Raw genomic sequence first — 46171 nt, 5'->3', positions numbered from 1 at the left:
TTTTTTTTGGTCAACAAAAATTTCACCGAATACATAGCAACATTCGGCGCATTTTTTTAATACTTAAGCCACTTAAAAATTTCTTTGTAGGTGGGTTTCTTTCCGTACATTAATATTCCTACGCGATAAATTTTGGCCGCAAACCAAACCATAGCAATAAAGGTTGCGAATAAAATAAACACCGAAATAAGCTGTTGCCAAAGTGGCACACCAAACGGAATACGCATGAGCATAACAACAGGCGAAGTAAAAGGTATGTACGAGAAAACCTGAGAGACCGCTCCGTGCGGATTATCTATTACGGTAAAAAAGCCAACGTAAACTGCCAAAATTAATGGCATTAAAATAGGCATCATAAATTGTTGGGTATCGGTTTCGCTATCTACCGCAGCACCCACAGATGCGTACAACGAAGCATATAACAAATAACCGCCAATAAAAAAGAGGATAAACATTATTATAAGATTGGTAACAGGCAAGTTGTTTATTTCAAGCATAACGTCTTGCATAATTTGCTGGGTTCCGCCATTTACACTGTTCTCCAAAACTTGTTGCGAGGGCGAACCAGCTGAGGCATCAATCCCGAAGAGTGAGGTTACAACAGTCATTAGCACCATTATTAACACTACCCAAACTATAAATTGGGTAATTCCGGCGAGGGTGGTTCCAAAAATTTTCCCCAAGAGTAACGTTCGCGGTTTTACTGAAGAAATAATAACTTCAATTACGCGGCTGGTTTTTTCTTCAATAACACTTCGCATAATCATATTTCCGTAAATAATGATAAACATAAAAAGCAGATATCCGGCAGCACCCCCAAAAATTAACTTTAACCCGGAGCCTAATTTTGAAGTTTCCTTTCCTTGAAATGTTTCTTGATTGGCGCTGATGTTTATATGAAGGTTTCTGATGGTTTCAGAATCAATGCCGGCTTCTTTTAATTTTAAGGTATTTACTCTGTCTTCAAGTAAGTTATTAATGTCATTCATCAATGACAGTGACGGAGAATCTTCAGAATAAAATGTGATTTTTTTTGAAAGTTCATCGAGACTTTCAGTTTTAGGAATATATAGCAAGCCGTATATTTCGCCATTTTCAGCTATTTTTTTCGCATCCTGTACTTGAATTCCACTAAGCATATTATACTGCATATGTGGCGTACTGTTAAATTCATTTACAAATATGCCACTTTCGTCCAACACCGAAATTTTACGCACCGTATCGTTATTAATGTTCGATAAATAAGCTACCAAAGCAAAAATACCCACGAAGATTAGCGGACTTAAAAACGTCATTACAATAAACGATTTATTGCGGACTTTAGTAAGGTATTCCCTTTTAATTATAAGTGGAAGATGATTCATTGTCGATTAGTTTTTTTGAATGGTTTCAATGAAAATATCGCTAGCAGTAGGCACCACTTCAACAAAATGTGTTAACTGCCCAAGCGATGTTAAATAGCTAACAAAATCGTTTGGCGCTACCGAATCGGGTATTTTTACTTTGAATTGCAACTCGTCATTAATGCTTTTGAAAGTTGCGGGAAAAATCTCGAATTTTTCTTTTAATGAAGCCGATACTGCCACGTGGTCTGGCGTAATTAATCCAATTTCGAAGGTGTTGTTTTTGTATTGCCGCTTAATATTGACTAACCTACCATCGAGGATTTTATTCGATTTGTGAATTAGCGCAATATGATCGCACATTTCTTCTACAGATTCCATACGATGGGTAGAGAAAATTACCGTGGCACCATCATCGCGAAGTTTTAAAATTTCATCTTTAATAAGGTTGGCATTTATGGGGTCGAAACCGCTAAATGGCTCGTCAAAAATTAACAGCTTTGGATTGTGAAGTACCGTAACCACAAACTGAATTTTCTGTGCCATACCTTTGGAAAGTTCCTGAATTTTTTTGTCCCACCAATCGCCTATGTCTAAACGATCGAACCAATATTTCAATCTTTCTTTCGCTTCTTGCTTTGAAAGTCCTTTTAGCTGCGCCAAATACAGTGCTTGCTCTCCCACTTTCATAGATTTGTACAAACCGCGTTCTTCTGGCAGGTAACCAATATTTTTTATGTGGTGTGGCTGTAGCGGCTCGCCGTCTAAAATTACAGAGCCAGCATCGGGCATTGTTATTTGATTGATAATGCGTATAAGGGTAGTCTTTCCTGCTCCGTTAGGACCCAGCAGACCAAAGATGCTCCCTTTTTCAACTTCGATTGATACGTTGTTGAGCGCTTTGTAATCTCCATAGATTTTGGAAACATTGTTGACCACTAAAAGTTTTTCCATAAATATTATTTGAAGTATGTAAATATATTGAATTGAAAGTACCTCTGCCTTTTATGTCCTAAGATTTATGATTTTTTTTAGACAAACCAACACCCCTAAAAAAGAAGAAAAAGTAACATTGTAAATTTTCAATAAAAAAGTAGCCAATACAAACTGCAGAAACGGGATTGTGTTTTTGTTAATCTATTCATCCTAATTTGCTGTTTAACAATAAGTAGATAATGGTATAACTAGCTGGTACTGGGAGCCCATAAAAAACAAAACCCACCCAAAATTTGAATTTTGGGTGGGAAAAAAAATTGCTATGAAAAAGAAAAATTATCACTTCTAAGGCGAAGCGATATTTCAAATATATGTAAAAATATTTATTTAACGTTTGTTTAAGAGAACATATCTTTCACTTTCTCGAAAAATGACTTGTCTTCTTTTTCTGGATTGGGCTGAAAATGCTCATTATCGCTCATTTTTTCAAAAAACTCTTTTTGTTCTTTTGACAGCGATTTTGGTGTCCAAACATTTACATGAACTAATAAATCTCCTGTGCCATAACCGTTTATACTTGGAATTCCTTTATTGCGAAGTCTAAGAATTTTTCCGCTTTGGGCACCATTGTCTATTTTAATACGCACTTTTCCTGTAACGGTTTCTATTTCTTTGGAAGTACCCAAAGCCGCTTCAGAAAAACTAATGTACAAATCGTAGTGAAGATTATCGCCTTCGCGTTGTAAAGAGTCGTGTGGTTTTTCTTCAATTGCAACCAAAAGATCGCCCGCAATCCCATTGCCGGGGGCATCGTTACCTTTTCCTGAAACCTTAAGTTGCATCCCATCTACCACTCCCGCAGGAATTTTGATCGATACTGTTTCTTCAGTCACTAACATACCATCGACATCTGCATTTGCAGGTTTTGAATCTACAATTTGCCCAGAGCCACCGCAAGTGCTACAAGTGGCCGAGGTTTGCATACGACCCAAAATTGTATTTTGAATACGTGTTACTTGTCCCTGTCCATTACAGGTAGCACAAGTTTTGTAAGTGGTGCCTTTTGCAAGTTTTTTACGCTTTACTTTAATCTTTTTCTCTACGCCATTTGCAATTTCTTCCAGGGTAAGTTGTACGCGAATACGCAAATTGCTTCCTTTCATAGTTCTGCGACCACCGCCACCAAAACCACCAAAGCCACCGCCAAAACCACCGCCAAAAATATCTCCAAATTGGCTGAATATATCCTCCATATTCATGCCACCTCCGCCGAAACCACCGCCACCTTCAAAGGCGCGATGTCCAAACTGATCGTAACGCGAGCGTTTATTCGGATCGCTTAATACTTCATAAGCTTCAGCAGATTTTTTAAACATTGCTTCGGCCTCATGATCGCCCGGGTTTTTATCGGGGTGATACTGAATTGCTTTTTTTCGGTATGCTTTCTTAATTTCCGCTGCAGTTGCGGATTTCGAGATTTCTAAAATTTCGTAATAATCTTCCTTCATACTATTGTCCTATAACCACTTTTGGATAACGAATTATTTTATCGCCTAAGGTGTACCCTTTTTCTACCACATCAATAATTTTACCTTTTAACTTTTTATCGGGGGCTGGAATTTGTGTAACGGCTTCGTGAGATTCTGAATCAAAAACATCACCTTGTTTTACATCCATTAAATTCAACCCTTTAGACTTTAAGGTTTCACGCAATTTGGTATTGATAAGTTGAACCCCTTTATACAAATTATCGTCTTTACTTTTTTCAATTTCTTTTAATGCGCGTTCAAAGTCGTCCAAAACTGGTAGCAATGAATTTATAACGTCTTCTCCCGCAGTTTTAAACATTTCTATACGTTCGCGGGCCGTGCGCTTTTTATAATTTTCAAATTCAGCAAATAATCGCAAGTAGCGATCTTTTTCGCGCTGAAATTCATCTTGCAATTCCGAAAGCGCATCTGTTACATTTTCTTCGGCAATTTGCTGCTCGTTTATCTCTTTATCGTCAAAACCTACTTCCGCTTGGCGTTCGGTTTCATTCAAATTATCGTTTTTGCTCATAGTAGCGTTCTTTCATTTTTTTCTGAAGGGAGCAAAAGTACTGCCAATTGTTTAAAAATGTCAAAATGTCACAGGGTTTATTTAATAGTTCTTTAAGATTAATCTTGATTAATATCTCTATTTTTGCACGCTTAAACTAAAATCAATAACTATGAAATCAACATTTTTGAAAATTACCTTAATAGCGTTTATATCTTTGGGTGTAATTTCTTGTAAAAACACAGCAAATGAAGCTGATACTGCAGTAGAAGAAGCTGCTCAAGCAACAGAGATGGCTACTGAATATTCAGTAGATGCTGCTGCTTCACAAATTAACTGGGAAGGTGAAAAACCAACCGGCAAGCACCACGGTACTATAAGTCTATCTTCAGGGACTATTCACTTAAACGATGGCAAAGTTGAAGCTGGTAATTTTACGATTGATATGAACAGTATTAACGTTCAAGATTTAACTGGTGATGACAAAGCAAGTTTAGAAGCCCACCTTAAAGGAACCGCAGAAGGTAAAGAAGGCGATTTCTTTAACGCAACGGAATATGCAACTGCAAAATTTGAAATGACTGGAATTGAAAACAATATTGTTAAAGGAAACTTGACAATTAAAGACAAAACCAACGCAATTGAATTTCCTGCAACGGTAAGTATAGACGGCGATAAAATGACACTTAAAAGCGAAACTTTTGAAATAGACAGAACTAAATGGGACGTTAATTACGGCTCAAAATCTGTTTTCCCGAGTTTGGGCGATAAGTTTATTAATGATGCCATTAAATTAAATGTGTTGTTAGTTGCTACAAAGGCATAATTTTTAGAATATAAATTCTAAAAAAGAGAGCGGCAACTTGCCGCTCTCTTTTTTTGTTTTACAGCAAATCCTGTAAGGCATTTTCTAAATTGTAATATTTAAAGTGATACCCAAGTTCTTCTATTTTGTGTGAGCTTACCAACTGCCCTTCTAATACCAAAACAGCCATTTCGCCTAAAACCAGTTTTAAAACAAAAGCCGGGATATTTGGCAACCACAGCGGGTTATTTAATTTTGCAGCAATCATTTTGGTCATTCTTTTATTTTGTACAGGATTTGGTGCGACAGCATTGTATTTTCCTTCCAATTGATTTTTCAATAAAAACAAATAAATACCTGCAATATCTTCTATATGTATCCAAGATTGCCATTGTTCCCCGCTTCCCAATGGTGCCCCAACACCATATTTTATTGGTTTAACCAATTGTGGTAAGGCACCATCATTACGTGCTAAAACCATGCCTGTGCGCACCTTACTCACCTCCATGCCTAAGTCTTTAAACTTTACGGCTGCAGCTTCCCAGGCAACGACAACTTTTGCCAAAAAATTATCGCCTATTGCATCGTCTTCCTCAGTGTATAATTTGGTTTTTGAATCTGGATATATACCTATACCACTCGCCGAAATAAAATGAACAACGTTATGGTCTATTTTTTTCAGAGTTTCATAGATCAGCTTCATACTTTCAATTCGGCTGTTCAATATTACCTGTTTATATTTTTCGGTCCATCTTTCAGAAATAGTAGCTCCTACTAAATTAATTATAGCTTCCACGCCATTAAAAGCTTTTTCATCTATTTCTCCCTCTGAAGGATTCCAGTAAAAACCCTTGTAGTTTTCAGTGTTTTCAATTTTTTCCTTACTTGTAGTCAGGTAGTTAACAACAATTCCTTCAAGATGGCATTGTGCTACCAGTTCAGAACCTATAAGCCCAGTGGCTCCAGTTATTAAAACCTTTTTAATCATAAAACTAAATTTATCGATTCAATTGCAAATAGCAATGCCCATTAACGGAAGATTATGAAATGCCCAACACAAAATGCATTACATGTATTTTAATTTTTTTCTTCCAAAAGAACCACAGCATTTACCCTTTAACTTTTGTGCCGCGCAACATTTCTTTTTTTCCGGGTGGTCCTGTAAGTCGCTCTACAATAAATCCGGCGGCTTGCATAGCGCGTCTGGCGTTGCCGTTTGCCGCGTAAGTAACCAAAACTCCGTCTGGTTTTAACGATTTGTACATTATTTTAAAAATGGTTTCAGTCCAAAGTTCGGGCTGCACTCGAATTCCGAAGGCATCAAAATAAATTATATTGAAAGTATTTTCGGCATCTATTTCTGAAAAGAGCCGTTGTTGTTTTGTAAGTTGAAATTTTTCGGAAAGTTTCGTTTTTACTTCCCACGGAGAAACGTGTAATTTCAGAAAATTTTCTTCGGAAGTATTTAAAAGCGAGAAATAATTGAGTTTGCTTATTTCATCTATTTGTAGTGGATACGCTTCAACTCCAGTATAAGCTACATTAAAAGAATTAGTTTCGGTTTCCAAAAAAGTAAGAAAAGCGTTGAGCCCCGTTCCGAAACCAATTTCGAGAATTGAAATAGTTTCACTTTTATTTTTAGAAAACCAATGATAAAGCCCTTCTTTTATAAAAACGTGAAGGGCTTCGGCTATTGCACCGTGTTTAGAGTGGTATTGTTCATCCCATTCCGGTATATGCAGTGTGTAAGATCCGTCGCCGGTTTTAAATAAACTTCGTTTCAAATTACTGCTTTGCCGTTTCGGGAATAAGCACGCCATGGGCTTCAAAGGCCAAAGTGCGCTTTATTTCGGTAATTGCCGCAATTTCTTCAGCGGTGGCACCACCATCTTCGGCGTAATGACGTTGGTCTTCAACGCTCATTTCTTCAACATAAGCCTTTCCTTCTGCAATAATTTCTTTGCCAGAAATATCTTTCGGCATAAAGAAACCGTAGTCTTTAAAACGAACCATAGCTTCGTCTTCGCCCATATCTACTTTCATCCAGCAGCCTTTCTTTTGGCAGACTTCCTTTACTTGCGTAGCAAATTTTACGTTGATGGTGTCACCAATTTGTAAATCGTTGTATCGTTTAATGATAGCAGCTTTATCCAACACATCTTCATCGGTAATCTTATCGCCAAAGGTTTGATAGTTCATCGCTATTTCTTCGGTTTCAACTGCTGGTTTATCCTCTGTTTTTTCGTTTTTACAGCTCATTAAAATTGCTATAAGTGAAAACACAATTAGTATTTTTTTCATTTTGAAGTATTTTAATAAATTATTGAATGGTAATGCTTTGCAATTTTAATGATTTTTTGAATTTTATATGGTTTAAATTTTACCTATTTTTACCAAATAAACATTTCTTTTCATGAATTCATCGTCCACGCAAAAACTAGACATTCAAAAAGTTGCTACTTCACGAGTTGGTGAAGTAGATTTTAACAATCTCACATTCGGAAATACGTTCACCGACCACATGTTTGAGTGCGATTATAAAGATGGTATTTGGCAAAATGCAACTATAAAACCTTATGGCCCGTTAACAATTTCGCCTGCTGCGAAAGTTTTTCATTACGGGCAAGCAGTTTTTGAGGGAATGAAGGCTTTTAAAGATGACGAGAAAAGAGTCTGGTTGTTTAGACCCGTAGAAAATTTTAATAGAATTAACAAATCTTCGGTGCGAATGGCCATCCCTGAATTTCCGAAAGATATTTTCTTTGAAGCTTTAACCACGCTAGTTAAAATGGACAAAGAATGGATTCAGACCGGGCTTGGCAATTCGCTTTATATCCGTCCGTTTGTAATTGCAACACAAGTTGGTGTTTCGGCATCTCCTTCAACCGAATATAAGTTTATGATTTTAATGTCGCCCGCACAAGCATATTACACAGGCGATGTGCGAGTAGAAATAGCAGAACATTACAGCCGTTCGGCAAATGGCGGTGTAGGTGCGGCAAAGGCTGCCGGAAACTACGGCGCCCAGTTTTTCCCAACTAATTTGGCGCGCGAAAAAGGATTTCAACAAGTAATCTGGACAGATGCCAATGAACATAAGCTATTGGAAGAAGCTGGCACAATGAACGTGTTTTTTAGAGTTAATGACACCTTAATTACCGCACCCGTAAGCGATAGAATTTTAGATGGCGTAACCCGAAAAAGTGTTCTAGCCCTTGCCGAAAGAGACAATCTTACCATTGAGGTAAGACCCGTTTTAGTTGCTGAAATTGTAGAAGCCGCAAAAAACGGTAGTTTAAAAGAAATATTTGGTGCAGGAACCGCAGCCGTTATAAGCCCTGTGAGCGCTTTCAGCTATAAAGGAACTGTTTACGAACTTGAAAAACAGCAAGATGGTTTTGCCTCCCGATTTAAAAAAGAATTGATGGACATTCAATACAACCGATCTGAAGATCCGTTTGGATGGCGCTTTGAAGTAGCGTAATTACGTACCAAAAATTTTATTTAAAAAAAGTCTGAAGCGCAACGATTCAGACTTTTTTAATTATTACTTCTCAAGAATTTGCTCAATATTAGGTTTAAAATAATCAGGTCCCTTTAAAACCTTTCCGTCTTCGCGATAGATTGGTTTGCCATCGGCACCCAGTTTGCTCATATTGCTGCGTTGTATTTCGTTAAAAACTTCTTCAATTTTATGTTGCATTCCGTGTTCTATGATTGTGCCGCATAAAATATAAAGCATATCGCCCAAGGCATCTGCGACTTCCACTAGATCGTTTTGGTTTGCGGCTTCAAGGTATTCTTCGTTTTCTTCGCGCATAAGTTCGTAGCGCAAAAGGTTCTTTTTAATTCCAAGGTTGGCGGTTGGCGAATCTTTCATTCCAAGACCAAATGCTTTGTGAAATTCAGAAACCGCGTTTATTTTATTCTTCATAATTATGCCCAGATAGCAGGGTGATTTTTAAATTAGTGTTGTATTTTTGGCACTGGTAAAATTACAAATTTATGTTTAGTACTGGCCAATTGGTTTTCGCTGCATTCTTTTTTATTGTCTTCGTAATTGTAATGATTTTTAGTTACCGCGGCGACAAAAAACTTCACAAAAAATATTATAGAGGAAGTTTTTGGGTCCTGGTAGGCTTCCTTGTTTTTGTTACTGTATTAATTTTGGTAAAAACGTATTTTAAAAATTAAGTTTCGCACATTAGTCCAGTAATTATAGTAGTTAACAAGCATTTTATTATAATTCTTTACCAAAACTTTTCAAAAATATTCGGTAGAAAATACCTCTTAATAGGTATTTTTCATGACGCTTCCGTTTTCTACATTTGTCTTATCGCGCTGATAGAGCACACATTAACAACAAAAATTACAGATGAAATAAACAACCCGGTTTGAATTGGCAATTTATTTCTTCTGAAGAAAAAACCTAAGTGTGCATTGTATAAATACAACAATCTTGAGCAACTATTATTCTGTGGGGATGGAGTGATATTGTAAAAGAGTCAACAATGCACCGGGGGTTTTTCTTAACTGAAAATCAACATTACAATAAAATTGAAAAGTAACTTAAAACCAAATTAAATTATGAAAAAACTAACGTACTTATTGCCTTTCTTACTGGCCTTTTCCTTCTTCTTTTTAATAAGTTGTGAAAAAGACGAAGAACCTGACCCTGAAGAAGAAACAATAGAAGTAAATGAAACCTCTATTATTCCTTCCAGCAACTTTGGGCGACCTAACAATTATTTGGGTTGTATTGAAATTACTAGCAGAATTACTACCATCTCCGTTTGGGACCACGGAACGGTGGATGGCGATATTGTTTCTATCGTGGCAAATGGCAATGTAATAATAGACGAGCAAACGCTTAACGGTCCAAATAGCCCAATAAGCGTAGATTACGATTTTGGGTATAACGGCTTTAATTACATTACGCTTTATGCGCATAATTTGGGCGATATACCCCCAAATACCTGTACCGTTGCAATAAATGGGGTTGAATTTGTTTTAGAAGCAAATTTAGACGCTAACGGTTCCGTTGACGTAATTGTTAATGGCTACGGTGTTGATTGTAGTGACGCAGGCAGTGGCGGTGGCACTGGAGGCGGAGGCGGCTCTGGTGGCGGAAGCAACAAAGGCGATGTGAAATTTTGGATTAATGATGACTTTGGCTGTGGCCCAATAACCGTAAATTTAAGTGGCGTAGGCTCCAGTGATATTACGGGATATTATTATGCCGGTACTCCAGATTGTACCGCTGACGGCATTGGCGGGAATTTTAACGATCTAACGCCAGGTACATACAACTACTCGGCAAGTTGCCAAGGATATACTTGGGACGGAACTGTAACTGTTACAGAGGATTCCTGTTACCGAATGCAACTAACCTTATAAGTGTTTCTATTTTTGTTTGAAAAAAAGAGGTCGATTAAAATAATTTATTCGACCTCTTTTAATTGGAATCGGTTCGTATTGCTTACAGCTTGTATTGTTTTTGAATATCAAGCAAATAGTTGTCTATTTTAATACTTCTATTTAAATTAGTGCTTTATCATCTTGTATTTTATTACGAATATCCCCAGTAACAGGGATTACTATTCCCGAAAATTTAGCGAATCTTTGAAGTATAAAAAAAACCAATTCAAAAACAAGTTTCAATATGAGTAATAAAACAATTAACCTAAGTTTTTTGATCCTTCTTCTTTTAACAGTTACAAGTTGTAAAAAAGATAGAGTCGTAGAATTCGCAATTACCGAAGTTACCGCCGTAAATTCCGATTATGATATTTGCACGTCCAACTGTGCTGTATTAACCGATAAATCGTGTTATAATACAGAAAATGGAACGGCTATTTTATATATGCCCATACCGAAAAATCATTACTTAACCATTAAAAAACAAAGTGACAACGAAATTTATTTTGAAGCAAATGGGGCACAATTAAATCAGGATTACGACATCTTTAAAATTAGACTGAGCGGGCTTAAAAAATCTCCCGGTGCCAGCCTATTTATTTATCTGGATATTAACAGCAGTAATCAAGTTTGCGCTAGTGGCAAAAATCCCGGTAAACTGGGCGTAAAAAAGAAAGGCACCGAAATTTCGGGCCACCCCATTTTAGATAATGGTTGTACACCTTCTGGCGTATGTATAACACGGTAATTTTAATTCTTGCGCTTTTTATTTATTCTGCCAGTTGGTCGCAGCAGGATTCTACGTATTATTATTTTAACCAAACCACGCCCGACGAGTTAATTAAAACCAAAATTGAAAACACAAACGACCCAGTTTTAAAAAACTATTTTCAGTTGGTTTATTTCAGCAAGAAGCGAAACGCAGACTCTATGGCGCACTATTTCGAAAAGATTAAAATTCAAAAAAAATTACCTGCCAATTTAACACCCAAATTATTATATTTTAAAGCGTATTACAATCGTATTTTAGACAATGATTCCCTGGCATTCGCATATCATCAAAAAGCGTATTTAGATGCGAAAAAAAACAAAGATACCTTGACCATTTTAAACAGTTTGAGCGGCCTTTCACAATCTTGGGATTACAAAGAAGATAACCACTACAGACTTGATTATCTGGAAAAACTAAAGAACGCGGCTGTAAAATATAACAATCAAAGTTTTAATATAATATACAATTACCTGCAAGGCAATTATTACCTATTTAGAGAAAACAATGACGCCGCTCTTAAAAGCTATAAAAAAGTATTGGCATATAATTTTAGCTCGCGCGATAGTATATTACTATTAGCCACTTATGGCAATATTGGTGCGTTGTATGAAACGAATATTGAAAATTCAGACTCTGCCATTTACTACTACAATCAAAAATTAAAATTGATTGAAACCAATCCAAGTTTTGGAAGTCCCGAAAATTACCTTAACGTTTATAACAATTTGGGCAGAGCATACGCTTCTAAAAAAGATTATGAAAAGGCACGGTTAAACCTCATCAAAGCAGCTAGCTATAACACCACAAAAAACAAGGTTTTTAACGAACTGATGATTGATGAAAATTTAGCAGAAGTGAACGCAGGTTTAGGCTACTTTGAAGAAGGTTTCTACAACCTGAAAAACGTAATTAAACTTGCCGATAGTCTAAAAGAAAAGGAACACCAAGAAAGCATTGCCAATATTATTGAAAATTACGACAACGATACGCTAAAATCAAACCTGAAACAAAAAGAAATACAACAACGAAATCTATGGATTGGAGCTTCGGCATTAGTAGTTGTACTTAGCCTTATTTCGTATTTGGTTTTCAAAAATACAAAGCGCAAACAGTACATTGCCGAGCAACAACGCGAAATAGAAATTCAAAAAACCGAAAAAATATTAAAAGAGCAGGAACTCACTACCATAGACGCCATGATAGCCGGGCAAGAAAAAGAACGCGAACGCATGGCGAGTGACCTTCACGACAGTGTAGGCGCAACCTTGGCAGCGGTAAAGCTGCAGTTTGGCCATTTAAAAAACAACAAAGGAAAGTTACAAAACGAAGACGAGTTATTCGAAAAAACAAGTATGCTCTTAGACGAAGCTTATACCGAAATCCGTGCCATGGCACACCTTAAAAACAGTGGCGTAATAGCAAAAAACGGTTTGCTTCCGGCTGTAGAAAAGTTGGCTAAAAATGCTTCAGCCACTACTGCGTTAACAATAGAAGTGCAAGACTTTGGATTGGACGAACGACTGGAAAATTCAATGGAAATAGCGGTATTTAGAATAATTCAAGAGCTTGTCACCAATATTATTAAACATTCAAAAGCTTCAGAGGCGAGCATTTCAATAACGCAACATACAGATTTACTAAGTATAATTGTTGAAGATAATGGACAGGGGTTTAACCCCAAATTAATTCACGAAAAAGAAGGAATGGGTCTCTCCAATATTGAGCGCCGCGTAGAGCACATAGAAGGCAGTATGGAAGTAGATTCAACCAAAGGAAGAGGAACCACCATTTTAATAGATATACCAATATGATAACTGTAGCCATAGCCGAAGACCACCAAAGCTTAGTGGACGGCATTAATTTATTGTTGAAATATGAAGACGACATTTCAGTTGTAGGAATGGCAAACGACGGGGAAGCACTGCTAGAAATAGTGCAAAAAAAACAGCCACAAGTAGTTCTTACCGATATAAAAATGCCAAAAATTGATGGCATCGCCGCTACCAAACTTATTAAAAAAGAATTTCCCGAAACTAAAATCATTGCTTTTACCATGTTTAACCAACGAGATGCCGTTTCGCAAATGATAGCCGCTGGTGCGTCCGGATATTTACTTAAAAACTCCCCTTTAGAAGAAGTGCTAAACGCAATAAAATCAGTAGCAGAAGGCAACACTTTTTTTGATAGTGGCATCGATTTATCTTTTCTGGATGAAGCTGCCGAAACCACTTCAAAAAAACCACTTCTCTCAAAAAGCGAGCGGGAAATTTTACGTTATATCGGACAAGGAAAATCTAGCAGTCAGATTGCGAATCTGCGTTTTACAGCAGTTTCCACCGTAGAGAAACATCGAAAAAACATGATGCATAAATTAGGGCTTTCAGGCAAAAACGAATTATTGCGCTACGCGTTGGAGCAGAAGTACGATTTTTAAGTATTAGTTTGAAAGCGTCTTTTTTAACAGGTTTCTTCGGTTTTAATCATCTATTTTTCAATAGTATTTATACGTGTCATTCCCAATAACAATTTAAAATATACTCTTAAATGGGTATTTTTTTTTGCTTCTCTTTCTCATAGTTTTGAAAACAACTAAATCAACCATTATGAAAAGTTTACTTAGTATTACCCTTCTTCTATTTTGCATAACCGGATTCGCGCAAGAAGTTACCGTAACCCAAACCACAGAAAGATCTGAAAGCATTAAACCGCTACGGATTGGAACAAAATTAGGTATTCCCAGTTTAATAACTTTAAATGCAGAATACGTAACCCCATTATTAGATGAGCGCGTTGCTGCTACTTTAGACTTTATAAGCCTGTCTAAAACTGTTGACGATGTAAGTGTTAAGTATAATAATTTTGAATTTGGCGCCAACGTTTATTTAAAAGAAACAGGAAAAGGGCTTTACGCGTCTCTTACCTATTTATCGTTTAAAAGCACGGGAACCTTTGAAGATGTAGATTATGATGATGGCTCCTTTGGTCCCGGAACTGCAAAGATTGATTTTAGCACCGTAAATTTTAAAGTAGGTGCCAAACTTGGAAGGGTGTTTTACTTTAGAGCCGAACTGGGTTACGGCTTTGGAAAAATACCCGAAACTGTTGTTGTAAACAGCAACAATTCTGCTGCAACAGCAGAAGAAGACATTCCTGCTATTCCAGGCATGAGTTCATCTGGAACCGTAATTTTTAATATTGGGTTTGGTTTTGGCTTCTTATAAAAATACCCTCTATTAGGTATTTAATATAGCAACTTCAAAATTTATATTTAGCATACTAATTAATTAATACAGAAATTATGAAAAATCTAATACTCTTAATTGCAATTACCTTCAGCTCCGTAATGATTGGATCGGCTCCATGCCCCGAAACATCTGATATTTCGGCAGCTGGAAAGAAAAAAGTAGAAGTTGGCTCTTCCGAAAGCGATGCTGAAATTTTTTTAAACGGAAAGCTTATTGGAAAAGGAAGCACCGTAATTACCGTTCCCAAAGACGATTGTGTAACCGTGATTGCCAAAAAAATAGGCTTTTTGACAGAACGAATCGAGTTTTGCAATAAAAAAGGAATGACAAAACCGCCAAAAACGTATTTTATTGAAATGAAGCGCGACGACGCATACGACGCTTCAATACAAACAGATATTGCCAATGTAGATATTGAAATGGTCGTGAATACCATGGATAAAGATCAAGCCTGGAAATTGATGAACCAAATTGTATTATCATACATTGACGTAATTGAAATGACCGATAAAGACACTGGTTATCTACGTACCGCTTGGTCCTTAAAAACATTTATGCAAAACACCATTCGTACGCGTATTATTATTAAAGAAACTTCCACAGATCCGTTGGTTTTTAAAATAAAACTGGTGAGCGAAGCTTCTGGATTACCACTTACAAGTGTAAAAAGCGACGAACTTTATAAAGAATGGGATCGCGTTTTAAGAAGTTACTCAGACGTAATCGGAGAGTTTCAAGCGCGTTTAAAGTAATGAACCTTTAGAATTAGCTACAACAATTCTTTAAACAGCCTTGAGCAAAAAATAGTAAACTAACCAAAGCTATTTTATTAAAAAAGCCTTCAAAAAATTATATTTTTTTGAAGGCTTTTTACATTTAATGTAGTTTGGTTTTTAATTTACCGCAGGCAAATTACTATAGTTTTCAGAATAATAAAGCATTTGTTCTTTAAATGACTTAGGTTGCTCAATCGTAAAGCTTTCAATTTCGCCGTTGTCGTCCATTTTTGGGACAAGTAATGGGTTTACAAATCCACTGTACGGTGCCGAAGTAAATTGCTTGTTGCGCTCCAAAACTTCGCTGTGTATATTTTGATCTACTTTTACCCCGTAGGTTTCAACCAAGTGTTCAACTGCAGCGTAGTCGCCTTCACTTTTAATACGCTGTGTTTCGCGTAACAATTCGCCAAACAAGTCGTGAAGTTTATCGTAATCATTAATGTTGAAATAGGTTTTACCATCGCGGGTAACTTTTTCTATTACATTGTCTGCTTTGCCTTTTTCATAAACCCAAGCAGAAACCCATTGGCGGTTGCGCATGTGTGCTTCTTCTACATCATCGCCTAAGTTTAATCGAATTAATTGCGTCATCAATCCGTTGCGGATGTAACCATCGTACGCTGCCATTCCAACTTTTTTCCAATCGTCTACTAACCCCAATTCTTGCAATTTTGGATTGTACAAATAGTAAAGGCCTACCAAATCTGCACGTCCCTCTTCTAAAGTTGAAGCGTAATTTTTAAGTGTTTCTTTGGTCTCACCAACGCCGGGATTTAATTGCCCGCTAGCGTGCCCAATTACTTCGTGAAGGGCTGTGTGAAGTTTATCGGCTAACTGTCCGTATTTTTCTTCAAGTTCAAGCTCTTCATCGTCGTTTACAAATTCTTTCAATCTTCCCGAACTTCCTGCGTTGTTATAGGCTTCAATAATATTTCCTAAGGAAACAGATTTACTACCTACGGCTGCACGAATCCAGTTTGCATTTGGAAGGTTTACACCAATTGGCGTACTTGGCGACGCATCGCCCGCTTCACCTGCAACGTTCACTACTTTATAGGTAACACCTACAACGTTTTTCTTTTTGTGCTCCTCCATCAATGGCGAATTATCTTCAAACCACTGTGCATTTTCAGATAGTACTGCCATCTTTTCAGACATATCAAAATCTTTCAGCTGCACGATAGTTTCATAAGAACCTTTGTAGCCCAATGGATCGTTATAAACTTCAATAAAACTGTTTATATAATCTACATTTCCTTCGGTGGCAGCAGTCCAAGCTACGTTATAATCATCCCAAGTTTGCAGGTCGCCAGTTTTGTAATATTCAATCAGCAAACCAATAGCATCCCCCTGCGCTTGGTTTTCAGCAACTTCCTGTGCTTTTTTCAACCAACCAATAATTTTGTCTATTGCCGGACCGTAAAGTCCTCCCGATTTATAGACCAATTCCTTAAGCTCTCCACCCTCTTTCACCAATTTTGAATTTAAACCGAATGACAACGGCTTATTTGGATTTGGAGATTTCTTCATTCCATAAAAAGTTTCAACGTCTTTATTTGTAACGTTTGGTCCGTAAAAGTTAACGGCACTCTCCGCAACATTATCTACTCCTTTTGCTTGGTTTACCTTTTTTGCATCTTTATCGTTAAAAATCACATCAAAAGCTTCACCTTCCAATTTTGTATTGGTATCGGTTAAAAGTTGTTTTAAATATTCTGAAGAAAATTCAGGCATCAATTTAGCATTGGAATAATGATGATGAATACCGTTGCTAAACCACACGCGTTTTAAATATGTTTCAAAGTTTTTCCAATCTTCGGTGCTTTTGTCGCCTTCAAAATTGGTGTAAACATTCTCTAAAGCTTTTCTAATTGTTAGGTTGTGGCGGTAATTTTGATCCCACATTATATCTCTACCTTCCAATCCAGCCTTGGTGAGGTAGTACACAAGTTTTTGTTCTTTAAGGGTGAGTTTCTCCCAGCCCGGAATTTGATACCGCAGTATTTTTACATCGGCAAACGATTCTACGTTGTAATCAAATTCTGTAGCTTCCACTGTTTCAGTTTGGGCTACAACGTTGTCCGCTTTGTTGTCTTTACAAGAAAAAAACAATAAACCGCTTATTGCCATTGCAATAAAAAAGGTCTTCTTCATATTATAAAATTTTTAGGTTCTCGCAAATGTACTAAAATATTTATCGCAATTTTACAAAGTTGAAAACTTGAAAATGAGGCCTATTCATTTTAAAAAGCGTCCGCGAATTTTCACTATCTTAGCAACACCAATCAACACCCAACTAAATGAAAATTTTAAAATACTTATTTTTTCTACTTCTTATAATAATTATTGGCAGCGCTATCTATTTTGGAACACAGGATGGAAGTTTTGACATCCAAGATTCCGAAGTAATTGCTGCGCCTCCAGAAGTTATTTTTAATAAAGTGAACGATTATAAAAGTTGGGAAAATTGGGGCCCGTGGAAAAAAGAAGATCCTTCAATTTCTTTTACTTATGCCGAAAAAACTTCGGGCGAGGGCGCTTCCTATTCGTGGGAAGGCGAGATGAGCGGATCAATGACTACAACCAAGGTAATTCCGAATAAAGAAATTCATCAAGATTTAATGTTGAAAACTCCCGCTGGCGAACGCAACAATAAAGTTTATTGGACTTTTGAAGAAATGGAAGGCGGCACAAAAGTAACCTGGGGAATGAAAGGCGAGCACACATTAATTGACAAAGCATATTATGCATTAAGCGGTTTTGACTTTGAAACAGCCATGCACCAAATGAACCAATCTGGGCTGGAGGAGATTGAAAACGAAGTTTTAGACGATATGAAGCAATTCACCATTAATGTAGATGGGGTTACTCAATACGGCGGTGGTTATTATATGTACACAACTACGGTGGCCAAACAAGATGAAGTAGATTTAAAAATGGCGCCGTTAATGAATGAAGTATTTGGTTTTGTGAAAAAGCACAATCTAAATACGGCTGGGAAACCATTCGCTATTTATAACGAAATAGACAACGCAAACAACACCGTCATTTTTTCGGCAGCCATCCCTGTAAAAGAACAAGTAATTACACCCGAAGGTAGCCCCGTGGTTTGTGGTTATATGGAACCTGTAACTGCCATAAAAATTTCGTTGAAAGGAAACTACAAACATCTCTCAGAGGCCTATTTAAAAGGAAGACAATACATTGCTGAAAATAATCACGAAATAGATACTAGCCGTAAAATGTTTGAAGTGTATATTACCGATCCCGATGAAGTTCCGAATCCGGCCAATTGGTTAACAGAAATTTACATTCCAATTATTACCACGCCCCAACCCGCAGAAATAGGATTGTAAATGAAACAGTTAGCATTGGTTTTTATAGGTGGCGGCTTGGGAAGCACTTTGCGGTATTTGCTCGCAAAACATTTAAACGATTACGAAACGGGCGTCCCCTTCGGCACATTAGCAGCTAATATTATTGGGAGTTTACTAATTGGAATAATCTTGGGGCTCGCTTTAAAAAACGATATGCTTTCGCAAAATACAGTGTTGTTTTTGGCCACAGGCTTCTGCGGCGGATTTACTACTTTTTCTACATTTGCTTATGAAAACCATTTATTTTTAAGAGCGGGCGATTTTATGTCTTTTGCGCTTTATACTTTGGCTAGTTTCGCAGTTGGTTTTACAATGGTGTTTCTGGGAATGTGGCTGGCGAAGTTTTTTTAATGCTTCCCAAAATCTTTTACACCCGCTTCAATTCTAATTAAAAGATCGTTTTCCTTTGGAGGAATTGGGCACGAATATCGTAGGCTATAAGCACAATACGGATTATACGCTTTGTTAAAATCTATAATTATTGAATCGCCTTCGGGAATTCGCATGTCTAAAAATCTTCCCCCACCGTAGGAACCGTCACCACTCGTTAAATCTGTAAAAGGCAGGAAAAGATAGTCTTCGTAACCCGGCTCATCGTAAGGTTCAACACTTTTGAAAAGGTTCAAAACGAAATCTTTTCCATCTAGTGTGAAATGTGCTTCTCCGTATTTTACGTATTCGGGGGTTCGCGAGGTAGTGGTTGGCATCAAAAATGGTTTCTCGTTTGGCGTTCGTACAAACTTGGCCGTGACAATAAATTTTTCTTCTATAGGGTAAAATTCCAAACCTTTAAATTTTTTGAAATCTTCAGGTTCTAAAATTGTAGTTTCTGGATTGCTGAATTCTTCATTCAGTTTTATTTGTTCGGCTTTACTTTCAGCAATTAAACCTTCGTTTTGTGCAGAAATTGAAACACTTATAATAAAGAAGCAGCAAAATAATTGTAATGGGCTCATTTGTAGTTTTTAGTAAAAATATAAAAAAGACAATTAGTGTTTCTTTTTATTCAGAAATAATTTTTTTCACTACATTTGGTTTTTAATTTATATAAAATGATTCGCAACACATACACCATTCGCACCTATCAGGTTATTTCAAGAAAGAAATGCCGGCGATGTATGTATTGAACTCAATAACGATAAAATTATTCAATATAAAAACGTCTCGGCTTTAACCGGGACGTTTCCTTTTTATAGAACCTAGTATGATAAAGATTTATAGCAATTATATGGCAAATTTTCGCGGACTCTCGCGAGAAATCTGGCTTTTGTCTTTGGTTACTTTTATAAATCGTGCTGGGGCGATGGTAATTCCTTTTTTGTCGTTATACCTTGTAAACGTTGAAGGTTTTACGTTGCCGCAAGTAGGTTGGATTATGTCTTGCTTCGGGCTTGGATCTCTAGCAGGAACGTATATTGGTGGCAGATTAACCGATACTATCGGTTTTTACAAAGTAATTATTTCAAGCCTTTTTTTGGGCGGTGTTGGGTTTATACTATTACAGTTTCTAAATACTTTTTATGGTTTTTGCATTGGTATATTTATCTTAACACTAATGGCCGATGCCGGACGACCTGCAATATTTGTTGCGGCAGACACTTACAGCAAACCGGGAAACATTACCAGATCTATTACGCTTATTCGATTGGCTATAAATTTAGGTTTTTCCATCGGGCCTTTGGTGGGTGGTTTAATTATAGCACACATTAATTACACTTCCTTATTTTGGATTGACGGACTTACTTGTATGCTAGCTGCTTTTGGTGTATTTCTACTTTTACAACCCAAAAAACAAAAGAATAAAAATGAAGTAAAAAGCATAACGGTTAAAGAAGGAATACCACCTTATTTAAACAAACTTTTTATTTTATTCTTCGTAATAATGGTAGCGAATAGCTTGGCATTTGTTCAGTATTTTTCGGTAATGCCCATCTATTATGAACAAGTTCATTTTCTCTCTGAAGATGTTATAGGCTGGTTGTTATTTATTAACGGAGCGACAATTGTAATATTTGAAATGCCACTGATAGCGTGGTTAGACCGGAAGCAAATATCTAAAACAATGGCAACTTTTTGGGGGATTTTCTTTTTAGGTTTAAGCTTTTTGGTATTAAACCTCACGAGCTGGAGCGGAATATTGGTAGTAGCCATGCTGCTAATGACGTTGGGCGAAATGATAGGTTTCCCCTTTTCAAACGCCCTCGCTCTTGAAATGGCCCCCAAAGGAAGAAAAGGTAGCTACATGGGGCTGTATAGCATGAGTTTCAGTTTTGCGCATTTAATAGGCCATAATGGAGGAATGAATTTGGTGAATAGCTTTGGATATTTTAGCACTTGGACTGTTTTTTCAATCTTCCTGCTTTTTATAGCTTTATTGACTATTTGGCTTTATTTTCAGCTGAAAAAATCGGAGGCTGGTAAAGTGTAATATCGATTTATAATTTGGGTGTTTTTTTTACATTGCGCTTTTTACGCGAAACTATTATTGCATCTAAACATGAAATCATCAATCCAATTCCAGCGAAAAGACAAAGAAGCCTAACAATTTTATCGCCCGGAAATTCCAATCCTGTGAAACCCAAAAGTGCGGTAGCTATAGTAACAATTAGAAAATGGAAGGTGTAATTTTTCATCGAAATTTATTTTTTCATTTAAAATTTCAACTAAAATAATCTGAAACAAAATATTTTATTCTTAAAAAGAATTTAATTAGTATCAACTTAACACCCCTTATTTAAGCATTTTTAAATCGTTATTTTTAACCACGTGCGATAGAACGATCTGCGTTTTTGTTTCGCCGTAAATTATTAACTGGTCTATAAACGCTTCCAAATGTTTTTGATTTTTAAGTACTACTTCCATCACAATATTTTCGTTTCCAGTGATGCGGTAGCAATTTAAAACTTCGTCGTAGGTTTTAACCACGTCTAAAAAAGGTTTCAGTTTTCCCATAAACGCTCTAAGGGTAATAATGGCTTTAAATTGATATCCAGCCTCAAATGGCGAAACAACCGTATAATAGCCAGTAATCACACCCGAATCTTCCATCTTCCGAATACGTTCCGAAACAGCTGGCGAACTCATCCCTATTTGTCTGCCAATTTCCGTATTGGGTTGGCGTGCATTATTTTGAAGACAATTTAATATTTTCCAATTTAGAAGATCAATACTCATATTAAAGTTTATTACAAATAATTATTAATAATTAAAGCAAATATACATATTAACTTTAATGTCGATTGCAAAATGTGCGTTGTAGTGCTTAAATTTGATACGCTTTAAAAAAGAAAAATACAATGTCTAATCCTTCGTTTGGTAAAAATTCACATTCGGCTATTTATGCCAAAGCATTAGATATATTTACATTAGCAAGAAATATATCTTCATATATTAGTCATGATTTAGCACCCCTGCACAAAACCGGCACCGAAGATCCAAATATTTATTTTACGGGCGATATTGTGCAGCAATCTGTATCATTGGGGCCGCAAATTCTAAAAGCTGAAAGCCAGCCTTTTTCCGAAGAAAAACACAAATATGCAGCTTCTGTATTGCGGTTATCAAATTTACTCTATAAAAATTGCGAACGTTTGGAAAGAGTGAATAGCAACGGAAAAGATTTTCTACCATTACTTCGGAAAGAATTAAAGAAGTTCAGAAAACTGCAACATACCTGGAGATTAACGCTCTAAATTACACCTGTTTAATTTCTATTTTTCTTTCTGCTGCTCACGATAAAGCACAATGAAGAATTTCGGCACTTCACAGCGCAAACAAACTACTTCAACAATTATTGAAACTATTCTGTTTCGCGAAAAATTTTAAGTTTTTAAGTGAAACTTACATTTGTGATAATTATCTAATTTTTCACAATCGTGAGAATTATCACAAATGCAAGTATTGTTTAAATTTACAAACGTCTTTACATATTTCGTCTATATTGCCCTCCTACTTCAAATAAGCCTTCGGTTATTTGACCTAAGGAACAAACTTTAGTAGCGTACATTAATTGTTCAAACATATTTTCATTGTGGATGGCAGCCGACTTTACTTTTTCAAGTGCATCTTCCGAGCTATCTTCATACATTTTATGAAGATTTTTTAACGTTTCTATTTGCACCTGCTTTTCTTCTTCGGTTGCACGAATCACTTCGGCTGGAAGAACCGTTGGTGAGCCTTTGCTACTCAAAAATGTATTAACGCCAATTATTGGGAAATCTCCATTGTGTTTCAAGGTTTCATAATACAAACTTTCTTCTTGAATTTTACTGCGTTGATACATAGTTTCCATTGCGCCCAAAACGCCTCCACGTTCGGTTATGCTATCAAATTCTTTTAAAACAGCTTCTTCAACCAGATCTGTTAGTTCTTCAATAATAAATGAACCTTGGATTGGGTTTTCATTTTTAGCTAGTCCCAATTCCTTATTTATAATTAGCTGAATAGCCATTGCGCGGCGTACACTTTCTTCGGTAGGGGTAGTAATCGCCTCGTCATAAGCGTTGGTGTGCAAGGAGTTACAATTGTCATAAATAGCGTACAAGGCTTGTAGCGTAGTGCGAATGTCATTAAAATCAATTTCCTGCGCATGTAGCGAACGACCTGAAGTTTGAATGTGATATTTGAGCATTTGCGCGCGTGGGTTTGCACCGTATTTCTCCTTTAGTGCTTTCGACCAAATTTTTCTGGCTACACGACCAATTACTGCGTATTCGGGATCAATTCCATTACTGAAGAAAAACGAAAGGTTTGGTCCAAATTCGTTTATATCCATGCCGCGGCTTAAGTAATATTCCACATAAGTAAAACCATTGGCGAGGGTAAACGCAAGTTGTGTAATAGGGTTGGCGCCAGCTTCTGCAATATGGTAACCACTAATGGAAACCGAATAGAAATTTCGCACTTTTTTCTCAATAAAATATTCCTGCACATCGCCCATTAAACGCAGCGCAAATTCCGTGGAAAATATACACGTGTTCTGTGCTTGATCTTCCTTTAAAATATCGGCTTGAACGGTTCCGCGCACTTGCTGTAAGGTTTCGTATTTAATTTTATTATACACGTCTAAATCCAGTACTTGATCGCCCGTCACTCCAAGGAGCATAAGCCCTAGACCGTTATTGCTTTCAGGAAGTTCGCCGTGGTATTTAGGGCGTTCAATTCCTTTTTTCTTATACATGGCGGCTATTTTCTTTTCTACTTCTGCCTCCAACTGGTTTTCAATAATGTATTTTTCACAATTCTGATCGATTGCCGCATTCATAAAAAAGCCTAACAACATTGGTGCAGGTCCATTAATAGTCATACTTACCGAGGTCTTAGGGTGACTTAAATCAAAGCCCGAATAGAGTTTTTTGGCATCGTCCAGACAACAAATTGAAACGCCGGCATTTCCAATTTTCCCGTAAATATCGGGTCGTAAATCTGGATCGTTTCCGTAGAGGGTAACACTGTCAAAAGCTGTGGAAAGCCTTTTGGCTGGCAAGCCCATGCTCACATAGTGAAAACGGCGATTGGTACGTTCTGGGCCACCTTCGCCAGCAAACATTCTTGCAGGGTCTTCTCCCGTTCTTTTAAAAGGATAAAGTCCCGCGGTGAAAGGAAATTCTCCCGGTACATTTTCTTGTAGCACCCATTTTAAAATATCGCCCCAAGCTTGGTATTTAGGCAAAATAACTTTTGGAATTTGGGTGTGCGATAGGGATTCGCTATGTGTTTTTATATTTATTTCCTTTCCGCGAACTTTAAAACTATAAACTGGATTTTTATACTTATTTACCTTTTCATCCCAGCCTGTAATAACTTCCCAGTTATACGGATCTAAATTTAATTTTTCGCGATCAAACTCAGCGAGTAATAATTTTAATAAATCGCTATTATTTTCTGAAGTATTGATAGATTCCGAATCAATTCCGGCCTTATCAAGCGTGGGTTGTTTTCCCGAAACAGTTTCAATTGTTTTAAAAATTCCGAAGAGTTTTTGCGCTACTTCGGTTTGTTCTGAAGCTTTTTTATCGTACGCTCTATTGTTTTCGGCAATTTCAGATAAATACCGCGTGCGAGCCGGTGGAATAACAAAGACCTTTTCTTGCATTTCTTCAGAAATATGAAAATCGCTGTGCAACTTTGAATTGGTATTTTCAGCAATTTCTTTCATAATTGCTTTGTAGAGCTTATTCATTCCCGGGTCGTTAAATTGCGAGGCAATAGTGCCATAAACCGGAAGTTCATCATGCGGTGTGTCCCACAATTGATGATTGCGAACGTATTGTTTTTTTACATCGCGAAGCGCATCCAACGAGCCGCGTTTGTCGAATTTATTGATTGCCACCAAATCGGCGAAATCGAGCATGTCTATTTTTTCGAGCTGGGTGGCGGCACCAAATTCGGGAGTCATTACATACAGTGACACATCGCTGTGTTCAATGATTTCGGTATCGCTTTGCCCAATCCCTGAGGTTTCAAGAATAATCAAATCATATTCGGCAGCTTTTAAAACTTGGATAGCTTCAGCCACATATTTAGACAGTGCCAGGTTGCTTTGCCGAGTTGCCAAACTGCGCATATAAACGCGTGGCGAATTAATAGCGTTCATTCTAATACGGTCGCCAAGCAAAGCTCCACCTGTTTTTCTTTTGGAAGGATCTACCGAGACAATTCCAATGGTTTTTTCGGGAAAATCGACTAAAAATCTTCGCACCAATTCATCTACAAGCGAAGATTTTCCTGCGCCGCCTGTTCCGGTGATTCCCAAAACAGGCGTTGTAATATTTTTATTTTTAATATGAATTTTATCGAGGGCGTCTTTTGCAACTTCGGGGAAATTTTCGGCCGAAGATATTATTCGTGCTATTGCACCTATTTCTTTATTCGGTAATTTATCAACTTCACCATTTAATTTATCGCCTATTGGAAAATCAGACAACTCCACCAAATCGTTGATCATTCCTTGCAGTCCCAATTCGCGTCCATCGTCTGGCGCGTAAATGCGGGTTATGCCATACTCCATTAAATCCTTTATTTCTGACGGAAGAATAACGCCGCCACCGCCGCCAAAAATTTTTATATGGCCAGCCCCTTTTTCCTGCAGCAAATCATACATATATTTAAAGTACTCGTTATGACCCCCTTGATACGAAGTCATAGCAATTGCATTAGCATCTTCTTGAATAGCCGTATTAACAACCTCTTCCACACTTCTATCATGACCTAAATGAATAACCTCAACTCCTGTAGATTGAATAATTCTACGCATAATGTTAATGGCGGCATCGTGACCGTCAAATAGTGATGCTGCAGTTACAATTCGCACTTTATATTTTGGTTTATAAGGACTTATCTTCTCCATAGTGTTTATTTGAAATTTTGTGAAATGCAAATTTAGTCAAATCTTAACGAACATAATACTTTAGCTCACTATTGATATCACAAAAAAATCAAAATTCTATTGCGTTATTTTAATAATTTTGTATATTGCAGCATCAATATTAAACAATTAAAAACTTAAACATTATGAAAAAAATTTACTTATTGGCTTTTGCTATAGGAGCTTTCACTTTTAGTGCGAACGCACAATTTTTCAATGACGACATGGAAGGATACTCTACTGGTCCTGTTCATGAAGACCATTGGTCTAGCTGGAGTGGCGCTGCTGGTCCTGAAGATTTAGTAATTACTACCGACCAAGCATTCTCAGGTTCACAATCAGGTTATATTAGTGACGACGGTGTTCAAGATGCTATGTTGTTATTAGGAAACCAAACTTCTGGACAATACACACTTTCTTGGTATATGTACGTTCCTGGTGGAAAAACTGGTTACTATAACATCCAAGAAGATCAAGACACAGGAGCTTCAGGAGGAATCTGGGGACTTAACGTACACTTTAACATGGACAACTTAGCTCCTGGTACAGGTTACGTTGTAGATGATGCAAACCCTGCAAACATTGTTGCTACTTTTACATACCCTGAAAACTTTTGGTTCCAACTTACACACGAAATTGATTTAGATACTGACACTGTTGTTATGTCTATCGATGGTACTGAAATCTACAATGGAGATTTCTATACTTCTGGTGGTAACTTAGGTGGAGTTGACTTTTTCTCTATCGACGCTAACAACCAGTACTACTTAGATGATGTTGTTTTTGAATCTGCTACAAGTGGAGTTGAAGATTTCGCTGCTGGTTCTTTCAGTGTATATCCTAACCCAGTAAAAGATGTATTGACTATTAGCACTAAAACTGCTGTAGACAATGTAACAGTTTACGATGTATTAGGTAAAGTTGTTCTTACTCAGCAACCAGGAGTTATCTCTCCTAAAGTTGATATGAGCGGTCTTGCTTCTGGAGCTTACATGGTTCAAGTAACTATTGGCAATGCTACAAAAACAGTTAAAGTTCTTAAATAAGAATCTTTAAAATTTTTTATAAAAAGAGCCCTTCAATTTTGAAGGGCTTTTTTATATTTGAAACTCACGTAATTCTAAAAACATGGTCTTAAAAAAAATATTTCTTTTCTGTTCTCTATTTGTTGTAATGTCGTGCGCAGAATTGCAGCAGGTAGTTAACACGCTACCTACACAAACAGGTACAGACCCGACCATGATTGCAAATGGATTAAAGCAAGCGCTAAATTTTGGGATTGAAAAACAAGTTTCTAAACTAACCAAAGAAAATGGTTTTTACAGAAATCAATTAGTAAAAATAATGTTGCCTTCAGAATTGCAAAAAGTAGATCAGACATTACGAGACATCGGCTTGGGCAGTTTAGCAGACGAAGGCATCAAAGCATTAAATAGAGCCGCAGAAGACGCTGTAAAGGAAGCTACGCCTATTTTTGTAAATGCCGTAAAACAAATTACGTTTACCGATGCAAAAAATATTTTATTAGGCCCAAATAACGCAGCTACCAATTATCTGGAACAGCGAACATCCACCGCATTATATTCAAAATTTAATCCAGTTATAAAACATTCTTTTTCTAAAGTTGGAGCAGATCAAATTTGGACCAATATTATAACAAGATACAACTCAGTTCCCTTCGTTACCAAAGTCAATCCAGACTTAACAGATTACGTAACAAACGAAGCGTTAAATGGTGTTTACAAAATGATTAGTATTGAAGAAAAAGAGATTCGTACCAATATTGCGGCAAGAACCACCAATCTTCTCAGACAGGTTTTTGCTTTACAAGATTAAGTAAACAAAAGCTCCAAACTCCTTTGTGATTTTCTTAACCTCTTATTAATAATAAGTTACCAAATGCAATCTTATCTTTGTATGTTGTAAAAATACAATCATGCTAAGCTTATTTAAAAGGAAATCTAGAATTGAACTATTAAAAGAAAAGTACAGACTATTAATGAAACGTTCTTTTGAAATGTCTCTTAAAGATTCTCGAAAAAGTGAAGATGCCCACAAACAAGCTGATAAAGTATTCCGAGAGATTCAATATTTATCGTTTAAACAGGCAGATAAGTAACTATACATTATGCAAAGTTTTGAAATAGCTGAATGCCTCGGTTAAACGCGAACCGTACCAGCTAAAGAATTCGCCATCTACTAGTTTCACTTCAGTATTAAATTTATTTCTAAACACAGCCACATCCTTCTCCTTAAATGGATAGGGTTCTGTAGAAAGCAAAATTAAATCTGCGTTAATAAAATCTGCAGTCTTTACTTCTGGGTAGCGCGGCTGGTTTTTTGAATATATATTATCGAACTTATTTTCCTGCAATAAGCAATCTATAAACGTTCCCCGTCCAGCAGCCATATACGGGTTTTGCCAAATTAAGTACAGCACTTTTTTATAACTTAAAGGCTGAATAAATTCACGGTGATTTTCAACTTCAGCATTAATTTTGGAAATTAATTTTGAAGCTTCCATTTCCACCTTAAAGATTTCACCAAAAGCAGAAATTACGGCTAGCGTATCCGGAATATTTTCAATATCACTAATCCATACCGGCGCAATTTTCTCCAAATCTTGCACCATCTCTTTGGTGTTTTCCTCTTTATTGCAAATAATAATATCTGGCTGTAACAACTTAATTTTATCGAAGTTTACGTTTTTGGTTCCGCCTACTATTGTTTTTTCGTCTTTTAAATTTTCTGGATGAATACAGAATTTAGTGACGCCCACAATGCGATTGCGCAAACCAAGGTCTACCAACAATTCAGTTTGGGACGGCACCAATGAAATGATGCGCTGCGGAATTTTTAAAAGCTTTACAGTTCTATTTAATTGATCAATGAATTCCATCGAGAATAGTCTTCATTTCAAGTTGCATTTTTTCAGCCTGCTTAGCAGCGACCTCTGCAAAATTAGCTTCTTGTGAAGCATATATTATTCCTCTAGAAGAATTTATAAGCAAGCCAATATTTTCAGCCATTCCGTATTTGCAAACTTCAGTAAGGCTACCACCTTGCGCGCCAACACCGGGAACTAATAAAAAGCTTTTTGGAACGATGTTGCGAACCTCAGCGAGATACTCCGCTTTTGTAGCGCCAATAACGTACATTAAATTTTCACTATTTTTCCAGTTTTTTGATGTCTTCAAAACGTGCTTATACACTTCATCATCTTCAACTTTTTTAGTTTGAAAGTCAAATGCACCTTCATTAGAAGTAAGCGCAAGCAGAATGGTGTGTTTGTCCTTAAAATTGAGGAAAGGTTCTACAGAATCTTTACCCATATAAGGCGCAACCGTTACCGAATCAAAACCTAAATCTTCAAAAAATGCTTTTGCGTAACGGGAAGAAGTATTGCCAATATCGCCACGTTTTGCATCTGCAATAGTAAAAACTTCTGGATAGTTTTCATTTAAATATTTAATAGTCTTTTCTAAAGATTTCCAGCCTTGAATACCATAGGCTTCATAAAAAGCTGTATTTGGCTTATAAGCGACGGCAAATTGATGGGTCGCGTCTATTATAGCTTTGTTGAAGGAAAAAATAGGGTCTTCTTCATTTAAAAGAAAACTCGGGATTTTATCAAGATCTACATCTAAACCCACACATAGAAAAGAGTGCTTTTTTCTAATTTCTGAAACTAATTTTTCTGTAGTCATTTTTTTTTCAGAATATTGAAACTTTAAAATGTTTCGCCTGTTTCTTTAAGTTTTTCAGTATTACTAACAAGTTGAAGTTCGTCAACAATTTCCTGAATGTCTCCATTCATAATATTTCCGAGGTTATACAAAGTAAGATTGATACGGTGATCTGTCACGCGACCTTGCGAATAATTGTAGGTTCTAATTTTAGCACTTCGGTCACCACTTGTAACCATTGATCCGCGTTTTAATGCATCTTCAGCCTGCTTTTTCGCCAACTCTAAATCGTACAACCTTGAACGAAGTACTTTAAACGCTTTCTCTTTATTTTTATGTTGCGATTTTTGGTCTTGACATTGCGCCACAATACCGGTTGGAACGTGCGTTAAACGCACTGCCGAATAAGTTGTGTTTACAGATTGCCCACCAGGTCCTGAAGAGCAGAAAAAATCTACGCGTACATCTTTTGGGTTAACTTCTATGTCAAAATCTTCGGCTTCTGGAAAAACCATAACCGTTGCAGCACTCGTGTGTACTCTACCTTGGGTTTCGGTTTGTGGTACGCGCTGCACACGGTGTACGCCTGCTTCAAACTTGAGGGTTCCGTAAACATCTTCGCCTTCTATTTCAATATGTACTTCCTTAAAACCTCCGCTAGTACCTTCACTAAAATCTATAATATTAGCTTTCCAGCCTCTACTTTCGCAGTATTTTGTGTACATTCTTAAAAGGTCGCCCGCAAAAATACTTGCTTCGTCGCCACCAGTTCCAGCTCTAATTTCCATTACTGCATTCTTGGCGTCTTCGGGGTCCTTGGGCACTAAAAGAAACTTAATTTCTTCTTCTAATTTAGGCAAACGCTCTTTCGCTTCTTCTTGTTGCATTTTGGCCATTTCAACCATTTCAGCATCGCTACCTTCGGCTATAATTTCTTCAGCCTCGTTGATATTAGCTGTAAGCTCTAAGTATTCTGATCGTTTATCCATCAAAATTCTCAAATCTTTATACTCTTTGTTTAATTGAATATAACGCTTTTGATCGCTAATTATATCGGGTTGAATAATAAGGTCGCTTACCTCGTCAAAACGTTGTTTTATTATTTGAAGCCTGTCTAACATAGAAATTTTATAATGAGTGCAAATTTACAATTTTTTAATCGATAATATTTCGATTGAAAATATGATATTTTGAAATGATAAATCTGCTGAATTCTTAGTTTGCAGCAAAGGGGATACTGGAGAATTAAGATGTTTCTTTTGTTTGAACTAGTTTATCAAAATCGATAACTACGCCAACGCCAAGAATTTGTTTCCATTGAACGGTTGGCCCTTCACTTATAATTTCCTCGTTTGTAATTTCGTTTCGAGTAGATTCAACTTTAATATCATTGTCATATCTAAGGTGTGAGCCCAATGTTGCTTTCACAAACTTATTGACTTTCATGTCTAGTTGCAATTCCCAATCAATGTCAATATTTCCAAAACTATTTAAATAATCTGTATATAATCTTAAATAGCTGTTGAGTTCAATATTTTCAAAAAGTTTTTCTTCATACTTATTAGTCAACAATATTCCTACTTCTTGTTTAACGCGACTACCAGAGCTAAGCATATTTCCATCTTCGTCGAAAATGGCTGGGTTTACCCCAAACGCACCTTTATTTGCTAAATAGTCATCGAGTACAAAAGTGGTTTTTATAGTGAACGGCGATGCGTAAAAAGACAATTGTTCTATTTTCTTGCCATACTCCATCCCCATTCCAAAAAACATATATCCTGGAGCCAAAAATCTAGAAATAGCTTCTTCCGTATTTGGGTATTTATATCCGTTAGAAAATTGCGTATTAAAACTAAGCCGCGCAGAGTAAAACCAATTGCTAATAGAATCTGTTTGCAAGACTAAATTAGAATTTAGTTCAATAATATCCTCCGTTTTTTTAATACCATTATCTTGTTGTTTGTTTAAACCGTATTTCAAGTTTAATACTGAATTCCAAGACCACTTTTCGGTTTTAAATTTTGCCGCAGATTTCCCCGAAATTATCCCCGAGATAGAGTTTGTTCCACCCGAATTCCAATTTGTAAACGACACCTGATTTAGCAATAAACCAACTTCACTTTTTGATTTCCAACCTAAGTGAAGTGTGTCTTTTTCTATATGCGCTAAGAAAAGTGAATTTACATTTGCAAGTATATTATTGAAACTAAACAGAAATAGCGTAAAGATTATATAAAAGGTATTCTTCATATTAACGAAATTAGTATGTGAAAGTGCCGTTCTCGCCGCTTATAGTAAGCTTTTTATTTTCTGATGCTTCTACCCTACCCACAATTTGCGCATCAACATTAAATGATTGTGAAATCTTAATAATTTTACTTGCTATTTCTTCAGGCACATAAAGCTCCATTCTATGCCCCATGTTAAACACTTGGTACATTTCTTTCCAATCTGTTTTACTTTCCTCTTGTATCAATTTGAAAAGTGGCGGAACATCAAACATATTGTCTTTTATAATATGTAAATTTTCAATAAAATGAAGAATTTTTGTCTGCGCGCCTCCGCTACAGTGTATCATTCCGTGGATTTCTTTATTACTGAATTGCGTCAATATTTCTTTAACAATCGGTGCGTAGGTTCGCGTGGGCGAAAGCACCAATTTTCCAGCGTTTATGGGGCTATTTGCTACAACATCATCTAATTTTTTTGAACCTGAATACACAAGTTCAGAAGGTACGGATGCGTCAAAAGTTTCGGGATATTTATTGGCTAGATATTTTTCAAAAACATCATGTCTGGCAGACGTTAAGCCGTTACTGCCCATTCCACCGTTGTATTCCTTTTCATAGGTTGCTTGCCCAAAAGATGCCAAACCAACAATAACGTCGCCCGGTTTTATATTTGCATTGTCCACCACGTTACTTCGCTTCATTCGGGCAGTAACAGTAGAATCAACTATAATTGTTCGCACAAGATCGCCCACATCTGCAGTTTCACCTCCTGTGGAATGAATGGTAACCCCAAATTTTTTCATTTCAGAAATCAACTCTTCGGTACCGTTAATGATTGCCGAAATGACCTCACCCGGAATTAAATTTTTATTTCTTCCTATAGTTGAAGAAAGCATAATATTATCAACTGCACCTACACAAAGCAGGTCGTCAATATTCATAATAAGTGCATCTTGAGCAATTCCTTTCCATACCGAAAGATCGTCTGTTTCTTTCCAGTATGCGTACGCTAGTGAAGATTTCGTACCAGCACCATCGGCGTGCATTATGAGGCAATAATCTTTATCACCAGTTAAATAATCTGGAACAATCTTACAAAATGCGTTTGGAAACAATCCTTTATCTACATTTTTAATGGCCTTGTGCACATCTTCTTTTCCGGCCGAAACACCTCTTTGTGCGTAACGTTTTGAAATTTCTTTACTCATTGGGTTTGGTTATAGCTGCAAAAGTACGGATTAAAAAAAAGCCCACAAAGGTAGTGTCTTGGGGTTTTTATAAATAGCGAAGAATAATCAGAATTGCTATTATGCTTTTTTTGAAACTGTACTTCAAATTATTAAATCACCACATGGAATTAATATATTTTTTTAACAATAAACACGGTATTATTTAAATTGAAAGGTTACCACTTCAGAACCTTTTTGTCATTTAAAAGTAAAAACCGTCCAACAAAAGCTAGACGGTTTACAGCATATTAAATAGCCTGTTTTAAGTATAAATTATTTAGTAAAAAGCAACTCGCGGTATTTTGTTAACGGCCAAAGTTCGTCATCAACAAGCAACTCGAGTTTATCGCAGTGATAACGGATTACTTGGAAATACGATTTCACCTCATCGCAATAAGCAAAAGCTCTTTCAACTGGGTCTTCAATTTTGTTTGCTTTTCTACGAGCGTCAATCATTTCGGTAATACCTTTATTAATTTTTGCTATGTGTTCGCTAATTTGTTCTATAAGTTGCATTTGTTCGCCAGCCAAACTCTTAAAGTCAGTTCCGTAAATATTTTTTAACCCCTGAACATTTTCAATTAAAATATTTTGATATTGAATAGCTGTTGGAATAATGTGGTTTCTAGCAATATCTCCCAAAATACGTCCTTCAATTTGAATGCGCATCGCGTAATCTTCCATTTCAATTTCATAACGCGCCTCCAATTCAACTCGGCTCATAATGCCAAGACCTTCAAATAGTGCGACGGTTTTTTCAGAAACTTTTGCTTGCAAGGCTCGCGGCGTTGTTTTATGATTGCTCAACCCGCGTTTTTCGCCTTCTTTTTCCCAAGCTTCGCCGTAACCATCTCCTTCAAAACGAATTCGCTTTGAATCTTTTATATATTCCTTTAAAACATTGAAGATGGCATCATCCTTCTTCATTTTCTTGTCCTTAATTAAAACATCCACTTCAGCTTTAAAAGCAATAAGTTGGTTCGCCACAATAGTATTTAAAACCGTCATTGGGTTTGCACAATTGGCAGTTGACCCAACAGCGCGAAATTCAAATTTATTTCCTGTAAAAGCAAATGGCGAAGTACGGTTTCTATCTGTGTTGTCTAATAAAATTTCTGGAATTTTACCAACTACATTTAACTTTAAATCTGTTTTCTCCTGTGGAGAAAGTTTTCCGCTAGTTACTTTTTCCAACTCGTCCAACACTTCGGTCAATTGTGACCCGATAAATGCCGAAATAATTGCCGGTGGTGCTTCATTGGCGCCCAAACGGTGGTCATTACCTGCACTTGCAATAGATGCTCTAAGCAATTCTTCGTGATCGTTTACGGCTTTAAGCGTATTAATGAAGAAGGTTAAAAACTGAAGATTCTTCATAGGTGTACTGCCAGGTCCCAAAAGGTTAACGCCCGTATCGGTTGCCAACGACCAGTTGTTGTGCTTTCCGCTTCCGTTTACATTCGCAAAAGGCTTTTCGTGAAACAACACTTTAAAATTATGCTTGTCAGCTATTTTGTGCATCAAATCCATTAATAATGAATTGTGATCTACAGCCAAATTAGTTTCTTCAAAAATAGGAGCCAATTCAAACTGGTTTGGCGCAACTTCGTTGTGGCGCGTTTTTACCGGGATTCCCAAAAGCATGCATTCTGTTTCTAAATGACGCATAAAATTTAAAACACGTGCTGGAATAGAACCGAAATAATGATCATCCAACTGCTGTCCTTTTGCTGAAGAATGTCCTAATAAGGTTCTTCCAGCCAACGAAATATCTGGACGGGATGCCGCCAATGCACTGTCAACTAAAAAATATTCTTGCTCCCAACCTAAAGTGGCGGTTACTTTTGTTACATTCTTATCGAAATATTTTGCCACTGCTGTTGCAGCATTATCAATAGATTGCAAGGCACGCAGCAAAGGTGTTTTGTAATCTAAAGCTTCGCCCGTATATGAAACAAAAACCGTGGGAATACATAATGTTGTGCCGTAAATAAATGCAGGTGAAGTAGGATCCCAAGCAGTATAACCACGCGCCTCAAAGGTATTTCTTATCCCACCATTCGGAAAACTTGAAGCATCCGGTTCCTGTTGAACCAACTGCCCACCGCCAAATTTTTCTATAGCTTGACCATTTTCTATGGTTTCAAAAAAGGCATCGTGTTTTTCGGCTGTTGCACCAGTTAAAGGTTGAAACCAGTGTGTGTAATGTGTAGCGCCTTTGGCAATTGCCCATTCCTTCAATCCTGTTGAAATGTGGTCTGCAATGTGACGTTCTATTTTAGAGCCATTTTCTATAGCATCCATAACGCTTTTAAAAGAATCCTTGGTAAGATACTGCCGCATAGCAGATTCTCTAAATACGTTTTTTCCGAAAATATCGGAACGTCTCTCTGTTTCAGAAACAGGTACTGGAACCCTATTAAAGGTTTCCTTAATTGCAAAAAATCTTAAAGTTGACATCCTTGTGTTTTTAGTTTTACGAGGCAAAAATAGAAAAAACACAAATACACCCCCTCAAATTGAATGGTTAATTTACACGAATTGACAAAAAACTTATGAACACCCCCTAAATTTTTAGGATTTCACAGAAATACTGAGTTATTTTAAAATTGTCATCCCAATAAAGACGGCATACGCTCCTAACAAGAAAATCCCTCTTTTTCTACCAAGTTCAAAGGATTTTGGAAGAAATGCTAATGGAACTAAAACCCCAGCAAAACCAATCATCCAGAAAATATCGTTGGTAAGCACTTCTTCACTCTTTAATACTATAGGCTGAATTATTGCAGTAATTCCCAAAACAGAACAAATATTAAAAATATTTGACCCTATTAGGTTTCCAAGCGAAATAGCCTTTTCCCTTTTTAACGCGGCAATAACTGAAGCTGCAAGTTCGGGAATACTGGTTCCAACTGCAATCATAGTTACGGCAATTACCCGTTCGCTAACACCAAACTGTTCTGCTAAAGAAACGGCACCACTTACCAAAAACTCACTTCCCGCATACAACGACACAGCGCCTATTAGTAACCAAACAATAATTTTAAAATTTGATGTTTTAGACAGTCCTTCGTCAATACCATCATCAACTGGCATGGTTTCTCTTTGCCCTTTTGCCCGCTTAATTAAAATCCAGAGATACACAAAAAGCATAAGTAACAAGGCTACGCCCTCAGAATGGCTTATTATACGACCACTTTTCAAAATAAAATAAAGCGCAATGGATACAACCATAAGTACGGGCCAATTGAGCTTGTAAAAATCCTTATCTATTGCCAAGGGCGAAATAATTGCGGTAATACCTAAAACTAGCCCAATATTGGCGATATTGGAGCCAAGGACATTTCCTATTGAAATATCAGAAAATCCATTATGTGCAGCCTGTAAACTCACCAAAAGTTCAGGTGCCGAAGTAGCAAAAGAAACTACCGTAAGCCCAATAACCATTTTTGAAAGATGAAGTTTGAATGAAAGCGCTACGGACGACCGAACTAAAAATTCGCCACCAACAACTAACAAAACCAAACCTAGAAAAAGAAATAAATAATCCATCAAAATTTATTTGTGGGCGAAGATAGTAAATGCCAAAAAGAATCTTTAGAAAATTTATTACTATCCTTATAATGTATTGGTCTTTGTCTCTATATTAGGTTTTAACTTCAATTTTTAAAAAAATCATTTCAAATTGTTTATTTTCATACATTATTTTAAACATCATGAAGAAGACGTTTTTCAAATTTCTTTCAAAAGTAAATAGTAAAGTTCTTCCTAGTTTTACTAAACAAGGGGTAGATTTAGCGAAGGCCACTAAATTACAAATGGCTATTTTCGCCTATAAATTATGGGTTACTAAAAATGCGCTAGATTAAAACTTCAGTAAAGATTTTACGGGTTTATTTTGTAATTTCTTAATTCCGTTTAAAAATTCAATTTCAAGCAAAAAATTACATTGCACAACTACGCCTCCCAAACCTTCAATTAAATTGCACGCCGCCTTTGCAGTGCCACCCGTGGCCAAAACATCGTCGTGAAGCAACACACGCTCTCCTTTTAAAATAGCATCTTCGTGAATTTCAAGGGCGTCCATTCCATATTCTAATTGGTATGGCTCTTTCAATGTTTTATACGGAAGCTTGCCCGGCTTTCTAACTGGCACGAATCCCGCATTAAGTTTTTGCGCCAAAAGTGTTCCGAAAAAAAACCCGCGAGACTCAATGGCCGCTACCTTATCTATTTTTTGATTTTCAATCATTGCCAATAACTGCTCAACACAACTTTCCATCGCCGCACTATCTGCAAGCAAGGGCGTAATGTCTTTAAAATGGACACCAGCTTTAGGGAAATGTTCAATATTTCTAATATATTTGTATAAATCCATTTTTTTCGGGTTTTAATTTGCCTTGCAATTTAAAAAGAAATATATTTGCACCCGCTTAAAGCGATAATAATTTGGCCTTGTGGCGCAACTGAATAGCGCACCTGATTACGGCTCAGGAGGTTCCAGGTTTGAATCCTGGCAAGGTCACTAATAAAACCAGTACTTTACAACGTTTTTGTAAATACTGGTTTTTTCATTTGCATACTTTTTGCACACTTTTTTAAATTTACGTCTGTTTAGACACTAAATTATTTTTATTTTTTTTAGGGTACATTTAATACATTAACTACATTGTTTTTTTACCGTTACCAAAACAATTCTTACGAGAGCAAATACGCCTATTCCAATTTTATTTTTGAAAAGTTATTTTAAAAAAAAAGAGCCACCCACGAGGTAACTCTTATTTTTCTATTTCAGATTTTATACTACCAATCCTTATCTACCTTTGACGTTTTACCACTAACATAATTGTATAGTGAGAGGGAAAGTTCATTCATAGTTTGCTCTATACTGGGAATAGCATCATCATAAGCCTTTCTAACTTCGCCACTTTTTTTGAAAAAAGAACTATAAGTATAAAGTGCTCGTTGACCACCAGGAACGTAGAACTGTCCTACTATGTATTCAAGACGATATTTACCATCTTTAAAGGAAATTTCAATAGTATACTCCATATCCATAGTTTGCTTAATTCCTAAAGATTGCCACCAAAAAGCACTATTTGCAAATCCATCAATTCTAATTTTCTCATCTGTAATGTTCGCCTTTAAAACTTTATCAGGGTTTTTGTAGGTTTCTTGAACCCAATTAAGTGCTTTCTTATAAATATCTGAAGCGGTTAAACTGTCAACCTCAACCACAATAGGCTCTACTCCATTGGGTGTTATTTTTAATTGAGGGATGTCTTGTGCTAAAACAATGCTTGAAGATAATACAGCAAGCAATAAAATGATTTTTTTCATTTGAAATACATTTAGGTTAATAATGGTTTAGTGGGGAGAAATTCAAATATAAGGTTTTTTATAATACCCTTAGTAATAATCTGTATACGCATGACTGATAGGGAAATATAATTTTAGATTTACTCTCTAATTTACAATATCATTAAACGCTCAATTTCCCTGTAATCTATTCTATCAGATTTTTCAATTTCCTTTAATAATTTTAGATAGCGTTTTGTTGGTTTTCCTTTGTAGAATTTACGGAAATTCTTACTGTATAATTCTGAATAGTGTTTATCATTATCAAAATAAGCACCGTAAATCATTTCCATTTCACGCCATTTTTTACTGTATGTCTGCTTTTCGTACATACAGCCGTTAAAGGCTTCACGATGCAAAAAATAGCCGTCAATACTGTATAGTATTCTACATCGTTTATTAGTATTTGGACAAATGAAATACCAAATTTCGCCTTTACCTAAATTTGATTGTACCGTGTCTAAATAAATACGATAGTTTCGGGGCTCGCCATTACATTTATAATCTAATTCAATATAAGGGCATTCATTTTTTGTATTGGTTTCAAATGAAATACTGCCTGTTTTATTGCCGTTCTTACTCCAGGTAATAGTACCACGTTGAATTTTATTAGGGTTGAGGTAGCCGTGTTTATTCAAATAGGATGCTTCTAATCTTAAAGCATCATCAAATAGTTTAGGGAATGTTGCAAATTTTGGCATAGTTTGAAAAGCTGTGAAACCTAAATCTTTAGGGAATATCTTTTATTGATTTGTTCGTCAAAAATCTGTAATCTTCTTACATCGTGGTATCTCATTTCATTTCTTAGTTTTGTCAGGTATTTTAAATCTTTGGTAGGTTTGCCCTTGTAGTGGGTGTTACGGTGTTTTTCCTTTAATTCAGTTTCAAGCTTGTCCACTTTTTTTTTTAAATCGAAATAGCGGTTATTATGATAATCGGTCTTTGAAGACTTTTGACAACTGTAATAAACTCTTAAACTGTACTTAGTTTCGTAATATTCCCTATTTATAAATTTTGGTTCGCCATAAGCTGAAATTAGAATACGGGAACGCTTCCAGCTTTCAGGACAAAGAAAATATAGGATTGTACCTTTTCCTAAATTACTTTGCACCTCATCAATTTCAATTTTATAATCATAGTCGGTACGCTTTCCGTTTCGGTCGGTAACTGCATACATCAAACGCAAATACTTTTCCGTTTTGCCCATTCGGCATCTGAAATTAACGGCTTGTCCGCTTGTCCAGTTTATAACGCCCCACGTTTCCGCATTTCTTACTATGTATTTTTCCCTTAGCATAAATCGCATATCAATACGGCAACTGCCCGAAACGGTTTCTGCATAGAATAAACCTTTTATCTTTCTCATTTTTTAACCTTAATCATTAGGACAACTTTACTAAATAATCTGCAAGGTCTAAACCTTGTTGCTTTTCGGTTTCCGTTGCTTTGTCCTTTAAAAGTGTTGAGGTTCTAAAGGTCGCTAACGAGGTAAGCTGTGATATTTTGTCATTCCATAAATCAAAACATTTAAGGTCGGGAAACAGTACCACGTTACGCCCTTTTAGTACTTTGGTTTTCGCTTCGTTGAGGTTGTTAGCACTTCCACACGCTAACCAAATAAATTCAGGCAAATAGACACTTGAAATAATGGCTGTTTTTTCGCTTTCAACTATTGCAACTGGTTTAGTGGCATCACTATTTAATAAGTGTTCGCCAAAGTAACATTGTTCTAAATTGAAGCTGTCAAGTTTTAAAGCCTTATGCACCCAGTTAATATGATTATAAGGTTCTTTTACCCTTTTGCCGTTAGTAGCATTGTAAAGCATAATTTTACCGCTTCTAATAGCGTTATTTTTGTCAACTTGCCAAAATATTGTTGAGCCGTTCCAATGTTTTGAAGTACCAATATTGTATAAATCTGCCAAATAATAAGCTACTTCATAACTCCAAAGACTGGCTAAATAATCAATAAAATAATTAGGGCTTTTACTGGCTTTACTTTTACGCATTACCTCAACATCAATAAAACTGGTTTTGGGTTTTGGCTTCGGCTTTACCCTTGCTGTAACCTTGTGGTTAATTGAGGTATCAAATGAAATATTATTATCTTCAAAATATTGTTTTGGTGTGTAATGATAACCACACTTTACAAGCCTGTTACACTTACCTACTGTATCGTTAAGGTGTTCGGCTGTATGGTTATCAAGGTATTTAGTAAACACGCCTTTTTTATTGCAATTAGGGCAATGATAACGGGTTTTCATTCCGTTGTATGGTTCTAATGTATATCTGTAATCATTCATACTGCTAAATTTTATCTTTTTTAGAGGTACATTTTATACACTATCTACATTAATTGTCTTTCAATATAAACGGCATTACCATACGATTTCCGTTCAACTGTATAACCATTTTTTCTTAATCGACTTGAAAAGGTACGGTTTGAACAAAGACGATAACCACTATCTAAACAATAGGTTTTATATTCAGCAAAAACATCTTTTAATGGTCTGTCTTGTTCAATAGATCGCTGGTAATTTTCATCTTCCAAAAACATCATTACGCTGTCGCTTTCTTTTTGGTACTCCAATACTTCATTTTGAACAATCTTACTTTGTGTAAAATCCTTGTTTTTGAGTAGTTGAGTTAAGCCATTTAGAACCCAGTTAAACACTCCAGATAATTCTGTTTCAATAATACGTTTTGATAGTTCCTTATCTTGTTTATTTGGTGGTATGGTAACTCTAAAAGGTAGAATTATAAACCTGCGAAAAAAAGCATTTGTATTTTCAACTTCTTTAGGCAATTCATTACAGTTAAACATAAATCTTGCATAGTCTGAAATGATTTGAGTGTTCTTATACAATAGCCTTGCTTCTACTGGCTCGCCTGATATTAGAAGTTTAAAAATATTACTTTCAAGTTTCCCGTTTATCTCACTTGCATAGTTGAGCAATTTATTTACTAACATAGCCCTTGAATTTCCATTTTCAGCCGTTAAGGATTGTAAAGAATAGTTTGCAACATTTTGAGTGCCTAATAAAGCCATAAGAATCTCAAATAAAACGCTTTTGCCATTTGCACCAGTACCAAATAACAATAAAACCTTTTCAAGTTTTAAAACGCTATTCTTTACAAATATGTAACCTAAATATTCTGCAAGTATGTTTTGTAATTCGGGTTCAGGCAATACCTCATCTAAAAACTTTTTAAACTGTGGTGCTTTGGCTTCACTATCATAAGCAAAGGGTAATTGATAGGTTAAAAAATCGGACTTCTTAAACGGTCTTAAAAACTGTTTCTTTGGTGTTATTTCAAACGTGCCATTGTGGAGGTTTATTAAAGTAGTTCCGTTTGTTGGCTTAATTTCTTTAAGTCCGGCATCTGCAATAAACTGTTTATACAATTCATCTTTAAAAAGGTGGTGTTTCGCATCAAATTTATCTACTCCCATTTTTAGAGCAACATCGCCTAAAAAGTCTTTAAAAACCTCATCGCTTACATTTTCCCAGTATTCGGAATTAAACAAATAAATAAATTCACTTTTACGGCAAAGACTAAACCCGTTTTCATTTACAGTCTTTAAAAGCAACTCGATACAAGCGACTAAAAAATGTTTCTTTTGTAGCTTGTCTTTATCGTTATCCATTTTGCAATATTCCCTAAAATTGACTGGCTCAATACCTTTAAGCATTTCACTTAGAATATTTTCAACTTGGTTTTGCTTTAGGTGTTCTTTGTCCATTTTTAAGGCTTCTAACAACGTTTCTGTTTCGTTTACCACTTCATCAATACCAATACTTGTTTTTTCTTTTTTCATAGCTTAAAACATCTTTAATTGGTTCGACTGTGGAAAGTGGTTTTTGTTGGTGGTTATGTACCACGCCAAATGATTTGTTATTTTGCAATAACCTTTTTTTACTTCAGCTAATAAGCCTTGTTTTTCCAAATCCCTTTTATAGCGTGTAATACATTTTTGAGGTATTCCCGTTGCATCTGTAACCATTGAAGCCGTTGCAATATGATTTTGCAAATAGTTAAATATGGTTTTTAGTTGGGTGCTTTTATTTGTAGTTTTGCCTTGTCTTTTATTCGGGCTGTTATCGTGATTTTCCATTATTTCAGCCCTTTATTTTTGTTCGACAAATACGCATCTGCATCCGCTTCAACTTCTTTTAAAGTTTTCTGCTTTCCTGTTTTAATCCAGTCTATAATCTCGGATTTGAAAAAATATAAACGGTTTCCCTTTTTGTGGTATGGTATCTCGTTACGTTGAACGTAACCGTAAAGGGTTGGTTTAGTTAAACCTGTAATTGGTACAACTTCATCAAGTTGTATTGGTGTTTCAATTTCGGGTTTACTTTGAGCCTTGTTAAGTAGTAAGGCTAAAATTTCGCTTTGTACTTTTTGAAGTTCAGCGACTGCGTTTGGCAGATTTTCAAATTTTAATGTTTCCATTACAGTAAATTTAGTTGTTTACTGCATAGATATTTGATTGTTAAGGTGTCTGAAATAAGTTAGTACAACAAGTACAACTTTAGTAGAAATAGTATAGCTTTAGTATGTTTTACTAAAGTTCGTAATTAGTTTTTTGGTGTCAAAACCTATAAAATAGTTCCCTAATAACTCTACATAATTTTGTTGCTTTCCGTATGGTTTCCCTGCAATATCTTTATAATAATTGTAAAACACTTCTTGAACTTTTTTATTCGTTGACTTATTATGTATTGTTATTCTTCGATTTGGTTTTTGCTTTTCTTGAAAGGCAGAAATCAGATAATCCTGTAAAGTGGTTTCATCGATGTATTTTGTTTTAACAAGTTTATCAAAAAAATATTCATAAACCTTGTTAGCCTCTACTTGATCAAAATTATTTATAAATGTAAAATCGGGTTGGCTTGGTGGTAAATCTTTTAATTTTGGCGTAATTTTTTTTATAAACCTCATTTCTTGTTTGAACCACTTTTTTAAAACCTTGATATAATCTTCACTTTTTGAGTTAGGCATTTTACTTAATTCTAAAGCCTGTAATTTTCTATGCTGAACTAATAAATCTATATCAATCTTATCTGTATTACTTAATAAACCTTTTTCATAAAGTGTAGCGCCGTTAATGTTGGATATAATGTTTTGGGTTATTTGAAGTAAATAAACCGTTAGGCTCTCATTAGTATGTTTTTCGTTTTCAGTTGTGCCTAAATATTTATTGTAACGTGTTCTACCAGTTTGCAAGGGTATTACCCTTTTAAACTTTGGCTTCAAATTTCTGAAATATGGTAAATCAAAAGGGAACGCTTTAAACCATTCATCGTATTTTGTAAGTAAAAGATTAAAATCTGTACGGTTAACTTCTTCTAACGGCTCATTTTCAATATCGATTAGTTTTATTACTTTATTCATTCGGGTTCTAACCTCGACAATCGTAATTTTATCAGATTTAATTTCTTTTTCAATGTTCTTTAATAACCTCATTAAAGCACTATAAAAAGTTGATAATTGAAACGGTTCGCCACAATCTGAAGGCATTTTACCGAAACTTTCAATACTATAATTTAGATACGCTATTATATCACTATACCAATCTTCACTGTCGAGGTTATTAATAATGTGGTGGTAAGAGTACAAAACTTTATCTGCTATCATTTCAGCAATACCGTTAAAGTCAGTTATGTTGAAGTAGCCTTTATTGTTTAGGTTCTTATGATTATCACAACAATTCGGAAAATCTTTTACAATCTCATTAATTTCATCAATTAAGGTTAAACGATGTTTACGACAATTTTCGCAACTTTCTAAACTATGCTCTCCCTTAGTTGGTTCGGTTGCAAAAGGCACTTCATACACGTTTACATCGGCTTGTATAATTGGGCTATCTAAAAAAGAATATTTGTGCTCTTTTAAATTGCCAAGTAATAATAACTTTTGTCTATTCATTTTGTCTTTTATTCTGTGTAGGTAATGTACTAAATGTAGGACTAAAAAAATAAAATATTTGTCAACATAACTTTAAAAGTCAAGTAAGGAATTAGCAAACTCCTTTTTCGCTTCATCTTCAAAACCTGCAAAGTAGTTTTTTGTAACGCTGAGGTCGCTATGGTTTAAGGCTTCACTTATAAACTCCATACTTGCCCCTTTTCGCAATGAATTAGTAGCAAATGAATGTCTTGCCCAATACGTACTAATATCATTCGGCAAATCGTTTCTTTTGGCTATTCTTTTAATATGGTCATTTATTAAGCGAGTGAAGTTTTTAATTTTCTTGTACTGTTTTTCGGCTGTGTCTTTAGAAGATATGATATTAAACACAAAACCAGTTTTTGACTTATTGCCATACTTTGAAATAATACCTTTTGTAAAGTCCGTTAAGTAGATTACTATTTCTGTTTTTTCGGCTGTCTTATCAAATGTTTTAGCCCTGTAATAAGAAAATTTTTCGTCTTTAATATCTGAATATTTTAAAAGCGCAATATCTTTAAAATTCATTCCATTACTGGCATAACTAAAAAACCAAAAATCCCTTGCTTGTTGTTCGTTATCATTTAAAACCTCAACATCAAACAACGTTTTAAGCTGAATAGAGTTTAAAGCCTTTTTTACTTTTTTGGTTCTTGGTATTTTGTATTTGTTTTTACCAAAAGGGTAATTGTCTTTAATGATGTCGTTATCTTCAATTGCGTTATTAAAAACTACTCTTAAAGTTCTTGTATAAATTGCAACGGTTGTATAGCTTTTGCCGTTAGCTATCATAAAATTTTGATATTCTTTTAACCAGTCAACCGTAATCATATCAAAAGTTAGTTTTTCAACTTCACACTTCTTTTTGAGTTTGCTAAATTTCGCTAATGAATTGAGGGTACATCTATAACTTTCAGCCGTTCCAATTTTATTGTTATCCCTATTCTTTTGAATAACTAAATCAAAATGATACTTAACATTATTTTTATCAGAAGATTTGCGAAATAGTTTAGTTTCAAATTTAGCAAAGTCAAAAACAGTCATTTCCTTTGCTTCATTGTTTGCCCTTGTTTCTATTGCTTGAAGTTTTAAACGTGTTTCATTATTAGAACCTCTTAAATTTTTGTTTTCGGCATTTATCCAAATGGTTTCAAATTCATCATTTGTTAAATCAATATCTAAAGAGTAAAGTTTTACTTTCTTTGAATTACCTGACTTACTGTAAACCCTTAGTTTAACAGGGAATTTACCGTTTTCTTTTGCTCGCCTTTTATCTAATACTATCGAAATGTTATAACTCATCGCTTTGTCTTTTATTTACAACAAATATAATCATTTGCACACTATTTGCACACTATTTGCACACTAATAGTATTAATAAACAGATAACAGATATTAACAGAAAGTAGTATATTTGCCATTATCATTAGGGTTAATGAATTTTTAGGTAATCACTAAATAACTAACAAATAATGAAATTTCTGATTACGGCTCAGGAGGTTCCAGGTTTGAATCCTGGCAAGGTCACTTAAATTGAAGAGGTCGTCTAAAAACTAATTAGGCGGCCTTTTATTTTATGCGCTACTTTTTAAGACCTTTCCCGGATTGGGTTATTGAGTTAATTGTTATTG

46 protein-coding genes and 1 tRNA gene are annotated in these 46171 nt (G+C 35.8%); 17 read left to right on the top strand and 30 right to left on the bottom strand.

From position 1 onward, the window contains the following. Positions 1-56 precede the first annotated feature (56 nt). From K8089_RS13455 to K8089_RS13440, 4 genes are all read right to left on the bottom strand, one after another. Entirely contained in the window at positions 57-1364 is a 1308-nt protein-coding gene (locus tag K8089_RS13455; RefSeq protein WP_237603816.1) for an ABC transporter permease, read from the bottom strand. 6 nt (positions 1365-1370) lie between these two features. Beyond that, positions 1371-2297: an ABC transporter ATP-binding protein gene (locus K8089_RS13450; protein WP_237603815.1), complete on the bottom strand. Its 927-nt coding sequence runs from the start codon at positions 2295-2297 to the stop codon at positions 1371-1373. A 380-nt stretch (positions 2298-2677) separates the two neighbouring features. Further along, the gene (dnaJ, locus tag K8089_RS13445; protein ID WP_237603814.1) at positions 2678-3787 is read right to left on the bottom strand and encodes a molecular chaperone DnaJ; all 1110 of its coding nucleotides are present in this window, start codon (positions 3785-3787) and stop codon (positions 2678-2680) included. 1 nt (position 3788) lies between these two features. Further along, positions 3789-4340, bottom strand: a complete 552-nt coding sequence (locus tag K8089_RS13440; RefSeq protein ID WP_237603813.1) for a nucleotide exchange factor GrpE — start codon at positions 4338-4340, stop codon at positions 3789-3791. Between the two features lie 151 nt (positions 4341-4491). Between K8089_RS13440 and K8089_RS13435 the strand changes: the two genes are divergently transcribed. Continuing rightward, positions 4492-5145, top strand: coding sequence for a YceI family protein (locus K8089_RS13435; RefSeq protein ID WP_237603812.1), 654 nt, complete (start codon positions 4492-4494; stop codon positions 5143-5145). 58 nt (positions 5146-5203) lie between these two features. Here the strand turns inward: K8089_RS13435 and K8089_RS13430 are convergent, their stop codons facing one another. The 3 genes from K8089_RS13430 to K8089_RS13420 all read right to left on the bottom strand — a co-directional run bounded on the left by K8089_RS13430 (position 5204) and on the right by K8089_RS13420 (position 7425). Beyond that, entirely contained in the window at positions 5204-6112 is a 909-nt protein-coding gene (locus tag K8089_RS13430) for a TIGR01777 family oxidoreductase (RefSeq protein ID WP_237603811.1), read from the bottom strand. A 121-nt stretch (positions 6113-6233) separates the two neighbouring features. Then, positions 6234-6908: a tRNA (5-methylaminomethyl-2-thiouridine)(34)-methyltransferase MnmD gene (gene mnmD, locus K8089_RS13425; RefSeq protein ID WP_237603810.1), complete on the bottom strand. Its 675-nt coding sequence runs from the start codon at positions 6906-6908 to the stop codon at positions 6234-6236. Position 6909: 1 nt separating this feature from the next. After that, positions 6910-7425, bottom strand: coding sequence for a DUF4920 domain-containing protein (locus K8089_RS13420; protein WP_237603809.1), 516 nt, complete (start codon positions 7423-7425; stop codon positions 6910-6912). Between the two features lie 112 nt (positions 7426-7537). Here K8089_RS13420 and K8089_RS13415 point away from each other — a divergent pair, with 112 nt between their 5' ends. Continuing rightward, complete coding sequence (locus tag K8089_RS13415) at positions 7538-8608, top strand: branched-chain amino acid aminotransferase (RefSeq protein WP_237603808.1); 1071 nt, start codon at positions 7538-7540, stop codon at positions 8606-8608. A 63-nt stretch (positions 8609-8671) separates the two neighbouring features. On the opposite strand, the gene K8089_RS13410 is transcribed toward K8089_RS13415, so the two are convergent. After that, positions 8672-9058 (bottom strand): nucleoside triphosphate pyrophosphohydrolase family protein, encoded by a 387-nt coding sequence (locus K8089_RS13410; protein WP_237603807.1) that lies wholly within the window; start codon positions 9056-9058, stop codon positions 8672-8674. Positions 9059-9711: 653 nt separating this feature from the next. On the opposite strand from K8089_RS13410, the gene K8089_RS13400 reads away from it, so the two are divergent. From K8089_RS13400 to K8089_RS13375, 6 genes are all read left to right on the top strand, one after another. After that, positions 9712-10521 carry a hypothetical protein gene (locus K8089_RS13400; protein ID WP_237603805.1) on the top strand — a complete coding sequence of 270 codons (810 nt, stop codon included), beginning with the start codon at positions 9712-9714 and terminating at the stop codon, positions 10519-10521. 265 nt (positions 10522-10786) lie between these two features. Beyond that, entirely contained in the window at positions 10787-11290 is a 504-nt protein-coding gene (locus K8089_RS13395) for a hypothetical protein (RefSeq protein ID WP_237603804.1), read from the top strand. Continuing rightward, positions 11275-13125: an ATP-binding protein gene (locus K8089_RS13390; protein ID WP_237603803.1), complete on the top strand. Its 1851-nt coding sequence runs from the start codon at positions 11275-11277 to the stop codon at positions 13123-13125. The genes K8089_RS13395 and K8089_RS13390 overlap by 16 nt, the downstream gene beginning before the upstream one ends. Further along, on the top strand, positions 13122-13748 hold the full coding sequence (locus tag K8089_RS13385) for a response regulator transcription factor (protein WP_237603802.1): 627 nt from the start codon (positions 13122-13124) through the stop codon (positions 13746-13748). The genes K8089_RS13390 and K8089_RS13385 overlap by 4 nt, the downstream gene beginning before the upstream one ends. A 169-nt stretch (positions 13749-13917) precedes the next feature. Beyond that, complete coding sequence (locus tag K8089_RS13380) at positions 13918-14535, top strand: hypothetical protein (RefSeq protein ID WP_237603801.1); 618 nt, start codon at positions 13918-13920, stop codon at positions 14533-14535. A gap of 77 nt (positions 14536-14612) precedes the next feature. Continuing rightward, entirely contained in the window at positions 14613-15311 is a 699-nt protein-coding gene (locus tag K8089_RS13375; RefSeq protein WP_237603800.1) for a hypothetical protein, read from the top strand. 141 nt (positions 15312-15452) lie between these two features. On the opposite strand, the gene K8089_RS13370 is transcribed toward K8089_RS13375, so the two are convergent. Then, positions 15453-17492, bottom strand: a complete 2040-nt coding sequence (locus tag K8089_RS13370; protein WP_237603799.1) for a dipeptidyl peptidase 3 — start codon at positions 17490-17492, stop codon at positions 15453-15455. Between the two features lie 146 nt (positions 17493-17638). On the opposite strand from K8089_RS13370, the gene K8089_RS13365 reads away from it, so the two are divergent. After that, positions 17639-18694, top strand: a complete 1056-nt coding sequence (locus K8089_RS13365) for an SRPBCC family protein (protein ID WP_237603798.1) — start codon at positions 17639-17641, stop codon at positions 18692-18694. Beyond that, entirely contained in the window at positions 18695-19066 is a 372-nt protein-coding gene (gene crcB, locus K8089_RS13360) for a fluoride efflux transporter CrcB (RefSeq protein ID WP_237603797.1), read from the top strand. Here crcB and K8089_RS13355 read toward each other — a convergent pair. Further along, entirely contained in the window at positions 19063-19671 is a 609-nt protein-coding gene (locus tag K8089_RS13355; protein WP_237603796.1) for a DUF1684 domain-containing protein, read from the bottom strand. The genes crcB and K8089_RS13355 overlap by 4 nt on opposite strands. A 248-nt stretch (positions 19672-19919) precedes the next feature. Here K8089_RS13355 and K8089_RS13350 point away from each other — a divergent pair, with 248 nt between their 5' ends. Continuing rightward, positions 19920-21143 (top strand): MDR family MFS transporter, encoded by a 1224-nt coding sequence (locus tag K8089_RS13350; RefSeq protein WP_237603795.1) that lies wholly within the window; start codon positions 19920-19922, stop codon positions 21141-21143. A 7-nt stretch (positions 21144-21150) separates the two neighbouring features. On the opposite strand, the gene K8089_RS13345 is transcribed toward K8089_RS13350, so the two are convergent. Both K8089_RS13345 and K8089_RS13340 read right to left on the bottom strand, forming a co-directional pair. Further along, entirely contained in the window at positions 21151-21348 is a 198-nt protein-coding gene (locus tag K8089_RS13345) for a DUF1328 domain-containing protein (protein ID WP_237603794.1), read from the bottom strand. 97 nt (positions 21349-21445) lie between these two features. After that, positions 21446-21889: an Lrp/AsnC family transcriptional regulator gene (locus K8089_RS13340; RefSeq protein ID WP_237603793.1), complete on the bottom strand. Its 444-nt coding sequence runs from the start codon at positions 21887-21889 to the stop codon at positions 21446-21448. 122 nt (positions 21890-22011) lie between these two features. On the opposite strand from K8089_RS13340, the gene K8089_RS13335 reads away from it, so the two are divergent. Continuing rightward, on the top strand, positions 22012-22407 hold the full coding sequence (locus K8089_RS13335) for a hypothetical protein (protein WP_237603792.1): 396 nt from the start codon (positions 22012-22014) through the stop codon (positions 22405-22407). Positions 22408-22637: 230 nt separating this feature from the next. Here K8089_RS13335 and K8089_RS13330 read toward each other — a convergent pair whose 3' ends face one another. Continuing rightward, positions 22638-26063, bottom strand: coding sequence for a methylmalonyl-CoA mutase family protein (locus K8089_RS13330; RefSeq protein ID WP_237603791.1), 3426 nt, complete (start codon positions 26061-26063; stop codon positions 22638-22640). A 164-nt stretch (positions 26064-26227) separates the two neighbouring features. On the opposite strand from K8089_RS13330, the gene K8089_RS13325 reads away from it, so the two are divergent. The 3 genes from K8089_RS13325 to K8089_RS16710 all read left to right on the top strand — a co-directional run bounded on the left by K8089_RS13325 (position 26228) and on the right by K8089_RS16710 (position 28200). Then, complete coding sequence (locus tag K8089_RS13325) at positions 26228-27127, top strand: T9SS type A sorting domain-containing protein (protein WP_237603790.1); 900 nt, start codon at positions 26228-26230, stop codon at positions 27125-27127. Positions 27128-27254: 127 nt separating this feature from the next. Beyond that, entirely contained in the window at positions 27255-27917 is a 663-nt protein-coding gene (locus tag K8089_RS13320; RefSeq protein WP_237603789.1) for a DUF4197 domain-containing protein, read from the top strand. Positions 27918-28017: 100 nt separating this feature from the next. Continuing rightward, positions 28018-28200, top strand: coding sequence for a Lacal_2735 family protein (locus K8089_RS16710; RefSeq protein WP_269352097.1), 183 nt, complete (start codon positions 28018-28020; stop codon positions 28198-28200). Here the strand turns inward: K8089_RS16710 and K8089_RS13315 are convergent, their stop codons facing one another. The 7 genes from K8089_RS13315 to K8089_RS13285 all read right to left on the bottom strand — a co-directional run bounded on the left by K8089_RS13315 (position 28201) and on the right by K8089_RS13285 (position 36779). Then, positions 28201-28980 carry an ABC transporter substrate-binding protein gene (locus K8089_RS13315; protein WP_237603788.1) on the bottom strand — a complete coding sequence of 260 codons (780 nt, stop codon included), beginning with the start codon at positions 28978-28980 and terminating at the stop codon, positions 28201-28203. Continuing rightward, positions 28967-29788 carry an orotidine-5'-phosphate decarboxylase gene (gene pyrF, locus K8089_RS13310; protein ID WP_237603787.1) on the bottom strand — a complete coding sequence of 274 codons (822 nt, stop codon included), beginning with the start codon at positions 29786-29788 and terminating at the stop codon, positions 28967-28969. Before pyrF ends, K8089_RS13315 begins: the two co-directional genes overlap by 14 nt. Before the next feature lie 23 nt (positions 29789-29811). Then, positions 29812-30888: a peptide chain release factor 1 gene (prfA, locus tag K8089_RS13305; RefSeq protein WP_237603786.1), complete on the bottom strand. Its 1077-nt coding sequence runs from the start codon at positions 30886-30888 to the stop codon at positions 29812-29814. Between the two features lie 124 nt (positions 30889-31012). Next, on the bottom strand, positions 31013-32017 hold the full coding sequence (locus K8089_RS13300) for a DUF3078 domain-containing protein (protein WP_237603785.1): 1005 nt from the start codon (positions 32015-32017) through the stop codon (positions 31013-31015). A 10-nt stretch (positions 32018-32027) separates the two neighbouring features. Then, entirely contained in the window at positions 32028-33206 is a 1179-nt protein-coding gene (locus tag K8089_RS13295; protein ID WP_237603784.1) for an AIR synthase related protein, read from the bottom strand. Positions 33207-33500: 294 nt separating this feature from the next. Continuing rightward, a complete protein-coding gene (locus tag K8089_RS13290) occupies positions 33501-35687 on the bottom strand; it encodes a glutamine synthetase III family protein (RefSeq protein ID WP_237603783.1) in 2187 nt (728 codons plus the stop codon). 138 nt (positions 35688-35825) lie between these two features. Continuing rightward, complete coding sequence (locus tag K8089_RS13285) at positions 35826-36779, bottom strand: calcium/sodium antiporter (RefSeq protein ID WP_237603782.1); 954 nt, start codon at positions 36777-36779, stop codon at positions 35826-35828. Between the two features lie 164 nt (positions 36780-36943). Between K8089_RS13285 and K8089_RS13280 the strand changes: the two genes are divergently transcribed. After that, complete coding sequence (locus K8089_RS13280) at positions 36944-37096, top strand: SsrA-binding protein (RefSeq protein ID WP_237603781.1); 153 nt, start codon at positions 36944-36946, stop codon at positions 37094-37096. On the opposite strand, the gene K8089_RS13275 is transcribed toward K8089_RS13280, so the two are convergent. Continuing rightward, positions 37093-37605, bottom strand: coding sequence for an adenine phosphoribosyltransferase (locus K8089_RS13275; protein ID WP_237603780.1), 513 nt, complete (start codon positions 37603-37605; stop codon positions 37093-37095). The two genes, K8089_RS13280 and K8089_RS13275, sit on opposite strands and share 4 nt — an antisense overlap. 73 nt (positions 37606-37678) lie before the next feature. Here K8089_RS13275 and K8089_RS13270 point away from each other — a divergent pair. Next, positions 37679-37752: transfer RNA gene (locus tag K8089_RS13270), tRNA-Arg, on the top strand. 278 nt (positions 37753-38030) lie between these two features. On the opposite strand, the gene K8089_RS13265 is transcribed toward K8089_RS13270, so the two are convergent. The 9 genes from K8089_RS13265 to K8089_RS13225 form a co-directional block, all read right to left on the bottom strand. After that, on the bottom strand, positions 38031-38567 hold the full coding sequence (locus tag K8089_RS13265; RefSeq protein ID WP_237603779.1) for a DUF4468 domain-containing protein: 537 nt from the start codon (positions 38565-38567) through the stop codon (positions 38031-38033). A gap of 131 nt (positions 38568-38698) precedes the next feature. Beyond that, positions 38699-39286: a hypothetical protein gene (locus K8089_RS13260; protein ID WP_237603778.1), complete on the bottom strand. Its 588-nt coding sequence runs from the start codon at positions 39284-39286 to the stop codon at positions 38699-38701. Positions 39287-39306: 20 nt separating this feature from the next. Beyond that, positions 39307-39951 (bottom strand): hypothetical protein, encoded by a 645-nt coding sequence (locus K8089_RS13255; RefSeq protein WP_237603777.1) that lies wholly within the window; start codon positions 39949-39951, stop codon positions 39307-39309. A 16-nt stretch (positions 39952-39967) separates the two neighbouring features. After that, complete coding sequence (locus tag K8089_RS13250; RefSeq protein WP_237603776.1) at positions 39968-40888, bottom strand: DUF6371 domain-containing protein; 921 nt, start codon at positions 40886-40888, stop codon at positions 39968-39970. A 44-nt stretch (positions 40889-40932) separates the two neighbouring features. Continuing rightward, on the bottom strand, positions 40933-42405 hold the full coding sequence (locus tag K8089_RS13245) for a DNA primase family protein (RefSeq protein ID WP_237603775.1): 1473 nt from the start codon (positions 42403-42405) through the stop codon (positions 40933-40935). Between the two features lie 3 nt (positions 42406-42408). Further along, positions 42409-42702: a helix-turn-helix domain-containing protein gene (locus K8089_RS13240; protein WP_237603774.1), complete on the bottom strand. Its 294-nt coding sequence runs from the start codon at positions 42700-42702 to the stop codon at positions 42409-42411. Further along, on the bottom strand, positions 42702-43043 hold the full coding sequence (locus tag K8089_RS13235; RefSeq protein ID WP_237603773.1) for a helix-turn-helix domain-containing protein: 342 nt from the start codon (positions 43041-43043) through the stop codon (positions 42702-42704). Before K8089_RS13235 ends, K8089_RS13240 begins: the two co-directional genes overlap by 1 nt. Before the next feature lie 99 nt (positions 43044-43142). After that, positions 43143-44519 (bottom strand): hypothetical protein, encoded by a 1377-nt coding sequence (locus K8089_RS13230; protein ID WP_237603772.1) that lies wholly within the window; start codon positions 44517-44519, stop codon positions 43143-43145. Positions 44520-44591: 72 nt separating this feature from the next. After that, positions 44592-45842 (bottom strand): tyrosine-type recombinase/integrase, encoded by a 1251-nt coding sequence (locus K8089_RS13225; protein WP_237603771.1) that lies wholly within the window; start codon positions 45840-45842, stop codon positions 44592-44594. Between the last annotated feature and the right edge of the window lie 329 nt (positions 45843-46171).

This window comes from Aequorivita vitellina (genome assembly GCF_022008365.1).
GTDB classification, from domain to species: Bacteria; Bacteroidota; Bacteroidia; order Flavobacteriales; family Flavobacteriaceae; genus Aequorivita; species Aequorivita vitellina.
This window is presented reverse-complemented; position numbering and strand designations above follow the sequence as displayed.

Coding starts and splice junctions, on each gene's coding strand:
- K8089_RS13455 (WP_237603816.1), bottom strand. CDS start 1,364: ATGAATCATCTTCCACTTATAATTAAAAGGGAATACCTTACTAAAGTC.
- K8089_RS13450 (WP_237603815.1), bottom strand. CDS start 2,297: ATGGAAAAACTTTTAGTGGTCAACAATGTTTCCAAAATCTATGGAGAT.
- dnaJ (WP_237603814.1), bottom strand. CDS start 3,787: ATGAAGGAAGATTATTACGAAATTTTAGAAATCTCGAAATCCGCAACT.
- K8089_RS13440 (WP_237603813.1), bottom strand. CDS start 4,340: ATGAGCAAAAACGATAATTTGAATGAAACCGAACGCCAAGCGGAAGTA.
- K8089_RS13435 (WP_237603812.1), top strand. CDS start 4,492: ATGAAATCAACATTTTTGAAAATTACCTTAATAGCGTTTATATCTTTG.
- K8089_RS13430 (WP_237603811.1), bottom strand. CDS start 6,112: ATGATTAAAAAGGTTTTAATAACTGGAGCCACTGGGCTTATAGGTTCT.
- K8089_RS13420 (WP_237603809.1), bottom strand. CDS start 7,425: ATGAAAAAAATACTAATTGTGTTTTCACTTATAGCAATTTTAATGAGC.
- K8089_RS13415 (WP_237603808.1), top strand. CDS start 7,538: ATGAATTCATCGTCCACGCAAAAACTAGACATTCAAAAAGTTGCTACT.
- K8089_RS13410 (WP_237603807.1), bottom strand. CDS start 9,058: ATGAAGAATAAAATAAACGCGGTTTCTGAATTTCACAAAGCATTTGGT.
- K8089_RS13400 (WP_237603805.1), top strand. CDS start 9,712: ATGAAAAAACTAACGTACTTATTGCCTTTCTTACTGGCCTTTTCCTTC.
- K8089_RS13395 (WP_237603804.1), top strand. CDS start 10,787: ATGAGTAATAAAACAATTAACCTAAGTTTTTTGATCCTTCTTCTTTTA.
- K8089_RS13390 (WP_237603803.1), top strand. CDS start 11,275: ATGTATAACACGGTAATTTTAATTCTTGCGCTTTTTATTTATTCTGCC.
- K8089_RS13385 (WP_237603802.1), top strand. CDS start 13,122: ATGATAACTGTAGCCATAGCCGAAGACCACCAAAGCTTAGTGGACGGC.
- K8089_RS13380 (WP_237603801.1), top strand. CDS start 13,918: ATGAAAAGTTTACTTAGTATTACCCTTCTTCTATTTTGCATAACCGGA.
- K8089_RS13375 (WP_237603800.1), top strand. CDS start 14,613: ATGAAAAATCTAATACTCTTAATTGCAATTACCTTCAGCTCCGTAATG.
- K8089_RS13370 (WP_237603799.1), bottom strand. CDS start 17,492: ATGAAGAAGACCTTTTTTATTGCAATGGCAATAAGCGGTTTATTGTTT.
- K8089_RS13365 (WP_237603798.1), top strand. CDS start 17,639: ATGAAAATTTTAAAATACTTATTTTTTCTACTTCTTATAATAATTATT.
- crcB (WP_237603797.1), top strand. CDS start 18,695: ATGAAACAGTTAGCATTGGTTTTTATAGGTGGCGGCTTGGGAAGCACT.
- K8089_RS13355 (WP_237603796.1), bottom strand. CDS start 19,671: ATGAGCCCATTACAATTATTTTGCTGCTTCTTTATTATAAGTGTTTCA.
- K8089_RS13350 (WP_237603795.1), top strand. CDS start 19,920: ATGATAAAGATTTATAGCAATTATATGGCAAATTTTCGCGGACTCTCG.
- K8089_RS13345 (WP_237603794.1), bottom strand. CDS start 21,348: ATGAAAAATTACACCTTCCATTTTCTAATTGTTACTATAGCTACCGCA.
- K8089_RS13340 (WP_237603793.1), bottom strand. CDS start 21,889: ATGAGTATTGATCTTCTAAATTGGAAAATATTAAATTGTCTTCAAAAT.
- K8089_RS13335 (WP_237603792.1), top strand. CDS start 22,012: ATGTCTAATCCTTCGTTTGGTAAAAATTCACATTCGGCTATTTATGCC.
- K8089_RS13330 (WP_237603791.1), bottom strand. CDS start 26,063: ATGGAGAAGATAAGTCCTTATAAACCAAAATATAAAGTGCGAATTGTA.
- K8089_RS13325 (WP_237603790.1), top strand. CDS start 26,228: ATGAAAAAAATTTACTTATTGGCTTTTGCTATAGGAGCTTTCACTTTT.
- K8089_RS13320 (WP_237603789.1), top strand. CDS start 27,255: ATGTCGTGCGCAGAATTGCAGCAGGTAGTTAACACGCTACCTACACAA.
- K8089_RS16710 (WP_269352097.1), top strand. CDS start 28,018: ATGCTAAGCTTATTTAAAAGGAAATCTAGAATTGAACTATTAAAAGAA.
- K8089_RS13315 (WP_237603788.1), bottom strand. CDS start 28,980: ATGGAATTCATTGATCAATTAAATAGAACTGTAAAGCTTTTAAAAATT.
- pyrF (WP_237603787.1), bottom strand. CDS start 29,788: ATGACTACAGAAAAATTAGTTTCAGAAATTAGAAAAAAGCACTCTTTT.
- prfA (WP_237603786.1), bottom strand. CDS start 30,888: ATGTTAGACAGGCTTCAAATAATAAAACAACGTTTTGACGAGGTAAGC.
- K8089_RS13300 (WP_237603785.1), bottom strand. CDS start 32,017: ATGAAGAATACCTTTTATATAATCTTTACGCTATTTCTGTTTAGTTTC.
- K8089_RS13295 (WP_237603784.1), bottom strand. CDS start 33,206: ATGAGTAAAGAAATTTCAAAACGTTACGCACAAAGAGGTGTTTCGGCC.
- K8089_RS13290 (WP_237603783.1), bottom strand. CDS start 35,687: ATGTCAACTTTAAGATTTTTTGCAATTAAGGAAACCTTTAATAGGGTT.
- K8089_RS13285 (WP_237603782.1), bottom strand. CDS start 36,779: ATGGATTATTTATTTCTTTTTCTAGGTTTGGTTTTGTTAGTTGTTGGT.
- K8089_RS13280 (WP_237603781.1), top strand. CDS start 36,944: ATGAAGAAGACGTTTTTCAAATTTCTTTCAAAAGTAAATAGTAAAGTT.
- K8089_RS13275 (WP_237603780.1), bottom strand. CDS start 37,605: ATGGATTTATACAAATATATTAGAAATATTGAACATTTCCCTAAAGCT.
- K8089_RS13265 (WP_237603779.1), bottom strand. CDS start 38,567: ATGAAAAAAATCATTTTATTGCTTGCTGTATTATCTTCAAGCATTGTT.
- K8089_RS13260 (WP_237603778.1), bottom strand. CDS start 39,286: ATGCCAAAATTTGCAACATTCCCTAAACTATTTGATGATGCTTTAAGA.
- K8089_RS13255 (WP_237603777.1), bottom strand. CDS start 39,951: ATGAGAAAGATAAAAGGTTTATTCTATGCAGAAACCGTTTCGGGCAGT.
- K8089_RS13250 (WP_237603776.1), bottom strand. CDS start 40,888: ATGAATGATTACAGATATACATTAGAACCATACAACGGAATGAAAACC.
- K8089_RS13245 (WP_237603775.1), bottom strand. CDS start 42,405: ATGAAAAAAGAAAAAACAAGTATTGGTATTGATGAAGTGGTAAACGAA.
- K8089_RS13240 (WP_237603774.1), bottom strand. CDS start 42,702: ATGGAAAATCACGATAACAGCCCGAATAAAAGACAAGGCAAAACTACA.
- K8089_RS13235 (WP_237603773.1), bottom strand. CDS start 43,043: ATGGAAACATTAAAATTTGAAAATCTGCCAAACGCAGTCGCTGAACTT.
- K8089_RS13230 (WP_237603772.1), bottom strand. CDS start 44,519: ATGAATAGACAAAAGTTATTATTACTTGGCAATTTAAAAGAGCACAAA.
- K8089_RS13225 (WP_237603771.1), bottom strand. CDS start 45,842: ATGAGTTATAACATTTCGATAGTATTAGATAAAAGGCGAGCAAAAGAA.